Origin of the sequence: Comamonas sp. JUb58 (assembly GCF_004364775.1) — a bacterium.
Classification (GTDB): domain Bacteria; phylum Pseudomonadota; class Gammaproteobacteria; order Burkholderiales; family Burkholderiaceae_C; genus Comamonas.
Window position 1 is genome coordinate 111,448 of the sequence record NZ_SOAL01000003.1, and the last position, 55,357, is coordinate 166,804.

55 protein-coding genes and 1 pseudogene (2 of these 56 running past the window's edge) are annotated in these 55,357 nt (G+C 65.4%); 33 read left to right on the forward strand and 23 right to left on the reverse strand.

Annotation, left to right across the window (positions count from 1 at the left end; genetic code table 11):
* Positions 1-200: the 3' portion of a PLP-dependent aminotransferase family protein gene (locus tag EDF71_RS04090; protein WP_133855358.1), read on the forward strand. The gene continues 1,210 nt to the left of window position 1, outside the view; only the last 200 of its 1,410 coding nucleotides appear in the window; the start codon falls outside the window, past its left edge; the stop codon is at positions 198-200.
* Here the strand turns inward: EDF71_RS04090 and lysA are convergent, their stop codons facing one another.
* Positions 201-1,451 (reverse strand): diaminopimelate decarboxylase, encoded by a 1,251-nt coding sequence (gene lysA / locus EDF71_RS04095; RefSeq protein WP_133855359.1) that lies wholly within the window; start codon positions 1,449-1,451, stop codon positions 201-203. It lies immediately after the preceding gene.
* Between the two features lie 151 nt (positions 1,452-1,602).
* Between lysA and EDF71_RS04100 the strand changes: the two genes are divergently transcribed.
* Both EDF71_RS04100 and EDF71_RS04105 read left to right on the forward strand, forming a co-directional pair.
* Complete coding sequence (locus EDF71_RS04100) at positions 1,603-2,592, forward strand: LysR family transcriptional regulator (protein WP_133855360.1); 990 nt, start codon at positions 1,603-1,605, stop codon at positions 2,590-2,592.
* 43 nt (positions 2,593-2,635) lie between these two features.
* Positions 2,636-3,697: a purine nucleoside permease gene (locus tag EDF71_RS04105; RefSeq protein WP_133855361.1), complete on the forward strand. Its 1,062-nt coding sequence runs from the start codon at positions 2,636-2,638 to the stop codon at positions 3,695-3,697.
* A gap of 53 nt (positions 3,698-3,750) precedes the next feature.
* Here EDF71_RS04105 and EDF71_RS04110 read toward each other — a convergent pair whose 3' ends face one another.
* Positions 3,751-5,280 (reverse strand): M20/M25/M40 family metallo-hydrolase, encoded by a 1,530-nt coding sequence (locus EDF71_RS04110; protein ID WP_133855362.1) that lies wholly within the window; start codon positions 5,278-5,280, stop codon positions 3,751-3,753.
* Positions 5,281-5,398: 118 nt separating this feature from the next.
* Positions 5,399-6,031: a tRNA-uridine aminocarboxypropyltransferase gene (locus EDF71_RS04115; RefSeq protein WP_133855363.1), complete on the reverse strand. Its 633-nt coding sequence runs from the start codon at positions 6,029-6,031 to the stop codon at positions 5,399-5,401.
* A 72-nt stretch (positions 6,032-6,103) separates the two neighbouring features.
* Between EDF71_RS04115 and EDF71_RS04120 the strand changes: the two genes are divergently transcribed.
* Positions 6,104-7,945, forward strand: a complete 1,842-nt coding sequence (locus tag EDF71_RS04120) for a chorismate-binding protein (protein WP_133855364.1) — start codon at positions 6,104-6,106, stop codon at positions 7,943-7,945.
* A 2-nt stretch (positions 7,946-7,947) separates the two neighbouring features.
* Here the strand turns inward: EDF71_RS04120 and EDF71_RS04125 are convergent, their stop codons facing one another.
* On the reverse strand, positions 7,948-8,229 hold the full coding sequence (locus EDF71_RS04125; RefSeq protein WP_166656446.1) for a hypothetical protein: 282 nt from the start codon (positions 8,227-8,229) through the stop codon (positions 7,948-7,950).
* 243 nt (positions 8,230-8,472) lie between these two features.
* Between EDF71_RS04125 and EDF71_RS04130 the strand changes: the two genes are divergently transcribed.
* On the forward strand, positions 8,473-10,041 hold the full coding sequence (locus EDF71_RS04130) for a transporter associated domain-containing protein (RefSeq protein WP_133855502.1): 1,569 nt from the start codon (positions 8,473-8,475) through the stop codon (positions 10,039-10,041).
* A 116-nt stretch (positions 10,042-10,157) separates the two neighbouring features.
* Here EDF71_RS04130 and EDF71_RS04135 read toward each other — a convergent pair whose 3' ends face one another.
* The 3 genes from EDF71_RS04135 to EDF71_RS04145 form a co-directional block, all read right to left on the reverse strand.
* Positions 10,158-10,520 (reverse strand): 5-carboxymethyl-2-hydroxymuconate Delta-isomerase, encoded by a 363-nt coding sequence (locus tag EDF71_RS04135; protein WP_133855365.1) that lies wholly within the window; start codon positions 10,518-10,520, stop codon positions 10,158-10,160.
* A gap of 58 nt (positions 10,521-10,578) precedes the next feature.
* Complete coding sequence (locus tag EDF71_RS04140; protein ID WP_230775496.1) at positions 10,579-11,376, reverse strand: ScpA family protein; 798 nt, start codon at positions 11,374-11,376, stop codon at positions 10,579-10,581.
* A gap of 130 nt (positions 11,377-11,506) precedes the next feature.
* Positions 11,507-11,713: a DUF3460 family protein gene (locus tag EDF71_RS04145; protein WP_021026491.1), complete on the reverse strand. Its 207-nt coding sequence runs from the start codon at positions 11,711-11,713 to the stop codon at positions 11,507-11,509.
* 44 nt (positions 11,714-11,757) lie between these two features.
* Here EDF71_RS04145 and EDF71_RS04150 point away from each other — a divergent pair, with 44 nt between their 5' ends.
* Both EDF71_RS04150 and EDF71_RS04155 read left to right on the forward strand, forming a co-directional pair.
* Positions 11,758-12,252, forward strand: coding sequence for an outer membrane protein assembly factor BamE (locus EDF71_RS04150; protein ID WP_133855367.1), 495 nt, complete (start codon positions 11,758-11,760; stop codon positions 12,250-12,252).
* Between the two features lie 139 nt (positions 12,253-12,391).
* A complete protein-coding gene (locus EDF71_RS04155) occupies positions 12,392-13,069 on the forward strand; it encodes a YitT family protein (protein WP_133855368.1) in 678 nt (225 codons plus the stop codon).
* A 21-nt stretch (positions 13,070-13,090) separates the two neighbouring features.
* Here the strand turns inward: EDF71_RS04155 and EDF71_RS04160 are convergent, their stop codons facing one another.
* The 4 genes from EDF71_RS04160 to EDF71_RS04175 all read right to left on the reverse strand — a co-directional run bounded on the left by EDF71_RS04160 (position 13,091) and on the right by EDF71_RS04175 (position 17,688).
* A complete protein-coding gene (locus EDF71_RS04160) occupies positions 13,091-13,489 on the reverse strand; it encodes a hypothetical protein (protein ID WP_243854168.1) in 399 nt (132 codons plus the stop codon).
* Positions 13,490-13,494: 5 nt separating this feature from the next.
* Positions 13,495-15,645, reverse strand: a complete 2,151-nt coding sequence (gene metG, locus EDF71_RS04165; RefSeq protein ID WP_133855369.1) for a methionine--tRNA ligase — start codon at positions 15,643-15,645, stop codon at positions 13,495-13,497.
* Between the two features lie 121 nt (positions 15,646-15,766).
* Entirely contained in the window at positions 15,767-17,032 is a 1,266-nt protein-coding gene (locus EDF71_RS04170; protein ID WP_133855370.1) for a patatin-like phospholipase family protein, read from the reverse strand.
* Between the two features lie 74 nt (positions 17,033-17,106).
* A complete protein-coding gene (locus tag EDF71_RS04175) occupies positions 17,107-17,688 on the reverse strand; it encodes a restriction endonuclease (protein WP_243854169.1) in 582 nt (193 codons plus the stop codon).
* 108 nt (positions 17,689-17,796) lie between these two features.
* Between EDF71_RS04175 and apbC the strand changes: the two genes are divergently transcribed.
* The 4 genes from apbC (at position 17,797) to EDF71_RS04195 (ending at position 22,522) form a co-directional block, all read left to right on the forward strand.
* A complete protein-coding gene (apbC, locus tag EDF71_RS04180) occupies positions 17,797-18,888 on the forward strand; it encodes an iron-sulfur cluster carrier protein ApbC (RefSeq protein ID WP_133855371.1) in 1,092 nt (363 codons plus the stop codon).
* The gene (locus EDF71_RS04185) at positions 18,888-19,853 is read left to right on the forward strand and encodes a LysR family transcriptional regulator (protein WP_133855372.1); all 966 of its coding nucleotides are present in this window, start codon (positions 18,888-18,890) and stop codon (positions 19,851-19,853) included. The genes apbC and EDF71_RS04185 overlap by 1 nt, the downstream gene beginning before the upstream one ends.
* A gap of 84 nt (positions 19,854-19,937) precedes the next feature.
* A complete protein-coding gene (locus EDF71_RS04190; protein WP_133855373.1) occupies positions 19,938-22,229 on the forward strand; it encodes an FdhF/YdeP family oxidoreductase in 2,292 nt (763 codons plus the stop codon).
* The gene (locus EDF71_RS04195) at positions 22,229-22,522 is read left to right on the forward strand and encodes a hypothetical protein (RefSeq protein WP_133855374.1); all 294 of its coding nucleotides are present in this window, start codon (positions 22,229-22,231) and stop codon (positions 22,520-22,522) included. The genes EDF71_RS04190 and EDF71_RS04195 overlap by 1 nt, the downstream gene beginning before the upstream one ends.
* A gap of 29 nt (positions 22,523-22,551) precedes the next feature.
* On the opposite strand, the gene EDF71_RS04200 is transcribed toward EDF71_RS04195, so the two are convergent.
* Complete coding sequence (locus EDF71_RS04200; protein ID WP_133855375.1) at positions 22,552-23,577, reverse strand: sensor domain-containing diguanylate cyclase; 1,026 nt, start codon at positions 23,575-23,577, stop codon at positions 22,552-22,554.
* Positions 23,578-23,883: 306 nt separating this feature from the next.
* Here EDF71_RS04200 and EDF71_RS04205 point away from each other — a divergent pair, with 306 nt between their 5' ends.
* The 4 genes from EDF71_RS04205 (at position 23,884) to EDF71_RS04220 (ending at position 28,894) form a co-directional block, all read left to right on the forward strand.
* Entirely contained in the window at positions 23,884-26,400 is a 2,517-nt protein-coding gene (locus EDF71_RS04205; protein WP_133855376.1) for an FtsX-like permease family protein, read from the forward strand.
* Positions 26,401-26,494: 94 nt separating this feature from the next.
* Positions 26,495-26,893 (forward strand): group II truncated hemoglobin, encoded by a 399-nt coding sequence (locus EDF71_RS04210; protein WP_133855377.1) that lies wholly within the window; start codon positions 26,495-26,497, stop codon positions 26,891-26,893.
* Positions 26,894-27,106: 213 nt separating this feature from the next.
* On the forward strand, positions 27,107-27,700 hold the full coding sequence (locus EDF71_RS04215) for a LemA family protein (RefSeq protein ID WP_133855378.1): 594 nt from the start codon (positions 27,107-27,109) through the stop codon (positions 27,698-27,700).
* 78 nt (positions 27,701-27,778) lie between these two features.
* Positions 27,779-28,894, forward strand: a complete 1,116-nt coding sequence (locus EDF71_RS04220) for a M48 family metalloprotease (RefSeq protein ID WP_133855379.1) — start codon at positions 27,779-27,781, stop codon at positions 28,892-28,894.
* A 169-nt stretch (positions 28,895-29,063) separates the two neighbouring features.
* Here EDF71_RS04220 and EDF71_RS04225 read toward each other — a convergent pair.
* Both EDF71_RS04225 and radC read right to left on the reverse strand, forming a co-directional pair.
* Positions 29,064-29,723: pseudogene (locus EDF71_RS04225) on the reverse strand (Smr/MutS family protein); the annotation flags it as partial.
* The gene (radC, locus tag EDF71_RS04230) at positions 29,720-30,427 is read right to left on the reverse strand and encodes a DNA repair protein RadC (RefSeq protein ID WP_133855381.1); all 708 of its coding nucleotides are present in this window, start codon (positions 30,425-30,427) and stop codon (positions 29,720-29,722) included. The pseudogene EDF71_RS04225 and the gene radC, both read right to left, overlap by 4 nt.
* A 263-nt stretch (positions 30,428-30,690) precedes the next feature.
* Here radC and EDF71_RS04235 point away from each other — a divergent pair, with 263 nt between their 5' ends.
* From EDF71_RS04235 to serS, 3 genes are all read left to right on the forward strand, one after another.
* The gene (locus EDF71_RS04235; protein WP_230775199.1) at positions 30,691-31,176 is read left to right on the forward strand and encodes an FKBP-type peptidyl-prolyl cis-trans isomerase; all 486 of its coding nucleotides are present in this window, start codon (positions 30,691-30,693) and stop codon (positions 31,174-31,176) included.
* A gap of 2 nt (positions 31,177-31,178) precedes the next feature.
* Positions 31,179-32,162 carry a 4-hydroxy-3-methylbut-2-enyl diphosphate reductase gene (ispH, locus tag EDF71_RS04240; protein ID WP_133855382.1) on the forward strand — a complete coding sequence of 328 codons (984 nt, stop codon included), beginning with the start codon at positions 31,179-31,181 and terminating at the stop codon, positions 32,160-32,162.
* 115 nt (positions 32,163-32,277) lie between these two features.
* Positions 32,278-33,594 carry a serine--tRNA ligase gene (serS, locus tag EDF71_RS04245; RefSeq protein WP_133855383.1) on the forward strand — a complete coding sequence of 439 codons (1,317 nt, stop codon included), beginning with the start codon at positions 32,278-32,280 and terminating at the stop codon, positions 33,592-33,594.
* A gap of 146 nt (positions 33,595-33,740) precedes the next feature.
* Here serS and EDF71_RS04250 read toward each other — a convergent pair whose 3' ends face one another.
* The gene (locus EDF71_RS04250) at positions 33,741-34,409 is read right to left on the reverse strand and encodes a type 1 glutamine amidotransferase (RefSeq protein WP_133855384.1); all 669 of its coding nucleotides are present in this window, start codon (positions 34,407-34,409) and stop codon (positions 33,741-33,743) included.
* A gap of 262 nt (positions 34,410-34,671) precedes the next feature.
* Between EDF71_RS04250 and yghU the strand changes: the two genes are divergently transcribed.
* Positions 34,672-35,508, forward strand: coding sequence for a glutathione-dependent disulfide-bond oxidoreductase (yghU, locus tag EDF71_RS04255; RefSeq protein WP_133855385.1), 837 nt, complete (start codon positions 34,672-34,674; stop codon positions 35,506-35,508).
* A 26-nt stretch (positions 35,509-35,534) separates the two neighbouring features.
* Here the strand turns inward: yghU and EDF71_RS04260 are convergent, their stop codons facing one another.
* From EDF71_RS04260 to EDF71_RS04285, 6 genes are all read right to left on the reverse strand, one after another.
* Positions 35,535-36,038, reverse strand: coding sequence for a hypothetical protein (locus EDF71_RS04260; protein WP_133855386.1), 504 nt, complete (start codon positions 36,036-36,038; stop codon positions 35,535-35,537).
* A 100-nt stretch (positions 36,039-36,138) separates the two neighbouring features.
* A complete protein-coding gene (locus tag EDF71_RS04265; protein ID WP_133855387.1) occupies positions 36,139-37,053 on the reverse strand; it encodes an NAD(P)-dependent oxidoreductase in 915 nt (304 codons plus the stop codon).
* Between the two features lie 70 nt (positions 37,054-37,123).
* Positions 37,124-38,017 (reverse strand): LysR family transcriptional regulator, encoded by an 894-nt coding sequence (locus EDF71_RS04270; RefSeq protein WP_133855388.1) that lies wholly within the window; start codon positions 38,015-38,017, stop codon positions 37,124-37,126.
* Between the two features lie 236 nt (positions 38,018-38,253).
* Entirely contained in the window at positions 38,254-39,900 is a 1,647-nt protein-coding gene (locus EDF71_RS04275) for an ATP-binding cassette domain-containing protein (RefSeq protein WP_133855389.1), read from the reverse strand.
* Positions 39,901-40,124: 224 nt separating this feature from the next.
* Positions 40,125-40,733 (reverse strand): M17 family peptidase N-terminal domain-containing protein, encoded by a 609-nt coding sequence (locus EDF71_RS04280; RefSeq protein ID WP_133855390.1) that lies wholly within the window; start codon positions 40,731-40,733, stop codon positions 40,125-40,127.
* Positions 40,734-40,809: 76 nt separating this feature from the next.
* Entirely contained in the window at positions 40,810-41,778 is a 969-nt protein-coding gene (locus tag EDF71_RS04285; RefSeq protein WP_133855391.1) for a LysR family transcriptional regulator, read from the reverse strand.
* An 81-nt stretch (positions 41,779-41,859) separates the two neighbouring features.
* Here EDF71_RS04285 and EDF71_RS04290 point away from each other — a divergent pair, with 81 nt between their 5' ends.
* The 14 genes from EDF71_RS04290 (at position 41,860) to EDF71_RS04355 (ending at position 54,394) form a co-directional block, all read left to right on the forward strand.
* On the forward strand, positions 41,860-42,495 hold the full coding sequence (locus EDF71_RS04290) for a DsbA family protein (RefSeq protein ID WP_133855392.1): 636 nt from the start codon (positions 41,860-41,862) through the stop codon (positions 42,493-42,495).
* A 19-nt stretch (positions 42,496-42,514) separates the two neighbouring features.
* Positions 42,515-42,910, forward strand: coding sequence for a nuclear transport factor 2 family protein (locus EDF71_RS04295; RefSeq protein WP_133855393.1), 396 nt, complete (start codon positions 42,515-42,517; stop codon positions 42,908-42,910).
* A complete protein-coding gene (locus EDF71_RS04300) occupies positions 42,907-43,200 on the forward strand; it encodes a hypothetical protein (protein WP_133855394.1) in 294 nt (97 codons plus the stop codon). Before EDF71_RS04295 ends, EDF71_RS04300 begins: the two co-directional genes overlap by 4 nt.
* 66 nt (positions 43,201-43,266) lie before the next feature.
* On the forward strand, positions 43,267-44,214 hold the full coding sequence (locus tag EDF71_RS04305) for an MBL fold metallo-hydrolase (protein WP_133855395.1): 948 nt from the start codon (positions 43,267-43,269) through the stop codon (positions 44,212-44,214).
* 155 nt (positions 44,215-44,369) lie between these two features.
* Positions 44,370-46,178: a translation elongation factor 4 gene (gene lepA / locus EDF71_RS04310; RefSeq protein WP_133855396.1), complete on the forward strand. Its 1,809-nt coding sequence runs from the start codon at positions 44,370-44,372 to the stop codon at positions 46,176-46,178.
* Positions 46,179-46,204: 26 nt separating this feature from the next.
* Entirely contained in the window at positions 46,205-47,173 is a 969-nt protein-coding gene (lepB, locus tag EDF71_RS04315) for a signal peptidase I (RefSeq protein WP_133855397.1), read from the forward strand.
* Positions 47,174-47,198: 25 nt separating this feature from the next.
* Entirely contained in the window at positions 47,199-47,567 is a 369-nt protein-coding gene (locus EDF71_RS04320; protein WP_133855398.1) for a DUF4845 domain-containing protein, read from the forward strand.
* Complete coding sequence (rnc, locus tag EDF71_RS04325; protein ID WP_027010793.1) at positions 47,568-48,251, forward strand: ribonuclease III; 684 nt, start codon at positions 47,568-47,570, stop codon at positions 48,249-48,251.
* Between the two features lie 100 nt (positions 48,252-48,351).
* Positions 48,352-49,335 carry a GTPase Era gene (gene era, locus EDF71_RS04330; RefSeq protein ID WP_133855505.1) on the forward strand — a complete coding sequence of 328 codons (984 nt, stop codon included), beginning with the start codon at positions 48,352-48,354 and terminating at the stop codon, positions 49,333-49,335.
* Between the two features lie 118 nt (positions 49,336-49,453).
* The gene (gene recO, locus EDF71_RS04335) at positions 49,454-50,215 is read left to right on the forward strand and encodes a DNA repair protein RecO (RefSeq protein WP_133855399.1); all 762 of its coding nucleotides are present in this window, start codon (positions 49,454-49,456) and stop codon (positions 50,213-50,215) included.
* Positions 50,212-50,982 (forward strand): pyridoxine 5'-phosphate synthase, encoded by a 771-nt coding sequence (locus EDF71_RS04340; protein ID WP_133855400.1) that lies wholly within the window; start codon positions 50,212-50,214, stop codon positions 50,980-50,982. Before recO ends, EDF71_RS04340 begins: the two co-directional genes overlap by 4 nt.
* 20 nt (positions 50,983-51,002) lie before the next feature.
* Positions 51,003-51,395 (forward strand): holo-ACP synthase, encoded by a 393-nt coding sequence (gene acpS, locus EDF71_RS04345; protein WP_021026432.1) that lies wholly within the window; start codon positions 51,003-51,005, stop codon positions 51,393-51,395.
* A gap of 55 nt (positions 51,396-51,450) precedes the next feature.
* Entirely contained in the window at positions 51,451-52,536 is a 1,086-nt protein-coding gene (nagZ, locus tag EDF71_RS04350; RefSeq protein WP_133855401.1) for a beta-N-acetylhexosaminidase, read from the forward strand.
* A 100-nt stretch (positions 52,537-52,636) separates the two neighbouring features.
* Positions 52,637-54,394 (forward strand): ABC transporter ATP-binding protein/permease, encoded by a 1,758-nt coding sequence (locus EDF71_RS04355; RefSeq protein ID WP_133855402.1) that lies wholly within the window; start codon positions 52,637-52,639, stop codon positions 54,392-54,394.
* A gap of 96 nt (positions 54,395-54,490) precedes the next feature.
* On the opposite strand, the gene EDF71_RS04360 is transcribed toward EDF71_RS04355, so the two are convergent.
* A complete protein-coding gene (locus EDF71_RS04360; RefSeq protein ID WP_021026435.1) occupies positions 54,491-54,664 on the reverse strand; it encodes a DUF1328 domain-containing protein in 174 nt (57 codons plus the stop codon).
* A 129-nt stretch (positions 54,665-54,793) separates the two neighbouring features.
* A protein-coding gene (locus EDF71_RS04365) for a mechanosensitive ion channel family protein (protein ID WP_133855403.1) crosses the window boundary here: on the reverse strand, positions 54,794-55,357 show its 3' portion. It continues 60 nt past the right edge of the window; the window shows 564 of its 624 coding nt (coding positions 61-624); the start codon falls outside the window, past its right edge; the stop codon is at positions 54,794-54,796.

Below are 55,357 nucleotides of genomic sequence, written 5' to 3' on the forward strand. Positions count from 1 at the left end.
TCTGGGCGGCCTTCCCCGGTTGCGAGGATTCGGCCCAGCTGGCCAGCGCGTTGCTGGCAAGGCAGGTGACGATGGCGCCGGGCCGGGTGTTCAGCCTGGACAGCAGTGCCACCTCGCGCTGGTCGCGCTGCAATGTCGGGGCCATGCAATCGCCGCGCCTGGATGCGGCGATGACGCCATGGCGCGCGGCCCCACGCTGATCAGAGGCCGAGTTCCAGCGCCAGCAGCTCGTCCACCGTCTGGCGGCGGCGGATGAGGCGCGCCTTCCCGTCGTCGACCAGCACCTCGGCCGCCAGCGGGCGGCTGTTGTAGTTGCTGGACATCGAGGCGCCGTAGGCACCGGTGTCGTGGATCACCAGCAGATCGCCCACCTGGGCATCGCCCAGCGGACGGGGCAGCACCACGCCGGATTCGCCCTGGGTGAAGACATCACCGGATTCGCAGAGCGGACCGGCGACGACGGCTTCGCCCTGCGCAGGCAGCACGCCCACGCCACGGCGCTGCACATGCATGCCGTGGTAGCTGCCGTACATCGACGGACGCATCAGCTCGTTGAAGCCGGTATCGACCAGCACAAAGTGGTTGCTGCCGGCATCCTTGGTGGCACGTACGGTGCCCAGCAGCACACCCGATTCGGCCACCAGGTAGCGGCCTGGCTCCAGCTCCAGGCCCAGGTGGTGGCCCACCAGTGCCTCGGCCTGCTTGCGTGCCGTATCCCAGAGGCCAAAGTAGTGCTGGGTATCGATGGTCGCGTCGCCCTCTTTGTAGGGGATGGACAGGCCGCCGCCGGCCGAGATGGCCTGCAGGCGGTGGCCGGCCGTGTGGGTGCGCTGCACCAGCTGCACCATGGCGCCGCAGACTTCCTGCAAGTGGCCATAGTCCACGCCCGAGCCGATGTGCATGTGCAGGCCCACCAGTTGCAGGCCGCGCTCGGCGATCACCGCCAGCGCCATCGTCAGGTCGCTGTGCCAGATGCCGTGCTTGCTGTGCTCGCCACCGGTATTGGTCTTGTTGCTGTGGCCATGGCCAAAGCCGGGGTTGATGCGCAGCCAGACCGCATGGCCGGGGGATGCCTGGCCCAGCTGGTGCAGCATGTCGATGGAGCCGGCATTGACGGGGATTTGGTGCTCGACCACGGTGGCCAGGGTGGCCTCGTCCATCACATCGGCGGTGAACACGATGTCGGACGGCTCGCCAAAACCGCCCTGGTAGCCGGCTGCCAGCGCGCGCAGCACTTCACCGCGCGAGACCGCATCCACCTTGACGCCTTGCGCACGCATCAGCTGCAGCACATGGATGTTGGAGCAGGCCTTTTGCGCAAAGCGCACGGTGTCGAAGGCCTGCAGCTCGGCAATGCGCTGGCGGATGGTGTCCGCGTCATACACCCACAGGGGGGTGTTGAAGTCATCGGCCAGCTGCCACAGCAGATCGGGGGTAAAGGGGTTGCTCATAGTCGGTGTGCCGCAGGGCTTGGAATCGGGGAGTCGGAGAGATTGGAGAAATCAGCCGCCCAGTGTGCCTGGGGCGGGGTATTTGGTCTAATGCTTATTTATCGGCATGTCATTCATAATGGATATGTCTTTCTTGCCGTGCCGCCTCGCCATGCCCCGTTCGCCCACCCCCGCTCCGTCCGCTGCCGATCCATCCCGGGAGCCCAGCCCCTTAGCGCCGCGGCTGCAGCACCGCCATATCGAGGTGTTCCGCGCCGTCATGCTGGCGGGCGGGGTGACCGGCGCGGCGGGCCTGCTGTTCAGCTCCCAGCCCACGGTGAGCCGCGATCTGGCGCGCATGGAGCAGCTGCTGGGCTACCCGCTGTTTGAGCGGGTGCAAGGCAGGCTGCGGCCCAATGCACGCGCCTTGGCGCTGTGGGAAGAGGTGCAGCGCAGCTGGCAGGGGCTGGACCGGGTGATTGACCGGGCGGTGGCGCTGTCGCGCCCCCAAGCGGCGCGCATCAGCGTGCTGAGCATGCCGGCACTCAGCCATGCGCTGCTGCCGGCGGCGCTAGCGCAGATGCAGCAGGCGCAGGGGCCGGTGGCGGTCAGCGTCGCCACGCAGGAGGCGCCGCTGTTGCAGCAATGGATGGCGGCCCAGCGCTATGACCTGGGCCTGACCGAGCAGGGCGAGGCACCGGCCGGCACGCGCGCCGTGGCCTTGCCGGCACTGGACGAGGTGGCGGTGCTGCCCGCTGGTCACCCGCTTGCGCGCAAGCCCAGGCTGGAGCCTGCTGACTTTGCGGACCAGGCCTTTATCAGCCTGGCCGAGGGCGACCCCTACCGCATCCAGATCGACCAGGTGTTTGCCGATGCCGGCGTGGGCCGGCAGATGCTGCTGGAGACGCACAGTGCCGTGGCGGTATGTGCGATGGTGCAAAACGGCCTGGGCCTGGCCATCGTGAACCCCTTCACCGCGCAGGCCTGCATGGGCCAGGGCCTGGTGCAGCGGCCGCTGGCCTTTTCGATTCCGTTCCGCACCCAGGTGCTGCTGCCGCTGCACCGGGCAGCGGTCCCCGAGGTCGATGCCTTGGTGACAGCGCTGGGCCAGGCCGCAGCCAGGCTGCCGACCTACAATGCGCAGCACGCCGGATCGCGCTGATATGCCGCTGATATACCGGTGGTCTGACCAGGAGAAATACCCCATGTCCCGTGCCCCGCTTCGCTCTCTCGCCCGACCGTTGTGCGCCAGTGCCCTGTTGCTGGCGCTGCTCTCAGGTTGCGCCAGCACCGGCAGCCAGCCGCCCCAGTCGCCGCGAGTGGCTCAGGCCGCGCCACCGGTCCAGGTGAAGGTATTTGTGGCGGCCATGTTCGAGATCGGTGCCAACACCGGCGACCGGGCCGGCGAGTTCCAGCACTGGTATGAACGCTATTTCCGCCATGCCAAGCCTATCCAGGTGCCGGGCGCGCTGGGGCCGGTGTTCTGCAATGCCGATGGCGTCTGCGGCAGCGTGCTGGGCATGGGCAAGGTCAATGCCTCGGCCTCGATGCAGGCCATCGTGCTGAACCCGCAGTTCAATTTTGACCAGGCCTACTATGTGATCAGCGGCGTGGCCGGCACTCCGCCATTGCGCGGCACCATAGGCGATGTGACCTGGGGCAGCTGGCTGGTCGACTACGACCTGGGCCACCGCTGGGCGCCGGAAGAGGGCCAGGCGGGCGCGCCCGTCTTTATGCCGCGCAAGGGCTATGAGGACTACCGCCGCTTTGCGCTGAACCCGGCCCTGACCCAAGCCGCCTATGCGATGACCCGCGCGGTGCCGCTGCAGGACAGCGAATCGGCCCAGCGCTACCGCATGCGCTACCCCGATGCGGCGGCCCGCAAGGCGCCCAGCGTGCATGTGGGTACGCACATGACGGGCGACACCTTCTTCCATGGCCCGGGTCTGTCCAAGGAGGCGCAGTACATCGCCAAGCTCTATGGTGCGGACGACTATGTCGCCACCGAGATGGAGGCCGCCGCCATTGCGCTGGTGCTCAAGCGCAGCCATGGCACGGACCGGATTCTGAGCCTGCGCGGCTCGGTCAATTTTGACCAGGGAAACCCGCAGGAAACCACCCAGGCCCACCTGGACCCCAAGCCCGGCGAAACCGCAGGCGGCTTTGCCGAAACGGTGGCCAATGTGGCGGCCGTGGGCGGCGTCTTTGTCGACACGGTGGTCAAGGACTGGCCGCAGTGGAAGGATGGTGTGCCAACGCAGCGCTGAGCTGAACCGCTACGCACAGCAGGCCCCCATGCGCTGGGGGCCTTTTTTGTGGCTTATTTCCAGGGCTGGCTCAGGATGGATGCCAGGCTCTTGACGCCATCGAAGTAGTTGCCCAGGCGCATGTTCTCGTTCTTGCTGTGCTGGTTGTTGTCGGCATTGACCATGGGCACGATCACAAAGGGCACCTTCAGCGCCTGCACCGCAGCGCCGGTGGGCACCGTGCCGCCCATCATGCGGATCTGCACAGGCGCCTGGCCCCAGGCCTGCTGCATGCCTTGGCGCAGCCAGTCGCCAATGGGGGCGTTCAGGTCGGTACGCACGGCGCTGGACGAGGCCGATACGCCGCCCATCTTCAGGCTCGCCAGCTTGGGGTACTGGGCGCGCTGCTCGGCGCTGGGCTCGCCGTCAATCAGGGTGAAGCCCTGGCCTTCGATATGGGTCTTGAGCAGCTGCAGCAGGCGCTCGGGTGGAGTCTCGGGCACCGTGCGCAGGTCCAGCTCGGCAATCGCCTGGGCGGGCACCACGGTACGGGCCTTGGCGCCCACGTCCGCACTTTGCAGGCCGCGCACATTGAGCGAGGGGTACTGCATCGCTTCCTGGTAGTTGTTGCCCACCTTCTCGGCCTGGGCAATGCCCAGGCGCTTGCGCAGCGCGGTCTCGTCATCGGGCACGGCCTTCATCACCGCCTGGGTCTGGGCATCAAAGCTGATGCCGTCGTAGTAGCCCTTGACGAGCACGCGGCCATCGGGCGCCTTCATCGAGGCGAGCAACTGCGCCATCGTGAACGCGGGGTTGGCGGCATAGTTGCCGTAGTGGCCGCTGTGCAGATCCTGGCTGGGGCCATAGATGGTCAAGGTGGCCTGGGCCACGCCCCGGTTGCCAAACACCAGGGTCGGGCGGTTGCTGGCATGCATGGGGCCATCGAGCACCAGCAGTGCATCGGCCTTCAAGGCATCCAGGTTGGCGTTGATGACGCCGCCCAGCGATGGCGAGCCTTTTTCCTCTTCGGAGTCGAGCAGTATCTTGATATTGGTGCTGGGCGCCAGGCCCTGCTGCTGCAGCGCATCGATGGCGGCCATCAGCATGATGATGGGGGCCTTGTCATCGGACGAAGAACGGCCAAACACGCGCCACTCGGGGTTGGGCTGGGCGCCGTAGAGCTGGTCCAGCGCAATCTCTTTCCAGGAACCATCGGCCTGGCGCTCCTTCAGCACCGGCTTCCAGGGGCTCTCCTGCTGCCATTCGGACGGCGTCACTGCCTGGCCATCCATATGTCCGTAGAACAGCACCGTCTTGGTGGCGCCGGGCACCGGGGGCAGGGTGGCCAGCACCATGGGCTTGCCCTGGTTGGGCAGCAGCTGGGCCTGGAAGCCGCGCTTCTCCAGCGCCGCCTTGAACCACTGCGCATTCTTCTCGATGTCGGCCGCCACGTTCGAGTCATTGGGCAGAGCCAGCACCTCGATCCATTCACGCAGGCTGGCGCTGCTGGCTTTTTGCACGGCGGCATCGGAGGGGGCAGCGGCCTGGGCCAGGCCGGCGGCGCACAGCGCGGCGCTGAGCAGGGTGAGGGTTGCGAACTTCATGGAAAGGGCTCCGTCAGAGAAATGGAAATACGAGGATAAGCAATGGCCTGGAGTATCTCCGAGTGCGCGCTCACCCACGGGCGCGCAGGCGGGCGCATTGTCGCCAGGGCGCCAATTATTAATGTGCCGCACGCAGGCGTTCGTACTGTGCGATCAGGCCGTCAAAGGACTGCTGCAGCGCCTGCAGCGGCGGGGCGCCATCGGGCCAGGCCTCCAGCTGTTGCAGCGCCAGCGCGGCTGCTTCCAGGGTCGAGAGCTGGCCTGCGCGCGGCGCCTTGCGGATGCGGTAGCCGGCCGGCCCGGTATCGGTCAACGCCAGGCGGGGCAACCGGGCCAGCAGCGGGTTTGCATAGAGCATCTTGCGGCTCTTGCGCCAGGTGCCGTCGATCAGCACCAGGCGCTGGACGGGTGCTGGCGTGTCGCGGTCCGTCAGCGCCATCAGGGCGGCGGGCTGGTCGGGTGTCTGGGGGTAGAGCAGCAGGGTATGCTGGGGGGCTTCTGCGCCGGGCCAGGCGCCGTACAGCCATTGCTCCAGCTGCTGCGGCGCAAAGGCCTCGCCCACTTCCAGCCGGCTGCCCGGAAGGCAGAGGTGCAGCAGGCGCGCGGTGCCCTTGGCTTCTTGCAGCTCCAGCGGGTGCTGCAGGATCAGCACCTGGGTGACAGCCTGCAGCGGCTGCGCCAGCGCGCAGATACAGGCGCTTTGCGGACGGTAGCAGCGGGGGCATTGGAGGCGGCGCGGGGCAGAGGACACGGGGCAGGCAGGGAGCGGACAGATGGCTATTGTCCTGCAAGGACAAGGCGGCGCCGCTATGCTGGCGCCCCTATGACAGCGCACAAGCCCTTTTCTGCCCGCATCGATATGGGCCAGCCCTTGTCCGGTGCCGAGCGCCTGCGCCTGGCCCTGTCCGGCCCGGACCGGGTGCTGGAGGCAAAGGATGCAGCATGCCTGCGCGCCTTGCTGGATGCCGTGGAGCAGGCTGCGCGTGCGGGCGCCTGCTGCGTCGGTGGTCTGCGCTATGAGGCCGCCTCGGCGCTGAACCCCTATTTGCCCACACAGGCCGCGCCCAGCGGCGAGCCCCTGGCCTGGTTTGCGGTCTGGGATACGCCACCCGCTGGCATGGCGCCGTTGCCTGAGGCCGAGACGCCCCCCGTGCAACTGCAATGGCAGAGCACGCTGAGCCGCCCGCAGTTTGATGCGCAGATGGCGCGCATCCATGCCGATATCCGCAACGGCGCTTACTACCAGATCAACTACACCCAGCAGCTGCAAGGCCACAGCGCCTTGCCCGGCAGCGATCAGCTGGACGGCTCCGCGCTGTTTGCCGCGTTGCAGCAGGCCCAGCCCGGCGGCTATGCGCTGCATATCGACCGGGGCGATGAGCAACTGCTGTCGGTATCGCCCGAGCTGTTTTTTGACTGGCAGCAGCCGGCTGAAGGCGCGGGCGACATCCTCACCCGCCCGATGAAGGGCACGGCCGCAAGAGGCAGCAACCCCGCGCAGGACGAGGCCCAGGCCCAGGGCTTGCGCGCATCGGCCAAGGAGCGGGCCGAGAACGTGATGGTGGTCGACCTGCTGCGCAATGACCTGGCGCGCATTGCGCAGCTGGGCAGCGTGCAGGTGCCGCAGCTGTTTGCTTTGCAGGCGCTGCCCACGGTATGGCAGATGACCTCGGATGTGCGGGCCCGGCTGCCCCAGGGCACCGGCCTGGTCGATGTGATGCAGGCCTTGTTCCCCTGCGGCTCGGTCACCGGCGCGCCCAAGCGGGCGGCCATGCAGGCGATTGCCGAGTTGGAACTAGCGCCGCGCGGCTGGTACTGCGGCGCCTTGGGCGTTGTGCGCTCCGATGGCGCAGGCGGCCTACGCGCGACCTTCAACGTCCCCATCCGCACGGTGGCCTTGCGCGGCACGCAGCTGCAATGCGGCATTGGCAGCGGCATCACCGCCGATGCCACGGCGGATGGCGAGTGGCGCGAGTGGATGCACAAGCGTGCCTTTCTGGAGCGGGCCAGCATGCCCTTTGGGCTGATCGAAACCCTGGCGCTGGACGATGGCCAGCTGCGCCATGCCGCGCTGCACCTGGAGCGCATGGCCGCTGCCGCCGCGCATTTTGGCTACCGCTGGGATGGGGTGGCCGCACAAGCGGCTTTGGACGGCCTGGCCCAGGCCCATCCGCAAGGCCTGTGGCGCCTGCGCCTGCTGCTCAATGCCCAGGGCAGGTTCCAGGCCGAGGCCTTTGCCTGCCCGCCATCGCCTGCGCAGGTCAGTCTGCAATGGGGGGCCGCGCCGCTGGCCGAGGCCCATGGCGAGTTTGTGCGCTTCAAGACCAGCCGCCGCGTGCACTACGAGCGCTGGGCGCCGCAGGACAGCAGCGTGTTCGACAGCCTGCTGTGGAACGAGGCCGGCGAGATCACCGAGACCACCCGGGGCAATATCGCCATGCAGCTGGACGGCCGCTGGATCACGCCCGCGCTGCATTGCGGCCTGCTGCCTGGCGTGGGGCGCCGCCTGGCGCTGGAGGCTGGCCAGGTGGTGGAAGGCGTGGTGACGTTGAACGATGTACCGCGTGTGCAGGCCTGGGCTTTTCTCAACAGCCTGCGCGGCTGGATTCCGGCGCAGGTGCAGGGTGCGGTGCCGGTCTGGCCGCAGCCTGACGCCGGCCCATAGCCTTATTGCTGGCGGGAAGACGCCAGCAGTTCTCTCAGCGCTCGAACCTCGGCCAAGAGGCGTGGCATGTCTTGCCGCGCAGCGGCGATGAAATCCTGGTCCGCCACGGTCGCGCCGCTCAGTTCGATGTCTTCGCCTCGGGCGGCACCTTCACCGGTTTGGATGAAGTCGGAACCGCATGTATGGTCGCGACCTTCAACATAAGAAGTCCATGGCGCTGCTTGCGTGGCTGCCAAGCGCTGTTCCATCGCGAGCAAATCTTCATCGGTCAAAGAAGAAGGCATAAGGGCTGAGCGTTCAAGATAGGGGGCTTGTGCAGCGTGTTGCTCTCGTGACGAATGGGCCAGACTCCAAGGGTTTTTGTGCCGCACGTTAGGATGGAGGCTGTTTAGCAACCCTTCGGATTTTATGCCCGACAACCCGGACCCTGAGCCTCTCCCGTGCGCGACCACCCTGTCGCTGTCCTCTAGTTCTAGCCCCAGTACACCGCTGACGGTGTCTCTGCCCCTCGAAGGGAGCGCCGCATGATCGAGCTGCTCTCCGACCCGCAGATATGGATTGGTCTTCTCACCCTGGTGGTGCTTGAGATCGTTCTGGGCATAGACAATCTCATCTTTATCGCGATCCTTGCCGACAAGTTGCCGCCTCACCAGCGGGACAAGGCACGTGTCATCGGCCTGTCCCTGGCCCTGGTGATGCGACTGGGTCTGCTGACGGCCATCTCCTGGCTGGTTACCCTCACACAACCGCTGTTTTCCGTCGGGCCGCTCAGTTTTTCGGGGCGCGACCTGATCTTGCTGCTGGGCGGTCTGTTCCTGCTGTTCAAGGCCACGACCGAGCTGCATGAGCGCATGGAAGGCGTGAGCATGAGCAAGTCGAGCAGCACGGTCTACGCCAGCTTCTCGGCCGTGGTCGCGCAGATCGTGGTGCTGGATGCAGTCTTCTCGCTCGATGCCGTGATCACCGCGGTGGGCATGGTCAACAACCTGGGCGTGATGATGGCAGCCGTCGTCATCTCGATCGGTGTGATGCTGTTTGCCTCCAAGCCGCTGACCCGCTTTGTCAATGCGCACCCGACCATCGTCATCCTCTGCCTGAGCTTCCTGCTGATGATCGGCTTCAGCCTGGTGGCCGAAGGTCTGGGCTTCCATGTGCCCAAGGGCTATCTGTACGCCGCCATTGGTTTCTCGATCCTGATCGAGACCTTCAACCAGGTGTCGTCACGCAACGCGATCCGCCATGAGCAGCGCGTGCCGATGCGTGAGCGCACGGCGATGAAGGTGCTGTCCTTGATGGCCGGCCGCAGCGGCAATGACCAGACCGAGCATGCGCAGGACGACCCAACCGCTGCCGAGGCCGAGCTGACCTTTGCGCCGGAAGAGCGCATCATGGTCAGTGGTGTGCTGGCGCTGGCCGACCGCAAGGTGCGCTCGATCATGACCCCGGTCTCGGACGTGGACTGGGTGGACCTGAGCGACGATGCCGAGGCTATCCAGCGCTCGCTCAATGACAACCCGCACAGCCACTTGCCGGTGTGCATGGGCCATGTGGACCAGCTCCAGGGTGTGGCGCGTGCCAAGGACATGCTGATGGACCTGATGCAGCATGGCGCCATCCAGCCCGCCACCATCCGCAAGCCGCTGATGGTGCCCGAGGGCGCTGGCGTGATCGCGCTGATCAACGACCTGCGCCAGTCCAAGGGCCATATGGTCATCGTCATCAACGAGTTCCATGTGATGAGCGGCGTGGTGACCCCGGTCGATGTGCTCGAAGCGATTGCCGGCGAGTTCCCCGACGAGGACGAGAGCTTCACGATCCAGGCCGTAGAGGGCGAGCCCGACACCTGGATCGCCAGCGGCGCCGCCGATGTGCACATGGTGCAGCAGCTGCTGGGCTCGAATGAGCTGGTCTCGTCTGCCGATGCCTTCACCACCTTGGGCGGTCTGCTCACCGAGTTCAATGGTGCGCTGCCCCAGCAAGGCGATGTGGTGGTGATCGATGGCTGGCAGTTTGCCGTCACCGAGGCCACCGATGGCGTGATGCGCAAGATCCGCATCGAGAAGGAAAACAAGGGCCAGCTGCCTCTGGAGCACTGAACCCTGCCTAGGCGGCTGCCTGGCACCGCCGCTGCATGAAAAAGGCCTGCCGTCTTGCGAGAGACGGCAGGCCTTTGTATTGCGGCGCCGCGAAGCTCGCGGCCGCTACAGGCTGCTTACAGCGAGCCCTTGTAGTAAGCGCCCCGGTCCATGTCGACAATGTCCACGCTCAGCTGCACCAGCATGCCTTCGGGGTGGGGCGTGAACTCGCGCAACACGGCGCCGATGCGGTCGGACAGGTCGCGCTTGGCCTCGGGCGTGCGGCCGGCCAGCAGGCGCAGCTCGGCATGCACAAAGCCGCGCAGTGCGGTGGGGTCGGCGCCGATGACGAACTGCTCGGTGCGCACGACGCGGCTCTTCAGGTCTTGCTCGTTCTGCACCTGGCCGCTGGCGATGACGGCAGCGTTGAGGGCGTCGAGCAGATGGGCCTCGGGGAAGTTCTCGAGGTTGTTGGTGTATTCGATGACGAGATGCGGCATGGTGGTCTCCGTTGGAATAAAGGCGGGGTAGAGGGGGCTGGATCAGGCCTGAAGCGGTTCAGACGGGCGTGTACGACAGCCGCACATAGATGGGCGCAAAGGCTTCGGCCTGGGTGATCTCGATCAAGGTTTCCTTGGCCAGCTCCAGCAGCGCGATAAAGGTCACCACCAGCACGGTGCTGCCTTTTTCCGGCTCAAAGATGTCCTCGAACTCCACAAAGCGCCGGCCTTGCAGGCGCTTGAGGATGGCGCTCATGTACTCGCGCACCGAGAGCTCTTCGCGGGTGATCTTGTGGGTCTGCACCAGCTTGGCGCGCTTGAGGATGTCGCGCCAGGCCTCTTGCAGTTCGGACATCTCCACATCCGGAAAGCGCGGCTGCAGTGCCTGTTCGATAAAGACCTGGGCCTTGATGAAATCGCGCCCGTACTGCGGCACGGCGCCCAGGCCCTGGGCGGCCAGCTTCATCTGCTCGTACTCCAGCAGGCGGCGCACCAGCTCGGCTCGGGGGTCTTCGGCTTCTTCGCCTTCGGCCTGCTTTTTGGGCGGTAGCAGCATGCGCGACTTGATCTCGATCAGCATCGCGGCCATCAGCAGATATTCGGCGGCCAGCTCCAGGTTGCGGCTGCGGATCTCGTCCACATAGCTCAGGTACTGGCGGGTGACGCTCAGCATCGGAATGTCAAGGATGTTGAAGTTCTGCTTGCGGATCAGGTAGAGCAGCAAGTCCAGCGGGCCTTCAAAAGCCTCCAGGAACACCTCGAGCGCATCAGGCGGGATGTAGAGATCCGTCGGCATGGCGAACAGGGGCTCGCCGTAGAGACGGGCGAGCGCAACCTGGTCCACCACCTCGGGCATGGCGGCGGCACCTGCGGCGGGGCGTGCGTCGTCCTCAGCCGTGGTCAGCTTGCCGGGTGTTGCCATGAGCGGGGGCTATACGGGATCGAAAGCCGCTGCGGGGCCAGGCGGCCGGCAGCGGGCAGGGCGATCAATCGTGGTTGGTTTGGTACACGTAGGGCTTTTGCGCCACACGTGCAGTTTGGTACTCGGCTTGCTGCTGGCGGTCCAGATCCTTGTCCCACAGCAGGGCGCGGCCTTCGCGCTGGCCTTGTTCCAGCTCGGGCTTGTCGGCCTTGAGCTTCAGCAGGAACTGGGTGGTGTCGGATTGGTAGTCGGGGCGGCGAAAGAAAGACATAGCGTATATTTACCTCTTGTGCCTGGATTCTACCGAACCTGACCATGTCCTTCCTGACCAAATTTGCAATCGCCGCCTCTGCGCTGGCCGTTTCCGTGTTTTTGGCGGGCTGCGACCAGCAGCGCATCAAGGAACTGGAAGAGCATGTCTCCACCGAGCAGGACGTGCGCGACCGTTTTGGCGAGCCCAACCAGATCTGGGATGAGGCCGATGGCTCGCACACCTTGGAGTACACGCGCCAGCCCGCCGGTGCGCAGAACTACATGATCACCATTGGCACCGACGGCAAGATGAGCGCGCTGCGCCAGGTGCTGGCGCCTGCCTACTTTGCCAAAGTGCAGCCGGGCATGGACCAGCAGGAGATCCGCCGCCTGCTGGGCCAGCCGGCCAAGCGCACCAGCTACCCCCTGAAGAACGAAGCCGAATGGGACTGGGGCTGGGTCGATCCACCCAGCACCAAGATGCTGTTCACCGTGGTGTTTGATGCCCAGGGCAAGGTGCTGCGCAGCAACAGCACCCAGGTGCTGCCCAGCCGCTGATCACCCAGAACTGTTGCGGATATGCCTAACCGTAACGGGCTGAAACTCTTTAAAATTCGGGTTTATACCTAGCATCACCCATGCCAGGCAGCCCCGCGCGCCACCCTTGCGCGGGCATGAAACTTGCTGTCAACCCGACATGTCCTCACCGCTATCTCGCCCCACCGCTACCACGGGCCTGCCCGGCACCGTGGCCGTTGCCCCTGCCGCGCTGCCGGGGCCTGCCATGCGCCATGGCCGTTTTGAAGATGCACAGGCGCTGTTCACCGGCTCGCTGTTTGTCTCGATCACCCTGGGCCTGTTTGGGCAGGCGGGTTTGCTGACGGGCAGCACGGCGGGCCTGGCCTTTTTGCTGCACTACGCCACGGGCCTGCCGTTTGGCGCGATTTTCTTCGCGATCAATCTGCCTTTTTATTGGTTCGCCTGGACGCGCATGGGGCCGGAGTTCACCGTCAAGACCTTTATCTCGGTGGCCATGCTGGCGCTGCTGGTCGATATCGGCCCGCGCTTTATCCATATCGATTACCTGAACCCGCTGTATGCCGCCATCGCCGGTGGCCTGCTGATGGGCACGGGCTGCCTCTTCTTGGCGCGCCACCGCTCCAGCCTGGGCGGCGCCACCATCGTGTCGCTCTACCTGCAGGACCGCTATGGCATCCGCGCCGGCAAGGTGCAGATGGTCATCGACTGCAGCGTGGTGCTGTTGGCGCTGTGGGTGGTGCCCTTCGAGCGCGTGGCCTACTCGGTACTGGCGGCCGTGGTGATGAGCGTCTTCCTGTGGATCAGCCACCGGCCTGGGCGCTACGCGGGTAACTGAGCGCTCTGCACTCCGGGTGCTTCAGGGGCCGCTGGGGATGGCGGTTTCTGGTGCCGCAGCAGGCCTGGCTGGCGGCAGGGGCGGGCTTGGTGTTGCCGCTTGCGTTGGCAGCGGCTCGCCGGGCTGCTGCGGCGGGAAGGTCTCGCCCGGCCGGGGCTCCCGGTAGCGCACTGTTATTCCGCTGTTGTCCTGCTCTTCGCCGGTGGCCATGTCATAGGCCTTGCCAACGCCTTTGCCCACGACCTTGGCGGTGCCTACGGCCGCATCGGCGGCCAGCCCCACTGCGGTGGCAGTCACGCTGACGGCGGCGGCGCCGACGGCCACGACGCTGCAGCCGCCCAGCAGCGATGCAAAGGCGCAGTAAAAAGCCCCTGCGGCTACGGAGCGCAGGGGCTGCAAGAGGCGGCGGTCAGCGGCCATCCAGATCAGTGGATGCGCATGCCTGGCAGCGCGCCAGGGAAGGGCTCCAGCACATAGATGCCGGGGTGGGCCTTCTCGTCGGCATGGCTGGCAGCCAGCACCATGCCTTCGGAGATGCCGAACTTCATCTTGCGCGGCGCCAGGTTGGCAACCAGCACGGTGAGCTTGCCTTGCAGCTGATCAGGCGTGTACATGCTGCTGATGCCGCTGAACACATTGCGGGTCTTGGGATTGCCGTCTTCTCCCTTTTCACCGACATCCAGGGTCAGTTGCAGCAGCTTGGTCGAGCCTTCGACGGCCTTGCATTCCACAATCTTGGCAATGCGCAGGTCGATGCGGGCGAAGTCGTCGATGCCAATGGTTTCTGCCAGTGGCTCGCCGCCGGGGGCGTTCGGGTCCACCACGGCTTCGGCTTTCTTCTCGGCCTTCTTGGCCTTGGCAGGCGCTGCAGCGGCCGCCGCCTTTTCCTGGCTGGCAGGGGTTTCGAACAGCGCTTCGAGCTGCAGCGGGTCCACACGTTGCATCAGATGCTGGTAGACGCCGATCTGGTGGCCAGCGCCCAGCGGCTTGTCCACCTCGCCAAATTGCTCGGGCGGCACGATCAGGAAGTTCGCCACTTCGGCAGCCACATCCGGCAGGATCGGCTTGAGGTAGATGGTCAGGATGCGGAAGGCTTCGATGCAAGTCGTGCAGACATCGTGCAGGCGCTGCTCCATGCCTTCCTTCTTGGCCAGCTCCCAGGGCTTGTTGGCATCGACATAGCTGTTGACCTTGTCGCACAGCAGCATGATCTCGCGGGCCGCGCGGGCGGTGTCGCGTGCCTCGTAGGCGGCCACAATCGCCTCTTTTTGCGCGCGCAGCAGGGCCAGTAGTTCCTGGCCATCGGCGCTCACCTCGCCCAGTCGGCCCTCAAAGCGCTTGCTGATAAAGCCGGCCGCGCGCGAGGCGATGTTCACGTACTTGCCGATCAGGTCGGAGTTGACGCGCAGCATGAAGTCTTCGGCGGTGAAGTCGATGTCTTCGTTCTTGCCATTGAGCTTGGCGCCCAGGTAGTAGCGCAGCCACTCGGGGTTCATCTTGAGCGCCAGGTACTTGAGCGGATCGAGGCCCGTGCCACGGCTCTTGCTCATCTTCTCGCCGTTGTTCACGGTCAGGAAGCCGTGCACGCAGATCTTGGTCGGGGTCTTGCGGCCGCTGAACTTCAGCATCGCCGGCCAGAACAGGGTGTGGAAGGTGATGATGTCCTTGCCGATGAAGTGGTACTGCTCCAGCGCCGGATCGGCCATGTAGGCCTCGTAGTCCTCACCACGCTGGGCCAGCAGGTTCTTCAGCGAAGCCAGGTAGCCCACAGGCGCATCCAGCCAGACGTAGAAGTACTTGCCCGGTGCATCGGGGATCTCGATGCCGAAATAGGGCGCATCGCGCGAGATGTCCCAGTCGTCCAGGCCTTCGCTGGCCGAGCCATCGGGGTTGGTGCGTACACCAAACCATTCCTTGATCTTGGCGGCCACTTCGGGCTGCACATGCTGGCCGTCCTGGGTCCATTGGGTCAGGAACTCGACCGCGCGTGGGTCGGACAGCTTGAAGAAGAAGTGCTCCGAGCTCTTCATCACCGGCTTGGCGCCGGACAGTGCCGAGTAGGGGTTGATCAGATCGGTGGGCGCGTAGACGGAGCTGCAGACTTCGCAGTTGTCGCCGTACTGGTCCTTGGCGTGGCAGCGCGGGCATTCGCCCTTGATGAAGCGGTCAGGCAGGAACATGTTCTTCTCGGGGTCGAAGAACTGCTCGATGGTGCGCGTTTCGATAAAGCCGGCGGCCTTCAGGTCCAGGTAGATCTGCTTGGACAGCTCGTGGTTCTCGGGGCTGTCGGTATTGCTCCAGTTGTCAAAGCCGATGTGGAAGCCGTCGAGGTACTGCTTGCGGCCGGCGGCGATGTCGGCGACAAACTGCTGGGGCGTCTTGCCGGCTTTTTCGGCGGCAATCATGATGGGCGCGCCATGGGCGTCATCGGCACCGACAAAGTTCACCGCATTGCCCTGCATTCGCTGCGCACGCACCCAGGTATCGGCCTGGATGTATTCCATGATGTGGCCGATGTGGAAGTTGCCGTTGGCATACGGCAGGGCGGTGGTGACGAAAATCTTTCGTTGAGACATAGGGTTGCGGAACTTTCTAATCACAGAGAGGACGCAGGCCGGTGGCCGTTGCGGATTCTGGTCACAGGGAGGGTGGCGCAGCCAGCCCTCGCGCGCGCAGGCGCTCCAGAACCGGCCAATTCTAGGCGCTTACGGGGCCAGATGGCGCGACCAGGGGATTGGTGGGGCCCGCCGAGCGGCTGCCCCAGCCAAAAAAGGCGCAGACCTCGTCGCGCCGCGCCATGGTGTCGGCCCGGCCCAGCGCAATCAATGCCCGGGTGTAGCCCGGCTCAAACAGCAGATAGCTGGCCAGGGCTGCGCTGCCGACGTTCTGGCTGTGCACCGATACACCCATCGCTCCCAGCAGCGCCCGCACCGGCGTGGGCAGCTCCTGCAGGTGCTCCAGCGCCAACGCGTCCAGCGACTGCGATGGTGTGATCACCAGCAAATCCAGCGGCCGCAGTGCGCTGCGGGCGCGCTCGGCCTCAGGGATCAGGCTCAGCGTGTGGTTGATGCGCTGGGCCCGCTCCACATCGACCGACAGCGCATCGAGAAAGATGGTGGACAGCGCATGGCCGGCCACCTGGGCCAGCGACGGAAACGGCGGGTGCTCGCCCTGGGGCAGGTTCAGCACCTCGTGCGAGCGGCCCACACCGACCACCACAATGCGTTGCGCGCCCAGGTGCACGGCGGGCGCCAGCGGGGCGGTCTGGCGCATCGCGCCATCGCCCAGGTAGTTGTACTGGCCGCGCAGCATCAGCTCGGCGGGCGGAAAGATAAAGGGGATCGACGACGAGGCCATCAGGTGCTGGTGGCTGATGCGGTCCTGGATGGCGCGGCGCTGCGTGCGCGACCAGCCGGGCACATGCGGGCCGGCTTCGTAGAAGGTGATGTGCTCGCCGGTGGTGTAGCTCGATGCGGTGATGGCCAGCGCCGACAGCTTGCCGCTGTGCAGCAGGTGGGGGATTTTCTGCAAGGGCAGCTCGGCCTGCAGCAGCTCCAGCAAAGGGGCGTTGTCCAGCAGCGAGCGCGGTTTGCTGTGGTGCCAGCGTGTCAGCGCCCAGCCCAGGGTGAGCAGGCTGAGCCAGCGCGCCCCGCTGCGCATCACACCAAAGGCATCGGCGCGGTAGACCTGGCTGGTGGAGAAATTGCGCCACACCCGCGAGAGGCGCTGCACGGCCAGGTCGAAATGGTCCGCGCCGCAGGCCAGGCCGGCTGCATTGATCGCGCCGGCCGAGGTGCCTACTGCTATGGGGAAGGGCGTAGGTTCATGGTCGGCCCCGGCGTTCTGGCGCAAGCGCGACAGCGCCTGCAGCACTCCCACCTGGTAGGCGGCACGCGCACCGCCGCCGGAGAGCACGATGGCGGTGGCGGCGGAATGGGGGCTGTAGTGCAGAGGGGACGGCATGGCGAGCACCATAGCCGAAACTGGGGCGCTGCGCCAAGCGCTGCTGTCGCTGAGCTAGGCCCCAAGGACAAAAATCAGGCCTTCGCCGCCGCCTTTTTCAGCAGGGTTGCCAGCTCCAGGTTTTGCAGCAGCACGATTTTCTGGTCACGGGCAAACACGCGGGCGTTGTCGCTCAGCTCGCCTTGCAGCAGCACATAGACGCTGGCCGCGCCCGCCTGGCTGGCGGCCTCATGCAGGGCGCGCAGCGGCTCGATGCCATGCACGCCGGCCTTGCTGCGCTTGGTTTGGACCAGGGTGGTCTGGCCGTTGCGGGCCAGCTGCAGATCGGCCGCGCCTTGCTGTAGGGTGGTGACGGCATAACCCTCGGTCTGCCAGGCGCGGCCCAGCCAGGCTTGCAGATCGCGGCTGGACATGGCGCTGGCCTGCGCCAGCAGCGCCTCGGTGGCCGCAGCGTTGGGCTGGTTCCACTGGCGCTTGGCGGCCATGGCGCCGATTACCAGAAAAGGCAGGCTGCCGGCGGCCCCGACAAAGCGGATGTCCTTGGGCAGCAGCGCCAGGCACAGCACCACGATGATGGCTCCGACCACCACACTGATCCACCACGACGAGCGCAGCAAGATCGCAAACACGGAGTTCTCGGCCATTTTCAGTTTCACGGGTGCAGGTCTTTCAAGAGGTGCAGGGGAAAAGCCCAGATTGTCGCTGGTTCGCAAGGGCAAGCGCGGTTCGCTAGACTTATTGCTGTCTCAGGAATAGAAAACACGATGACAGTGACCGAAACAACGTTACTGGCCGCGCTGGCCAGCGTTCAAGACCCGCACACGGGCAAAGATTTTGTCAGCACGCGTGCCGTGCGCAACCTCCAGATCAATGGCGGCGATGTCGCCTTTGATGTGGAGATGGGCTACCCCGCCAAAAGCCTGGTGCCGCAGCTGCGCAGCCAGTTCGTGGCGGCCGCCAAGTCGGTGCCGGGCGTGGAGAACGTCTCGGTGAGCATCAGCAATAAGGTGATCACGCATGCGGTGCAGCGCGGTGTGCCGCTGATCCCCGGCGTGAAGAACATCATTGCCGTGGCATCGGGCAAGGGTGGCGTGGGCAAGAGCACTACCACCGCCAACCTGGCGCTGGCCCTGGCGGCTGAAGGCGCCAGCGTCGGCGTGCTGGATGCCGATATCTACGGCCCCAGCCAGACCATGATGATGGGCGTGGACGGCAAGCCCGAGAGCAGCGATGGCAAGACCATGGAGCCCAAGCTCAACCATGGCGTGCAGGTGATGTCGATCGGTCTGCTGGTCGACCAGGACCAGGCGATGATCTGGCGCGGCCCGATGGCCGTGCAGGCGCTGGAGCAGATGCTGCGCCAGACCAACTGGGCCGGCCTCGACTACCTGCTGATCGACATGCCACCGGGCACCGGCGACATCCAGCTGACCCTGAGCCAGCGCGTGCCGCTGACCGGCGCCGTGATCGTCACCACGCCGCAGGACATTGCCTTGCTCGACGCGCGCAAGGGCATCAAGATGTTCGAGAAGGTGGGCGTGCCGCTTCTGGGCGTGATCGAGAACATGGCCATGCATGTCTGCACCAACTGCGGCCATGTGGAACATATCTTTGGCGCCGATGGCGGCAGGCACATGGCAGCCGACTACAAGCTCGACTACCTGGGCGCGCTGCCGCTGTCGATGCAGATCCGCGAGCAGGCCGACAGTGGCACCCCCACCGTGGTGGCGGCGCCCGACAGCGAAGTGGCCGCCATCTACAAGCAGGTGGCCCGCAGCATCGCCGTCAAGATCGCGCAGCAGGCCAAGGACTTCTCGTCGAAGTTCCCGACCATCTCCGTCAGCAGCAATACCTGATGAACCTGCTCGCTGCCATGCGCTACCTGGCCGCGCTCCATGCGCATGGCCATTTCGCGCGGGCAGCCCAGGCCTGCCATATCACCCAGCCGGCCCTGTCCAATGCGCTGCGCGCGCTGGAGGCCGAGTTTGGCGTGGCCATCGTGCGCCGGGGCCGGGTGTTTGCCGGCTTCACGCCCGAGGGCGAGCAGGTGCTGCAAACCGGTCTGGAGATGCTGCAAAGCGAGGCGCGCCTGCGCCAACGCCTGAGCGCCCAGGCGGGCCAGTTGCAAGGGCAGTTGCGCATGGCGGCCGTGCCCACGGCCATGCCGATGCTGCTGCGCTTTGCCAGCCTGCTGCGCCGCCAGCACCCGGGCTTGGTGCCCGCGCTGCATGCGATGAGCTCCCCCGATATTGAACGTGGCCTGGAAGAGCTGAGCCTGGACCTGGCGCTGGGCTACAGCGACCGCATTCGTCGCCCGCGCACCCATTGCGCGCCGCAGTACCAAGAGCACTACTACCTGCTGCGCTCGGCGCCCGCAGCCGCCTGCGTGGCCGATACCCTGCATGCGGCCGAGCCCCTGGGCTGGGCCCAGGCCGCGCAGCAGCCGCTGTGCCTGCTGACGCCCGATATGCACAACCGGCAGATCGTGGAGCGCAGCTTTCTGGCCGTCGGCGTGCTGGTGCAGCCGGCCATGGAGACCAATTCCGTCCATGCCCTGCTGCAGGCGGTAGGCGAGGGCCAGGTGGCCAGCATCGTGCCCGGCGCCGTGTTGGCCACCGTGCGGCTCACGCCCGGCCTGCGTGCCTGGCCGTTGGTGGAGCCGGTGGTCGAGAGCGAGGTCGCCTTTCTCTACCAGCAATCCCAGCAGGGCATGCCAGCGCTTGAGGCGGCGCGCGCGCTGATGGCGCAGGAAGAATGGCAGCAGCAATGCCTGCAGCATGCCGGCGCCTTGGCAGCGGCGGCACCGCCAGCCCAAGCATAGTTTTGCGAATGCTGGCATTGCGGCATTGAATTTGACGCCTGGCGGCCAGCGCGTTGAAATGCAGGGCTACACCGAGCCCCTGCCATGCAAGAACAAAAAATCGCCTTCTACAAAGGCCCAGCCGGTGGCTGGGGCGCCTTGAACAGTGTCAAGAACACGCTGCTGCACCACGACATCGCCCTCAAGGGTGCCAAGACGCTGCTGTCTGCCAACCAGCCCGATGGCTTTGACTGCCCGGGCTGCGCCTGGCCCGACCGCAACCATGCCTCGACCTTCGAGTTCTGCGAGAACGGCGTCAAGGCCGTCGCCGCCGAGGCCACAGCCCGCCGTGCCGGCCCCGAGCTGTTTGCCCGCTACAGCGTGCGCGAGCTGGCCCAGCAAAGCGATTTCTGGCTGGAGGACCAGGGCCGGCTGACGCATCCGATGGTCTATGACCCGGCCAGCGACCACTACCAGCCGATTGCCTGGGACGATGCCTTTGCGTTGATTGCCCAGCACCTGAATGCGCTGCCCAGCCCGGACCAGGCAGTGTTCTACACCTCGGGGCGGGCGAGCAATGAGGCGGCCTTTCTCTACCAGCTGTTTGTGCGCGAGTACGGCACCAACAATTTCCCCGATTGCTCCAACATGTGCCATGAGCCCAGCGGCTCGGCCATGCGCGACCAGATTGGCGTGGGCAAGGGCACGGTGACCTTGGCCGATTTTGAGGAGGCCGACGCCATCTTCATCTTTGGCCAGAACCCGGGCACCAACCACCCGCGCATGCTGGGCGAGCTGCGCGAGGCGCACAAGCGCGGCGCGCGCATCGTCAGCTTCAACCCCTTGCGCGAGCGCGGGCTGGAGCGCTTTGCCGATCCGCAGGACAAGCTGGAGATGGCGACGCTGGGCTCCACCCCCATCAGCACGCACTACTTTCAGCTGCGTGTGGGCGGCGACCTGGCAGCGCTGCGCGGCATGCTCAAGCATGTGCTGGAGCAGGAAGCGGCCCGGGGCGGTGTGCTGGACCATGCTTTTATCGCCGCGCACACCACCGGTTTTGAGGCGCTGGCGCAGAGCCTGCGCGAGGAAGACTGGGCGCTGCTGGCGCAGGAATCGGGACTGAGCGAAGCGCAGATGCGGGCCGCTGCCGATGTCTACCTGGGCGCGGACAAGGTGATTGCCTGCTGGGGCATGGGCATTACCCAGCATGCGCATTCGGTGGCGACCATCCAGATGATTCTGAATCTGCTGCTGCTGCGCGGCCATATCGGCCGGCCAGGAGCGGGACCTTGCCCGGTGCGCGGCCACAGCAATGTGCAGGGCGACCGCAGCATGGGCATTTGGGAAAAGCCGCCTGCGGCGCTGCTGGACCGGCTGCAAGAGGTCTATGGCTTTGCGCCACCCCGCGCCCACGGCATGGACACGGTGGAGGCCATTGCCAGCATGCGCGACGGCCAGGCCCAGGTGTTTTTTGCGCTGGGGGGCAATTTTGCCGCCGCCACGCCCGATACCTATGAAACCTGGAAAGGCCTGCAGCGCTGCGCGCTTACGGTGCAGGTCACCACCAAGCTCAACCGCAGCCATGTGGTGCATGGCCGCCAGGCCTTGCTGCTGCCCTGCCTGGGGCGCACCGAGATCGACCTGCAAAACGGCCAGCCCCAGGGCGTGACGGTGGAGGATTCGATGAGCATGGTGCACCTGTCGATGGGCATGAATCCACCGGCCTCGGCGCATCTGCTGTCCGAGCCGGCGATTGTGGCGCGCCTGGCCCATGCCACCCTGGGCGCGCGCAGCCGGGTGGACTGGCTGGCGCTGGCCGCCGACTACGCGCTGATCCGCGACGAGATCGCCAAGGTCTTCCCCGACTTCGCCGACTTCAACCAGCGCGTGGCCGTGCCCGGTGGCTTTCGGCTGCGCAACACCGCCAGCGAGCGCGTCTGGGTCACCGCCAGTGGCAAGGCCAGCTTCCATGCGCATGCGGTGCCGGTGGATACCCCTGCGCACCGGGCGCGTGCGCGGCTGCGCGACCAGCGCGTGTTCACCCTGCTGACCACCCGCTCGCACGACCAGTACAACACCACCATCTATGGCATGGACGACCGCTACCGCGGCGTGTTTGGCCAGCGCCGCGTGGTCTTCATCCATGCCGATGACATCCGCGATCTGGGCCTGGCCGATGGCGACTGGGTCAATATCCGCACCGTCTGGGATGATGGCCAGCAGCGCTGTGTCGAGGGCTTCAAGCTGGTGGCCTATGACATTCCGCGCGGCAACCTGGCCGCCTACTACCCGGAGACCAATCCGCTGGTACCCCTGTCGGCCGTGGCTGCGCATGCAGGCACGCCCACCTCCAAATCCATTCCGGTGGTGCTGGAGCCTGGCCTGGCGCCGCAGTGATGGGGAGTTTGGGCGCCGCCGCTCCGGCAATCTCGCCACTGGCGCAGCGCTTGTTGCTGGCCTTGGCGCAGGAGCAGCAGGCCCGTGGCGGCCAGGCGGTTGCGCTGGTGCGCATTGCTAAATGCCTGGATGCCTCTGCCAGCAGCTTGCTGCGCGAGCTGGCCATGCTCAACCTGCTGCTGGTGCAGGCCCAGCAGCCCGCCTGGGTGCAGGCGGAGGCCGTGGAGGGGCGCTGGATGCTGGCCTTGACGGCGGCCGGCGCCGCAGCCGCCGCGCAGATCACCGAGGGCTGATCTGCGTCCCCAAGCAATATGCTTGGGAATCAGGCGGCGACCGGGTGGCGCGCTTTGCGGGCCTGCTTGGTCTGGTACATCGCCAGGTCGGCCTGCTGCAAGGCGGTGTCCGCATCGGTGCCCGGCGTAACGGCCACCAGGCCCACGCTGGCACCGGTGTAGTTCAGGCTCAGGCCCTGGCCCAGGCAGAGCGACTCGGCCCGGGTGCTTGCAAACAGGCGCGCCTGTGTCTCGCTGAGGGCCGGGGCCACCGATTCGTTCAGGTACGGGCCCAGGCCGGCAAAGACAAATTCATCACCACCCTGGCGGGCAATCAGGTCCGAGCCGCGCATGGCCTCGCGCATCTGGTCGGCCAGCAGCTGCAGAAAGCGGTCGCCCGCCTCATGGCCGTAGCCGTCATTGATGGCCTTGAAGCCATCCATGTCGATCATGCCGACGAGCACATAGCGCTCCTGGCGGCGGGCAATGGCCTGCAGCTGGTCGAGCTGCTCGATCAGCGCGCGGCGGTTGGGCAGGCCGGTCAAGGCATCGGTGCGCGCCAGGCGCTGCAGCTCTTCGTTCTGCACCTGGATCTGCACCAGCAGCTGCTCACGCTCGACCTGCTGGCCCAGGATCTGGGCAAACAGGCGCATCACATCGCGGGTATCGGGCTGCAGTGGTTTGCGCGACGCGCTGGCGCCGCACAAGGTGCCGTAGAGCACGCCATCGGACAGGTGCACCGGTGTGCTGGCATAGGTCTGGATGCCCAGCGCCTGCGCGGCCTGCGAGTCGCCCCAGACCTGGCTGACGTCGTCGGTGTAGAGGCAGTTCTCATCGATGGCGCGCTTGCACAAGGTGTCTTCCCAAGGCACGTTCAGGTTCTCGGGGATCTGCAGGCTTTGGGTATTGCGCGCGAACAGCACCTGCTGGACGCGCTGGCCCAGATCGATGCGGGTGAGGTAGGTGGATTCCAGACTGGTGACTCTTTGCAGCATCTCCAGCAGGGGGCGCGTCAGCTCCTCCAGACTGCGAGCTTTGGCAAACGTCTGGCCCAATTGTGAAATCAAGGCTTGCATAGGAAGGGCTCGTTGAGAGATTGTTGTTTCATATAGTAACTCGCAATCGTCTGCTTGGGGATGATCTCTTTCAATGGGGTGCTCAGAGGGCGTCTACAAAATCTCCTGTCCCGAGGGCGTAGGAGGATGGCTGGGTTATTTGAGCGTGAAGACGCTGCTGCTTTTTTCCAAAACATTCTGCGTGCTGCCCGAGTTGTAACCGCCTTGACCCTGCTTGCGGCATGCCTTTTGCCGGATGGAAGTCGTGGAATCGCCGGGAAATCCGGCAAGGGCTGGGGGTAAACGCGCATCAGTTATGTTTGCTGCATGAAACACAACTTTTTTGCGCTGGGCTGGCGCCAATTGCTGCGGGATTGGCGCGCCGGTGAGCTGCGGCTTTTGTTGGTGGCGGTGGCCCTGGCCGTGGCAGCGCTGACGTCCGTGAGCTTTTTCTCCGACCGCCTGCAGGCGGGGCTGCAGCGCGATGCCAGCCAGCTGCTGGGGGGCGATGTGGTGGTGGTGAGCGACAACCGCACGCCAGCGGCCTTCAGCGACAAGGCCCAGGCGCTGGGCTTGAAGGGCGTGACGACGGTCACCTTCCCGACGATGGCGCGCTCGGACGATGCCGATGGCGGTGAATCGCGCCTGGTGGGCCTCAAGGCCGTGCAGGCTGGCTACCCGCTGCGCGGCAGCCTGCGCACGGCCCCGGCGGCGGGCCAGCCCGATGCGCCGACCCGCGACATTCCTTCGCCCGGTGAGGTCTGGGTGGACCCAAGCCTGATCGAGGCGCTGGGCCTGAAGACCGGCGCGGTGCTGTGGCTGGGCGACAAGCGCTTCACCATCGGCCGGGTGCTGACGATCGAGCCGGACCGGGGCGCGGGCTTCCTGGGCTTTTCTCCCCGCGTGATGCTGGACTGGGGTGACCTGGCCGCCACCGGCCTGGTGCAGCCGGCCAGCCGTTTGCTGTACCGCTTTGCGGTGGCGGGCGAGCCTGCTGCGGCAGCGCAGTTCTTGCAGTGGGCCGAGACCGAAGTGGCCCAGCCCCATACCCATGGCGTGCGCATCGAGTCGCTGCAAAGCGGCCGGCCTGAGATGGAGCAGACCTTGGAGCGTGCGCAGAAATTCCTGAACCTGGTGGCCTTGCTGGCGGCGCTGCTGTCGGCCGTGGCCGTGGCGCTGGCTGCGCGCACCTTTGCCAGTGCCCACCTCAATGGTGCGGCGCTGTTGCGCGTGCTCGGCCTGGCCCAGCGTGCCATTGCCGGCGCCTATGTGGTGGAGTTCGTCATCGTCGGCCTGGCGACCAGCCTGCTGGGCGTGGCGCTGGGCTATGCGATGCACTACCTGTTTGTCTGGTTGATGGCCGGCCTGCTGGCCGTGACCTTGCCCGCTGCCAGCGGCTGGCCGCTGCTGATGGGTGTCGGCATGGGCATGACCTTGCTGCTGGCCTTTGGCCTGCCGCCGGTGCTGCAACTGGCCCAGGTGCCACCGCTGCGCGTGCTGCGCCGTGACCTGGGTGCCCTGCGCCCGGCATCGGCCACCGTGCTGCTGCTGGGGGTGCTGGGCTTTGCGGCCATGCTGCTGCTGGTCAGCGGCGATGCCAAGCTGGGCGGCATTGCGGTGGGCGGCTTTGCGATTGCGATCGTGGTGTTTGGCCTGCTCAGCGCAGCGGCCATCACCTTGCTGCGCCGGGTGGTGAACGAGCGCACGGCGCCGCGCTGGCTGTTGCTGGCCACGCGCCAGGTGGCCGCGCGGCCCTGGTTTGCTGTGGTGCAGGTCAGCAGCCTGGCCGTGGGCCTGATGGCCTTGGTGCTGCTGGTGCTGCTGCGCACCGACCTGATCCAGACCTGGCGCCAGACTACGCCGCCCGATGCGATGAACCGCTTTGTCATCAACATCATGCCGGACCAGGCCGACACCTTCCAGCAGCGCCTGCGCCAGGCCGGTATCGACAAATGGGACTGGTACCCGATGATTCGCGGCCGCCTCATCCAGATCAATGGCAAGGATGTGGGCCCGAGCGACTACACCGAGGACCGCGCCAAGCGCCTGGTGGACCGCGAGTTCAATATTTCCCACAGCGATGTGCTGCAAGAGCACAACCAGATCGTGCAAGGCCGGTGGACGCCGGGCGAGGCCGGTGGTGTCAGTGTGGAAGAGGGCATTGCCGAGACCCTGGGCCTGAAGATGGGCGACCGCCTGCTGTTTGACATGGGCGGCGTGCAGCACGAGAGCACCATCACCAGCCTGCGCAAGGTGGACTGGGGCTCGATGCGCGCGAATTTCTTTGTGATGTACCCAGTCGCCAAGATGGACGAGGTGGCCGTCACTTACCTGGCGGCCTACCGCGCCCCGGACACCCCGGGCTTTGACAATGCGCTGGTGCGCGAGTTTCCCAACATCACCAATGTGGATCTGCGCGCTACCGTGGCCCAGCTGCAGCAGGTGCTGAACCAGGTGATCCGCGCGGTGGAGTTCCTGTTTGGCTTTACCCTGGCCGCCGGCCTGGTGGTGCTGTTTGCCGCGATCACCGCGACGCGTGAGGAGCGCGCCCGCGAGTACGCCATCATGCGGGCCGTGGGCGCGCGCAGCCAGCTGCTGCAGCAGGTGCAACGGGCCGAGCTGGCCGGTGTGGGCCTGCTGGCTGGTGTGCTGGCCAGCGTGGTGGCCATGGCCATTGGCTGGGCGCTGGCCCAGTTTGTGTTTGACTTTGCCTGGGTGCCGCGCTGGTGGGTGCCGCTGGCCGGCGGTGTCTGCGGCGCCTTGCTGGCGCTGGTGGCTGGCTGGTGGGGCCTGCGCGAGGTGCTGCGCCGCCCGGTCGTCGTGACCTTGCGCGAAGCGGTGTGAGGCCCTGCAAAAGCAGTAATATGCGGGCCCGAGGCGGTGGCCGCTGTGTACAAACAGCGACCACCGCCCGATCCTCTGACCCTGAGAGCCATCTATGCAAATCGAAGAAAAGCCCCCGTATGACACCCCTTTTGAATGGATTGGCGGTGAGGACAAGGTGCGGGCGCTGGTAGACCGCTTCTACGACCTGATGGACCTGGAGCCCGGCTACAAGGAACTGCGCGAGGCCCATGGCAGCAGCCTGCAGGATGCCCGCGACAAGCTGTTCTGGTTTCTCTGCGGCTGGCTGGGCGGCCCCGACCATTACCAGCAGCGCTTTGGCCACCCGCGCCTGCGCATGCGCCATATGCCGTTCTCGATCGGCATTCTGGAGCGCGACCAGTGGCTGGCCTGCATGGACCAGGCCATGGGCGATGTCGGGGTGGATGAAAAACTGCGCAGCCGCCTGGGCCAGAGCTTTTTCCAGACCGCCGACTGGATGCGCAACCGCTGATACCGGCCCGGTCCAGCACGATGCCTATGCGGGTTTTTACGGATAACCGCGCTGTGGTGGCGACACCGCAGCCCAATACCTGATTTCTTGACTTCTGTCATGTGGCGGGTTCGCAAAATGCAACGCCAATCCTGGTTTGCATTCCCAATTGGGGAGCTGCAGCGCTTTGGACCATAATCAAGCCACTAAAAACGACGAGGGTGGATGAGGGTTATGAATACCAATCTGATGGTGGTCTCTGCGGTGATTGCCGCCTTGCTGGTCTGGGGCGTGCTGGTCTACAACCGCTTGATGGCCTTGCGCAACCGCACCAGCAATGCCTTGGCGCAGATCGATGTGCAGCTCAAGCGGCGCTACGACCTGGTGCCCAATCTGGTGGCGGTCGCCAAAAAATACCTGGAGCACGAGTCCCAGACCTTGGAAGCCGTGATCCGCGCGCGTGGCCAGGCCCAGGCTGCGGCCAGTGCACTGCGCGCTGCCCCCGGCAAGCCCGAGGTCGCCGATGCGATGGTGGCGGCGGAAGGCGCGCTGGGCGGCGCCCTGGGCCGTTTGATGGTGCTGACCGAGAGCTACCCCGACCTGAAGGCCGATGACACCATGCGCTCGTTGAGCGAAGAGCTGGGCAGCACCGAGAACCGCATCGGCTATGCGCGCCAGGCGTATAACGACCAGGTGCTGGAGTTCAACAACGCCTCGCGCGCCTTCCCGGCGATTGTGGTTGCCTCGATGCTGGGCTTCCATGCGATGCCCATGCTGCAATCCACCCAAAGTGCCCAAGAGCGCGACGCTGTTCGCGTGCAGTTCTAAAGGAATGGCTGCCGCTGCTGCCATCCATCAACAGGGCGACTTTTGCCCGGTGTGCTACCAAGCCGTAGCCACCCAACCATGAAATTCTGGGATTTCCAAGCCAGCGCAAGGCGCCGCACCTGGGGCCTGGTGGCGGCTTTTGCGCTGCTGGTGCTGGGCATTGCCATAGGGGTGCACCTGGTGCTGGCACTGGTGTTCTGGACGCCTGCGCTGGTTGCGGTGGCTTTCAGCAAACTGCGGCTGGAACAGGTGGCAGTGCACTACCCGGCCGGTTTTCTGGCCACCAATATCGGCATCGTCACCCTGATGGTGCTGGGCGGCGCCTGGATCAAGCGTAGCAACCTGCGCCAGGGCGGCTTGCACCTGGCCAAGCAGTTGGGCGCGCGGGAGCTGCGCCCCTCGGTATCGCATGCCGAGCAGCAGTACCAGAACATTGTGGACGAGCTTTGCATTGCTGCCGGTGCCCGGCGGCCCCAGGCCATGGTGCTGCCGCGTGATTTGTCGCTCAACGCCTTTGCAGCGGCCTGGGAGGCCGAGGATGCGGTGATCGTCGTGTCCATGGGCGCGCTGGAATACCTCAGCCGCGACGAGCTCAAGGGCGTGGTCGCGCATGAGCTGTCCCATCTGCATGAGGGCGATACGCGGCTCAACATGGAGCTGGCCGGCTATGTGTTCGGGCTGGAGATGCTGTTCAACTACGGGCGCGATTGGGTCGAACGCGGCGTGTCGCTGTTTGGCCGGCCGCTGATGGCCGTGGGCTGGCTGGGCTGGTTGGCGGCACAGGCGCTCAAGGCGGCTGTATCGCGCCAGCGCGAGTACCTGGCCGATGCCCGCGCCGTGCAGTGGACGCGCAACCCCGATGGCCTGGGCCGCGTGCTGCGCAAGGCGCTGTGGCAGCAGGACTACCCCTCCCAGGCTGATGCGATGCAGACGCGGGGCAGCACGGCCGGGCTGTATTCGCCGCTGGTCGACCACATGTTGCTGGTGGAGGTGCACAGCATCGAAGAGATGCAGGACTTCTGGCACCTGGGCGGTGCGCGCTGGCTGGCCAGCCACCCCAGCCTGGAAGAGCGCATTGCCCGCATCTACGGCGAAGAGGACGCGCGCGAGGCGCTGCCGCTGCAGGACCCGGACAAGCGCTGGGTCAACCCCTTCAGCGCGCCTCTGCCACTAGGCAAGCCCGAGGCTTCGTAAAAAAACGCGATCAGCGCTTGGGCTTGGCGCTGCGGTACTGCGCCGCCCAGGATGCCACCTGCTGGGCCACCGGGTCGGGTGCCGGCACGGCGGCGGCCTGCTGGGCCAGCGCCTGCATCTCCAGCAGCGCATCGGCCACATTGACGGCACTGGCTGTCATCGATGCGGCGCGCAGCAGCACCACCAAGGCGCCGGCGCCGCCTTCGGCCGGGCGGGCCTGCACAAAGGCCAGTACTTCGTTTTTCTGCACCAGCCAGCTGTGTACCCGGCCCTTGAGCACCGGCATGCGCCCGGGCGAGCCCAGGCCCTTGCCATGCACCACGCGCACGCAGCGCAATCCCTGGCGCTGGGATTGGCGGATAAACGTACCCAGCGCCTGGCGCGCCTCGTCGGTGCGCAGGCCATGCAGGTCAATCTGGCGCTGGATGGTCCAGTGGCCGGCGCGCAGCTTGTGGACCACATCGCGGCCAATGCCCTTGCGCCGAAAGCTCAGCTGGTCATCGGTATCGAGCAGGGTGCTGGCGTCGAACTGGTCGCTCATCGCTTCGAGCAGCACGCGCTTTTCATCGGCCCAGTGCTGCAGTGGCAATGGGTCGGGCGGGGTGGTTTCGGCACTGATCTGGCCGCTGCTGGGCAGGGGGCGCACAGCGCCCACGGTCTGCCGGAACAGCTGGCGGTCGCGCTCGGTCTGGCGCAGCGCCTGCTGGCGGGCGGCTTCCTGCAGCTGGCGCTGGGCCGCCTGCTCGGCCTGCAAGGCCGTCAGCGCCTTGCGCAGCTGCTTGAGCTCGCGCAGGGATGAAGCGCCTCGGGCTTGGTCCTGTTTACTCACATCTCACCTTCCTCGGCCATCGACAGTGCAGCCCCGGGGCCCACAATGATATGGTCCAGCACACGCACATCGACCAGGGACAAGGCGGCCTGCAGGCTCTGGGTGAGTTGCTTGTCCGCCTGGCTGGGCGTGACCTGGCCGCTGGGGTGATTGTGCGCCAATATCACCGCTGCGCTGTGGTGGTGCAGTGCCCGCACCACCACTTCACGCGGATAGACGCTGGCCTGGCCCAGGGTGCCCCGGAATAATTCCTCCAGCGCGATGAGCTGGTGCTGGCTGTCCAGAAACAGCACGGCAAACACCTCATGCTGCTTGTGGGCCAGGTGCAGCTGCACATAGGCTTTGACGGTGGAGGCCCGGTCGAGCAGGCTGCGCTGCTGCAGTTGCTGGGCCATTGCGCGCCGGGCCAGCTCCAGCACGGCGATCAGCTCGGCGCGCTTGGCGGGCCCCAGGCCCTTGACCTGGGAGAGCTCGGCGCTGCTGGCCTGCAGCAGGCCGTTGATGCCGCCAAAACTGCCAACACTGCCCGGGGCATCAGGCTGGCGCGGCGCCAGCAGCTCGGCCGCCCATTGCAGCACGCTTTTGCCGGCCATGCCGGTGCGCAGCACAATGGCCAGCAGCTCGGCATCGCTGAGCGCGCCCGCGCCCTTGGCAAGCAGTTTCTCGCGCGGCTGGCAGTCGCTGGGGAGGTCTTTGAGGGGCATGCAGTCCTTTCAGTCCGGCTGACCGGTCACAGGGTGGGCGCCAGACGGGCGGGGCAGGGGCGGTGCATGCCATGCGCAGGCAGGGGCAAGGCAGCAAAGATGGGTGTTCATGGGCACTCCTGGAGGTTCGCTGTCGGCCGGTGGCCTTGTGCCCGGGCAAAAACCTGCATGGGGTCGGGTTCTGCCGGGCATCTTTTGATATAGGTTGCATGCAGGGGTTTCACCCTACAACCTACAATACACCCCAGTTTATAGGGATTTGCATGACTACTCCGATGGCCCCCGTGACGCCGCTGCCTGTTGATGCGCCAGTGGTACAACCCGGATCGTTTCTGACCTTGCACTACCGCCTGGCTGGCCCGGCGGGCGATGTGATCAACACCTTTGAAGGCAAGCCCGCGACCCTGTCGCTGGGCATGGGCGAGCTCTCGCCTGCGGTCGAAAACCTGCTGCTGGGTCTGCCCGAGGGCACGCATGCCACCTTCCACGTGCCCGCTGGCGAAGCCTTTGGCGAGCGCAACCCCGAGATGGTGCAGTGGGTGGCACGGCGCCTGCTCAACGAGCTGGGCGACCCGATGGAGCAGTACACCCTGGGCGATGTGGTGCAGTTCCCCACCCCCGATGGTGCCAGCACCTACGCCGGTGTGGCGATGCAGGTGCGCGACGATGGCGCCGTGCAATTCGACTTCAACCATCCGCTGGCCAGCCAGCCGGTGACCTTTGAAGTCCAGCTGATCGGGGTGCTCTGAGCATGTTGCGGCCCCAGGAAATCGTATTGGCCGAACCGCGCGGCTTTTGCGCCGGTGTGGACCGGGCGATCGAGATCGTCGAGCGCGCCATCGAGAAGTTTGGCGCGCCCATCTATGTGCGCCATGAGATCGTGCACAACACCTATGTGGTCAACGACCTCAAGGCCAAGGGTGCGATCTTCATTGAAGAATTGGACGACGTGCCCCCGGGCGCGACCTTGATCTTCTCGGCCCATGGCGTGAGCAAGGCCGTGCAGCTGGAGGCCGAGCGCCGGGGTTTCAGCATTTTCGATGCCACCTGCCCGCTGGTGACCAAGGTCCATGTGGAAGTGGCCAAGCTGGCCAAAGAGGGCTATGAGTTCATCATGATCGGCCATAAGGGGCATCCCGAGGTCGAAGGCACGATGGGCCAGCTGTCCGAAGGCATCCACCTGGTCGAAGAAGTAGGCGATGTGGCCCATGTGAACCCCAGCCAGACCGAAAAACTCGCAGTGGTCACCCAGACCACGTTGAGCGTGGACGATGCCGCCGAGATCACCGCTGCCGTCAAGCTGCGCTTTCCGCAGATCCGCGAGCCCAAGCAGCAGGACATCTGCTACGCCACGCAGAACCGCCAGGATGCCGTCAAGGTGATGAGCAGCCAGGTGGACCTGGTGATCGTTGTGGGCAGCCCCACCAGCTCCAACAGCAACCGCCTGCGCGAGCTGGCCGTGAAGCTGGGCACGCCGGGCTATATGGTGGACAACGCCGATGAACTGAAGCCCGAATGGTTTGACGGCATCGCCCGCGTGGGCCTGACGGCGGGCGCCTCGGCCCCCGAGGTGCTGGTCAAGCAGGTGATCGAGCGCATCAAGGTGCTGGGTGCCACATCGGTGCGCAAGATGGATGGTATCGAGGAAACGGTGAAGTTCCCGCTGCCCAAGGGCCTGAAAATCGATGTCGGCGGTCTGGAGATTTCTGCACGATCTCCGGAGACGGGTCGCTGAACAAGGCCTGGTGGCCTGGCGGCTCGTCCACATCCCTTTGACCGTGGTGGGCAGCGCCCACCTCACCCCCTTTCATGGGCAGGCCTAGGCGCTGCCCCACCCCAAGAGGTTATTCATGCTTGATATTTTGTTGCTTCGCAAAGACCTGGACTCGGTCATCGCCCGCTTGCAGACCCGCAAGAACCCCCAGCAGTTTCTGAATGTCGAGGCCTTCAAGGCCCTGGAAGCCGAGCGCAAGACCATCCAGACCCGCACCGAAGAGCTGCAGGCCAAGCGCAACCAGCTGTCCAAGCAAATCGGCATGCTGATGGGCAAGGGCGAGAAGGATGCCGCCGAAGCCGCCAAGGCCGATGTGGCCGCGATGAAGACCGAGCTGGAGCAATCGGCCACACGCCTGGATGCGCTGCAGGCCGAGCTGCAGGCCATGCTGGTGGCCGTGCCCAACCTGCCGCACGAGAGCGTGCCGGTGGGCGAGGACGAATCGGCCAACGTCGAAGTGCGCCGCTGGGGCACGCCCCGCAGCTTTGATTTTGAGATCAAGGACCATGTCGATGTGGGCACACCGCTGGGCCTGGATTTTGAGGCCGGCGTCAAGCTGACCGGCTCGCGCTTCACCGTGATGAAGGGCCCGATCGCCCGCCTGCACCGCGCGCTGGCGCAGTTCATGATTGACCTGCAGACCGAGCAGCATGGCTACACCGAGTGCTATGTGCCCTACATCGTCAACAGCGACTCGCTCAAAGGCACGGGCCAGCTGCCCAAGTTCGAAGGGGACCTGTTCGCCGCCAACAAGGGTGGCCAAGATGCCGAGCCGGTGCCCGACACCGCAGCGCTCTACCTGATCCCGACCTCGGAAGTGCCGCTGACCAACCTGGTGCGCGACGAAGTGCTGAGCGAAGACCAGCTGCCGATCAAGCTGACGGCGCACAGCCCTTGCTTCCGCTCGGAAGCGGGCTCGGCCGGCCGCGATACGCGTGGTCTGATCCGCCAGCACCAGTTCGACAAGGTCGAGATGGTGCAGGTGGTGCACCCGGACAAGAGCTACGAAGCGCTGGAAGAGATGACACGCCATGCCGAAGACGTGCTGCAGCGCCTGGGCCTGCCGTATCGCGTGCTGGCGCTGTCGACCGGTGACATGGGCTTTGGCGCTGCCAAGACCTATGACCTGGAAGTCTGGCTGCCCGCGCAGAACACCTACCGCGAAATCAGCTCGGTCAGCAACTGCGAAGCCTTCCAGGCCCGCCGCATGCAGGCCCGCTTCAAGAACGCGCAAGGCCGCAACGAGCTGGTGCACACCTTGAACGGCTCGGGCCTGGCCGTGGGCCGCACCCTGGTGGCCGTGCTGGAGAACTACCAGAACGCCGACGGCTCGGTGACCGTGCCTGAGGCACTGCAGCCCTACCTGGGCGGCGTCGCCGTGCTGAAGGTCTAAGCTTTCAAGCCTTGCGTTCTACCAAGCCGGTGCAGCGATGCACCGGCTTTTTTGTGGCTGCCGCCTCACGCCAGCGCCAGGCGCGCCTCTCCCCATGCGGGCATGTAAAACAGGCGCGGGCGCGGCAGCTGTGCCGTCCAGGCGCTTTAGGTGCGCGCGGCGATCTGGTGCAGCGGGCGGATGTGCTGGGGCAGCTGCGCCAGGATCTGCGCCTGGCTTTGCACGGCGGGGCCCGCAGCGCTGCGCAACTCGGGCGCGCCTTCATCGCACCAGTCGCGCACGCTCTGGGCGGTGACCTCCAGATGGCCTTGGAAGGCCCAGTGCGGCCCATGCACAAAGCCCTTGTTCAGGCAGTGGCTGCCGTACATGCTGCGGCTGGCGCCTAGCGGAATCTCAAAGCTGTCGTAGTGCCAGTTGAAGATGGTGGCCTCGGCGGGCAGGTCCATGCAGGCCTGCGCCTGCGGGGTGATCCAGACGCGGCTCCAGCCGATGTTGGCGCAGGGGTTGCGCCAGACGCGCGCGCCCATGGCACGGGCCAGCATCTGCGCGCCAAAGCAGTGGCCGAGCACGGGCACGTCCGCCGCCAGGGCGCTTTGCAGCAGGCAGCGTTCCTGCTCGATCCAGCGCAGCTGCTCATTGGCGCAATGGTTGCTGCCGAGCACGACAATGCCTCGGTAATCACGCGCCCGCATGGCCGCGACGCCCTCGTTGCAGGGCCTTATCAATGCATAGGGGATGCCGTGCTGCTGCAAGTGCGCGAGCAGCACGCCCGGGCCCTGCGAGGTTTCATGCTGGAGTATGGCGACCGGTTTCATGGAGGCTGGCTTGCGGGTCAAGCCCTGGGTGAAGAGGCCTCCACTGTAGAAAGCCTGGCATTGAGCGCATGTCTAGACTGCGCGCCCCGCCATCAAGATCGCATCAAGCTGGCGCGACCTGCCTTGTGGTCTTTTTCGGCGCTGCTGCAGCGCGCCGGGCTCCTCTCTATGATCGTCAGCAGGTGGCCCCAGCACTTGCGCCCGCACCCCCGCCGGGCCGCAGCGACGGGCCCCAGCCATGTACAGAAAGCTGAGGTTAAGCATGTCGGATCAACCCTACCAACCGCCCAAAGTCTGGACCTGGGACAAAGGCAACGGAGGCGCCTTCGCCCATATCAACCGCCCCGAAGCGGGCGCCACGCATGACAAGGTACTACCCGTGGGCGAGCACCCCTTGCAGCTGTATTCGCTGGGAACGCCCAATGGCGTCAAGGTGACGATCATGCTCGAAGAGCTGCTGGAGCTGGGCATTGCCGAGGCCGAGTACGACGCCTGGCTGATCAATATCGGCGAAGGCGACCAATTTGGCAGCGGCTTTGTCGATGTCAACCCGAACTCCAAGATCCCCGCGCTGCTGGACCGCAGTGGCAGCACGCCGGTGCGGGTGTTCGAATCAGGCTCCATCCTGATGCACCTGGCCGAGAAGTTTGGCCAGTTCCTGCCCAAGGAAGGCGCGGCCCGCACCGAGGTGCTGAACTGGCTGTTCTGGCAGGTGGGCAGCGCCGCCTTTCTGGGCGGTGGTTTTGGCCACTTCTATGCCTATGCACCCGAGAAGATGGCCTACCCGATCAACCGCTATGCGATGGAAGTCAAGCGCCAGCTCGATGTGCTGAACAGCCAGCTTTCTGAGCACCGCTTTATCGCCGGCAGCGCCTACAGCATTGCCGACATGGCCGCCTGGCCCTGGTATGGCGCGTTGATGAACAACGAGGTCTACAACGCGGCCGAGTTCCTGGATGTCCAGTCCTACCAGCATGTGCGCCGCTGGACCGATGAGATCGCGCAGCGCCCTGCGGTGCAGCGCGGCCAGCGGGTCAACAAGGTGCGGGGTAGCTCGCCGATGCCGGAGCGGCACAGCGCGGCAGATTTTCTGCGCTGATCACCCTTCCTGGCGGGCTGTGCCGATCAGGCACGCCAGAAGTACCAGCCTGCAAGCACCAGGACCAGCACCACCACAAACATCGCCGTCCAGGCGCCTGAGCTTTGCACCCGGCCGGGCTCGTGGCCGGGTTCCATCCAGGCGGCCGCATCCGCGGGTGCGGGCGCCGGGTGGCTGGGGGTATTGAGGGTGTCGGGGGTGTTGGGCAAGCGGCCTTCCACCTGCCACTGCTGCGGGTCGCCGGATTCAATGCGGTCCTTGGCGTCTTTCAGGCCGATACCGGTCGCATCCTTGAGCAGCTTGATGGCGACGATCTTGTCGCCCCGGGCCAAGGCGTTCTCGATGGCGGCGCGCAGCGCCTCGCCCTCGCGTGGCGGCTCCAGCCCATCGTCACCATCCAGTTGCGACTCCAGCGCCTGCTTGGCTTCTGCCAGGCCCATGCCGGTTTCTTCGCGCAGGCGCTTGATCGCGGCAATCTTGTCGTTATTGCGCCAGAGCGACGCGATGTGGGCGGGGATGGGAGCGGACATGGGCAAGGCTGCGGATGGTGGTGCAGCAGCCTTTGTACCCCGTTTGCGCCGCTGTGCTTATAGGACGGAGGCTGACATTACAGCGTCCTGGACCAGCGCCTCAACCGGGTGTCCAACCCTTGGGCACGCGCGGCTTGTCGATGCCCGCCAGGCCGCAGAGCACATCGGCCATGCCGGAGAAATCGAGGCCGCCATGCTGGCTGGCGCGGGCCAGGCTGTAGGACTCGTGCACGGCGGCGGCCACCGGCATGGGCACCTTGCTGGCATGGGCGGCAGCGACGACCAGCGACATGTCCTTGTGCGCCAGGTCGATCGTGAAGCCTGGTGTGGTGTCGCCCAGCAGCACCTTGTTGGCAAAGTTCATGCGCAGCTGGCCATTGGTGGCCGAGGTGCCCAGCAGCACCTGCAAGGTCTTGGTGATGTCCAGGCCAAAGCGCTGCGACAGCGCCAGCGCCTCGGCATTCACCTGGGTCAGGGTGACGGCCAGGTAGTTGTTGACCAGCTTGGTGCGCCCGCCCGTACCCACCGGGCCGCAGTGGTGGGTGGTGGTGCCCATCGCATTCAGCAAGGGCTGCACGCGGGCCAGATCGGCATCGCTGGCGCCCACCATGAAGAGCGATTCGCCCCGGTCTGCATGCTCGGCCAGACGGCCCACGGGTGCATCCACCATGCTCAGGCCCTTGGCGGCCGCCTGCTGCGCCAGCCGGTCGGTGGCCAGCGGGTCGATGGTGCTCATGTCCATCAGGATGCTGCTGGGCTGGGCATGCGCAAAGATGCCGCCATCGCCCAGCGCGATCTGCTCCACTTCCAGCGACGAGGGCAGCATGGTGACGATGATGCTGCAGTCACGGGCCAGTTCGGGCACGTCGGCGCTTTGCGCGCCCACGGCCACCAGGTCCTTGACTGCCGTCGGGTTCAGGTCATGGACGACCAGGCTGAACCCTTTTTTGACGAGGTTGGCGGCCATGGGCTTGCCCATGCGACCCAGGCCGATAAAACCGATCTTGTCTGCCATGCATGTCTCCTTGTTGGTATGCATCCATGATGGCAGGCACGGGGCCCTGGCCCCTGTCAAACACAGGACATCAGCCCGGCAGCGCAAAGGCGGCCAGCACCGCCAGCACTGCAGCGGCTGCCGGGTTGTGGCTGCCATCGCGGCGGTGGGCCACGGCCATGGGGCGCATCAGGCGGGGCCAGAGATGGCGCACCTGCACGCCGGGCAGCTGCAGCTGGTCTTCGACCTCTTCGAGCGGCAGGATGACGGCGCTCTGGCTGGCAGCCGCCAGACTTTTGAGGGCACCGGGGTAGCTCAGGGTCAGAAAAGGCCGGGGGTGGTGGCCCGCCTGCCCGAACCAGCCGGCAATCAGCCCATGCATTTGCGTGGCCGGTGCAAACGAGGCCCAGCGCTTGTCGGCCAGCCAGTCCGGCGTCACCCGCTTGGGCGCCTTCCAGGCAGCGGGCAGCAGCACCACCATCGGGTCATTGCGCCAGAGCGTCAGCACAATCTCGGCGCTGCTGGGCTGGGGGCTGGCCACAATCGCCACATCCAGCGAGCCGGCACGCAGGCGCTGCATCGCATCGGCCGATCCCACCGCTTCGAGCTTGACTTCCACCCCCGGGCTGCGGCTGCTCAGCTGCTCCAGCATCATCGGCAGCAAGCGGGTACTGACCCCTGCCGACACGCCCACCTTGACCAGGCCTTCGCGGCCGCTGGCGCGGCGCTGCACCAGGTCAATCAGCTCGTCGCTGGACTCGAGCAGCTTGCGGCCATGGGCCACCAGCAGCTCGCCCGCTGCTGTGAGCACCGCCTGGCGCCGGCCGCGCAGCAGCAGGGCGGTGTCCATGCGCGTTTCCAGCTCCTTGATGTGCAGGCTGATGGCCGGTGGGGACAGGTGCAGCGCCTGCGCCGCTGCTGCAAAGGTGCCCAGATCGGCAATGGCGACCAAGGTTTGCACCTGGTCCAGGTTGAGGTTTCGCATCAGTTTTTCTGAAGTGAATGCTTAGGAAATTCAACTTTACAGAAGTCTGGCCGAGGCCGAGCATCGGTGTCCATGCAAAAACCTCGACCACTTCCTGACTTCTTGCCCCATCCGCCCCCTCGGGTGGCCAAGTTGCCACTCCGCTGGTTGGCCCAGCGCTGGCATCGCTGGCTGGACCTGTGCCAGCGTGCCGAGCGCCGCATCAGCGAGAACTTCCGGGTGCCGCCGGGCGGTGGCTAGGTCTCTGTGCGGTTTTTCCATGGCTCCATCTGCCAGCGGTCGCCATCGAATGCCAGCCGATGCGTCAAGTCCAGCGCATCGAGCAGCGCCTCATCGTGCGAGACAAGTACCAGGCAGCCGGGGTAGCTGCGCAGCATCTGCTCCAGCGCTTGCAGCGCCGGCAGGTCCAGGTGGTTGTCCGGCTCGTCCAGCAGCAGCAGCTGCGCGGGCGCATCGCGGTACAGCGCGCAGGCCATAGTGGCTTTGAGCCGTTCGCCACCGCTGAGCTGGCCGCTGGGCTGCAGAATGCAGCGCGCATCCAGCCCCAGCTGCGCCAGGCGCATGCGCAGTACGCCTTCCGGCGTCTGCTGGTTGCCTTGCTGCAGCTGGGACAGCAGGCTGCGCGCCGGGTCGAGCAGGCTTTGCTGCTGGTCCAGCATGGCCCAGGGCACATGCAGCTGGCGCTGGCCTGCGCCAGGCGCCAGCTGGCCCGCCAGGATCTGCAGCAGACTGCTTTTGCCGCAGCCGTTGGGCCCCGTGATGGCCAGGCGCTGGCCGGCGCGCAGCTGCAGGTTCAGCGGCTCGGTGCCCGCTAGGCGGGGGGACTGCAGGTCCTGCAATTCGGCAACCAGGGCATCGCTGCTGCGGCCCCGGTCAAAGGCTTCGGGTGGCACCTGCCAGTGGATGGGGCCGGCCTGCCAATCGATGGCCTGGGCGGCTTCGCTGACGCGGGCGTTCAAGGCCTCACGGGCAGCGGCATGCTGGGCCACCAGCTTGCCCGAGGTGGCCTCGGCGCGCTGCTTGGCGCGGCCCAGCAGGATCTTGGCCTGGTTGGCTTGCTTGCCCTGTTGGTCGCCCCGCGCCTGTTTGCGTTGCTGGCGCTCCTGCTGGCCCTGCAGCGCTTGTTCGCTGCGTTTGCGCTCCTGCTTGCTGCGGGCCAGCGTATCCAGCGCATGCTGCGCGCGCTGCTGCTGCGCCTGCTGGTAGCCGCCGAAGGAGCCGCTGTACATGCTCAGGCCTTGGCTGCTCAGCTCGGCGATCACTTCCATCTGGGCGAGCAGGCGCCGGTCATGGCTGATCAGCAGCAGGCCGCCGGGCCAGTGCTGCAGGCGCTGCGCCAGTGCGGCGCGGCCAGCGGCATCCAGGTGGTTGCTGGGCTCGTCCAGAATCAGAAAATCGGCCTGCGCCAGTTGCGCGCCCAAGAGCGCCACGCGCATGGCCTGGCCGCCGCTCAGCGTGTGGGCCGGGGTTTCGGCGGGCAGGGCGGGCAAGCCGCTGTCCTGCAGCAGGGTCTGGAACTGCTGGCGCAGATCCCAGCGCTCGGCCAGCAGCGCAAAGTCCTGCGGGTCGCTGCTGCCTTGCTCGATGCGATCCAAGGCGGCCAGCGCAGGAGCCAGGCTGGCCAGCTCGGCAATGCTTTGCGCGGGGTGTTGCACCAGCAGGTTTTGCGCCAGGTAGTGGATACGGCCTGGGCGGCTGATGCGGCCGCTAGTGGGCTCCAGCGTGCCAGCCAGCAACTGGGCCAGCACCGTTTTGCCGACGCCATTGCGGCCGACCAGCGCGGTGTGCTGGCGGTCAAAGCGGGCGTGGAGATCGGAAAAAAGCGGCCGGCCTTGCGGCAGCGAATAGGAGACGCCATGCAGCGCCAAATGTGTGTCTGTCATACCAGTGCGAAATCATCGATGCCGAACATCCCCGAGCCATGGCTGGTGAGCCTGCAGCCTTGGCACCTGTTGGACAGGGCAGCCGCTGCGATCAAGGGGCGGGACGTGGGCCGTCAGCAAGACGGCAGCATCAATAGCGCATGGGTAGAAGACCTCGCACAGGTAAAGAAGCGGCCGATTGTATGCCGCATGGCGCAGCGGTCAAGGCCGCTGCGGCCAGACCCTCAGCCCATCATGGATGCAAAGGCCTGCTGGTACTGCTGCAGCTTGTGCGGGAAGTGGGCCGCGCCGGTGTCGAACACCCAGTGCTCGATCGCAGGCGTGGGCGCCAGCCCCAGGCTGTGCAGCTGCTGCAAGGCATCGAGCTGGGTTTTGAAGCCATGCAGCATGGGGCCGTTGACATCTTCGTCGGAATGGATGCCAGTGTCCAGAATGCTGGGCGCTATCGCCACGCTGCGCGCGCCACGCAGATGGCCCACCCGCAGTGCGCAGGCCACGGCGGCCGCGCTGGTGGCGGGGCTCCAGTCTTCGGGGTGGCCCATGCCGATCACCAGGATGGCGGGGGCTTGCGCGGCGCCTGCCGGTGGTGTGATCAACAGCGTCTCCAGCGGCTGGGCGCGGAAGGCGCCATCGCGCCGGGCCTGGGCCAACTGGCCGCCCAGGGCTGCATCGAGGTTGGCCAGGCCGCCTGCCATGGGCTGGTGGTCCACCTCATGCGTGAACATGCAGGCGCAGGACAGATCAACCTGCGCGCCGGTGGCATCCACGGTCACCAGTTCCAGGCGCACACCACGGTACTGTCCGATATCGCCACGTTCTACTGCTGCTGCCATTGGGGGAATCTCCTGTCAGATGGGGTGGTACTGCGGCGGGCTGCCGCAGGGGTCTCGGCCCATCCTAACAAGCGCATCAACCGGGTGCTGTGGGAGGGACTCCAAATTCAGCGTCTTGCTGCGCCAGCTGCTCCTGCAGCAGTTCGACAAAGGCGCGCACCTTCACCGGGCGAAAGCGCGCGGCCGGGAACACCGCATGGATGCCGCCCGAGGGCAGCTTCCAGTCGGGCAGCACCTGCAGCAGCCGGCCACTGTGCAGGTCGTCGGCGACGGCATAGTCGGGCAGCACCGACAGGCCTGCGCCATGGCGCACGGCCTCGCGCACGGCCATCGTGGCGTTGAGCGACAGGACAGAGGGCATGCTGACGTTCTGGCGCTCCAGGGCGGTGCGCGAAAAGCTCCAGTGCAGGGGATCGCGCAGCGCGGTGTTGGCCACAAAGGGCAGGGTGGCCAGCTGTTGCGGCTCCTGCACGCTGGCAAGCTGCTGGGCCCAGGCGGATGAGGCCACCAGCAGCTGGCGGAAGCTGCCAATCTGGCGCGCCTGCAGATGGAGCTCGGTCAGCCAGCCCACGCGGATGGCCAGCTCCACCTTGCCGTCCATCAGGTCCAGCGATTGGTCGCTGAGCGAGGCATCGACCTTGCACTGCGGGTAGCGGCGGCAGAAGGCAGTGATGGCCGGCACGATGGCGGCGATGCCGTAATCGAGCGGTGCCGTCAGCCGCAAGGTACCTGAGGGGGCCTCGGCCCCCTGGGCCAGCTCGTCAAAGGCATCGGCTGCCTCCTTGAGGATCAGCGCGCAACGCTGGTAGAAGGCCTGGCCCGCATCGGTGGGCACCACCTTGCGGGTGCTGCGCGTCAGCAGGCTGGTACGGAAGTCGGCCTCCAGCCGCGCCACCTGCTGGCTGACCACGGCCTTGGTGATGCCCAGGCGCTCGGCGGCGGCCGTGAAGCTGCCGGTTTCCACCACGGCGCTGAAATAGGCCAGGCGCTTGAGGTTGGAGAAATTGCCGATCGCCGCATCGTCCAGATTGTTTGCTTTTTGCATACGAGTTATCTATTTGATTGCGGTTTATTTGTCAATCCGCCTTGGCTACGATGGCTGCATTGCCAACGATTTGGAATCCATATGCAACGCCTGTACTACATCTTTGATCCTCTTTGCGGCTGGTGCTATGGCGCGGGCCCGGTGCTGGACAGCCTGGCGCAGCAAGCGGGCGAGCAGCTGCAATTGCTGCCCAGCGGTCTTTTCTCGGGCGAAGGCGCCCGCCCCATGGATGAGGCCTTTGCCGCCTATGCCTGGAGCAATGACCAGCGCATCGAGCGCCTGACCGGCCAGCCTTTCAGCCCGCGTTATCGCAGCGAGGTGCTGGAGAAGCCGCAGCAGATGTTTGACAGCGGCCCGGCCACAGTGGCGCTGACTGCCGTGCACCTGACTGCGCCTGAGCGTGAAGCCGAGGCGCTCAAGGCCATCCAGCATGCGCGCTATGTGGATGGGCTGGACAACACGGCCATCCCCGTGTTGCTGGAGCTGCTGCGCGGCCTGGGCCTGAACGACGCTGCCGCCCGCCTGGCCCAGCCTGATGCCGCCTTGATGGACGCCAACAACAGCCGCATGGCCCAGGCCCGGCAACTGATGCGCCAGCTGGGCGCCCAGGGTGTGCCCAGCTTTGTGTTGGAGCGCGATGGCCAGCGCCAGCTGCTGAACGCGAGCGCCGCTTTCTCCAACCCCGAGGCCTTTGTGGCGCAGTGCCTGTCCGCCTGACTCTGTACGGAGACTCTGTATGACCACCAGCAACCTGGACACCATCCGTGCCACCTATGAAGGCAGCCCCGAGGACAACGCCCGCCATTTGATGGCGGCGCTGGCGCCCGAGGTGCTGTGGATCGAGGCGGCCGGATCGCCCTATGCAGGCGCGTATGTGGGCGCGGCGCAGATTGTGGCCGGCGTGTTTGCGCGCCTGGGCAGCGACTGGGCGGACTTCCGCGTGCAAGTGCACAGCTACCTGGCCGATGGCGACCGGGTGGCCGCCTTTGGCCACTATGCCGGCACCCACCGCGCCAGTGGCCGGGCGATGGAGGCGAGCTTTTCGCACCTCTACCAGCTGCGCGATGGCCAGATCATCCGCATGGAGCAGGTGGTGGACAGCGCCGCCATGCGCCAGGCGATGCAGCCATGACCGCCGTGCAGACGCCGGACGAACTGCGCCAGTTGCAAGTGCTGGCAGCCCAGCTGCAAGCGGGCGACTGGCATGCCGCCCACGATGGCGTGCAGCCCATCCCCGGCCTGCTGGCCGCCTGGTTGCACGGCATTGTGCATTTGCAGGAAGGCGATCTGGAAGACGCCGAGAACTGGTACGAGCGGGCAGGCAAACGCTTTCGCCAGCGCGAAAGCCTGGCGCAGGAACTGGCCCAGCTGCAGGCCGCCCTTGTGCAAGCAATGGCAGAGGGCCCTGCTGCCGATGCCTGAATCACCGGGTTGCAGCCTTGTCTGCACCCACCTTTGTTGAATCCCTTTTTGAAAGCAAACAAGACCATGAAGCAACGCTACTACGCCCTGTCCGCCTGCGCATTGGCTGCCGCCCTGTTGGTGGGCTGTGACCGCAGCAGCACATCGGCGCCTGCTGCGCCAGCCGCCAGCGCGCCCGCAGCAACCGCGCCGGCCGACACCCAACAGGCCGCACTGACCACCGAGGTCTTCAACCCGGGTGAGCAAGCGATCTTTGCCGTGTCGTCGGTGCTGGTGCAGGGCAAGACTGAAGTGCTGCTGATCGATGCGCAGTTCTCGGCCGAGCAGGCACGCAAGCTGGCCGACAAGATCAAGGCCACCGGCAAGCGCCTGACGACCATCTATATCAGCCATGGCGACCCGGACTTCTACTTTGGTCTGGACACCCTGCAGGCCGCTTTCCCAGAAGCCAAGATTCTGGCCACGCCGCAGACCATTGCCCATATCGAGGCCACCAAGGACGAGAAGCTCAAGGTCTGGGGCCCGCAGCTGGGCGAGAACGCGCCCAAGCAGCTGGTGCTGCCCCAGCCGCTGCAGGGCGACAGCCTGCAGGTGGATGGCCAGACCTTGCAGCTGATTGGCCTTGATGGCCCGACGCCGGACCGCACGGTGGTCTGGATTCCGTCGATCAAGACGGTGGCAGGTGGCATCCCGGTGATGGCCGGTGAGCATGTCTGGATGGCCGACACCCAGACGCCGCAGTCGCACAGCGACTGGCTGGCCACGCTGGCGCGCATCAAGGCGCTGGGCCCGGAGGTGGTGATCCCCGGCCACTTTGCCGGCGCGATGCCCGCTGGCACGGCGGCTGTGGACTTTACCGCCGACTACATCCGCGCCTTTGACGAGGAAACGGCCAAGGCCAAGGACGGCGCGGCGCTGGAAGCGGCGATGAAGCAGCGCTTTCCCAACCTGGGCGGCCTGGAAGGCCTGGCACTGAGCGCCAAGGTGGCCAAGGGCGAGATGCAGTGGCATTGATCCAACGCCGCTAAGGCCTGCAGCACGGCACCCCGGCGGGATCGGCTATCCCCGCCGGGGTGCATTGCTTTTTGCCTACAATGCGTGTTTTGGCTGGAATCTCCAGCCCCTTTGGCGTGCGCGCCAGATTCCAGGCCTTTTTCCGTTGTTTGTTAATGCAGCACATTCGTAATTTTTCCATCATTGCCCATATTGACCATGGCAAGTCGACCTTGGCGGACCGCCTGATCCAATATTGCGGAGGCTTGGCCGAGCGCGACATGGAGGCGCAGGTGCTGGACTCGATGGACATCGAGAAAGAGCGCGGTATCACCATCAAGGCGCAGACCGCCGCCTTGCAGTACAAGGCCAAGGACGGCAAGGTCTACAACCTGAACCTGATCGACACCCCCGGCCACGTGGACTTCTCCTATGAAGTCTCGCGTTCGCTGTCGGCCTGCGAAGGCGCGCTGCTGGTGGTCGATGCCTCTCAGGGCGTGGAAGCGCAGACGGTGGCCAACTGCTACACCGCGCTGGACCTGGGCGTGGAAGTGTTCGCCGTGCTCAACAAGATGGATCTGCCCAATGCAGACCCGGACAATGCCAAGGCCGAGATCGAGGACGTGATCGGCATTGATGCCAGCGACGCGATTCCCTGCTCGGCCAAGACCGGCATGGGCATTGAAGAAATTCTGGAAGCCGTGGTGGCCAAGGTGCCGCCACCCAAGGGTGCGCCCGAAGCGCCTCTGCGGGCGATGATCGTGGACAGCTGGTTTGACCCCTATGTGGGCGTCGTGATGCTGGTGCGCGTGGTCGATGGCCAGCTCAAGAAGAATGAGCGCTTCAAGATGATGGCCACCGGTGCGGCCTATGAAGCCAACAGCCTGGGCGTTTTCACGCCCGCCAATGAGCCGCGCGATGTGCTCAAGGCCGGTGAGGTGGGCTACATCATTGCCGGCATCAAGGAGCTGAAGGCCGCCAAGGTGGGTGACACCATCACCCTGGAAAAGAAGCTGCCCAACAACCTGGGCCCCGCCAGCGCGCCGCTGCCGGGCTTCAAGGAAGTCAAATCCCAGGTGTTTGCCGGCCTGTACCCGACCGAGGCCTCCGAATACGACCAGCTGCGTGATGCGCTGGAAAAACTGCAGCTCAACGATGCAGCGCTGCAGTACGAGCCCGAAGTGTCGCAGGCGCTGGGCTTTGGCTTCCGTTGCGGCTTCCTGGGCCTGCTGCACATGGAAATCGTGCAGGAGCGCCTGGAGCGCGAGTTCGACCAGGACCTGATCACCACCGCGCCCAGCGTGGTCTACCAGGTGCTCAAGGCCGATGGCGAGATCATCGATGTGGAAAACCCCTCGAAGATGCCCGATGCCGGCCGTCTGGAAGAAGTGCGGGAACCGATCGTGACCGTGCACCTCTATATGCCCCAGGACTATGTGGGCCCGGTGATGACCTTGGCGAACCAGAAGCGCGGTGTCCAGATGGACATGGCCTACCACGGCCGCCAGGTGATGCTCACCTATGAGATGCCGCTGGGCGAAATCGTGCTGGACTTCTTTGACAAGCTCAAATCGGTCTCGCGCGGCTATGCCTCGATGGACTACGAGTTCAAGGAATACCGGGCTTCTGACGTTGTCAAGGTCGACATTCTGCTCAACGGCGAAAAGGTGGACGCACTGTCCATCATCGTGCACCGTTCGCAGTCGGTCTACCGGGGTCGTGCGGTGGTGGCCAAGATGCGCGAAATCATCAGCCGCCAGATGTTCGATGTGGCGATCCAGGCGGCGATTGGTGCCAACATCATCGCCCGCGAAACCGTCAAGGCGATGCGCAAGAACGTGCTGGCCAAGTGCTATGGTGGCGACATCACGCGTAAGCGCAAGCTGCTGGAAAAGCAGAAGGCCGGTAAGAAGCGCATGAAACAGATCGGCTCGGTCGAAGTGCCCCAAGAGGCATTCCTGGCGATTCTGCAAGTGGACGATTAAGAAGAGAAGAAGCCAAAAGCAAAGCTATGCAACTCCTGACAACACTGATTCTGGCCGCCTTTGTGGCCTATATGGGCGCCTGGTACAGCGGCGCGATCGAAGGCAATTTTGCACTGCTGCTGTTTTTGGCCACGGTGATCACCGGCGCCTACTGGCTGGCGGAGCGCTTTTACTTCTTCCCCCGGCGCCAGGCGGCTGCTGCGCAGCTGGAGGTCTCGGCGGCTGAGCGGCGCAAGCAGCTCGATGCCCAGGGTATCGACAAGGTCGATGGCGATGATCTGCAAGAGGGCAAGACCCGCTTGTTGATGCAGCCCTGGTGGCTGGACTGGACCGCTGGCCTGTTCCCGGTGATCGCCGTGGTCTTCGTGCTGCGCTCCTTCCTGTTCGAGCCCTTCAAAATTCCGTCGGGGTCGATGATCCCCACCTTGCAGATCGGCGACCTGATCCTGGTCAACAAGTTCACCTACGGCGTGCGTCTGCCGGTGATCAACAAGAAGATCACCGAAGGCAATGCTCCCAAGCGCGGCGATGTGATGGTGTTCCGCTACCCACCACAGCCCAGCATGGACTACATCAAACGTGTGGTCGGTGTGCCTGGTGACGAGGTGGCCTACATCAACAAGCGCCTGACCATCAATGGCAAGGTCGTGCCGACCACCAACCAGCCCGATTACTTCGAGCAGGATGCGATGCGCTACTTCAAGCAGATTGAAGAGCAGCTGGGTGACAAGCCACACCGCTCCATCATCAACCCGGACGTGCCCAATTTCGTCCAGGGCGTGACGGACTTCAAGTACAAGGAAAACTGCCGCTACAGTGTGGAAGGCGTGACCTGCAAGGTGCCCGAAGGCCATTACTTCATGATGGGCGACAACCGCGACAACTCGTTGGATTCCCGTTACTGGGGCTTTGTGCCAGATGCCAATATTGTCGGCCGGGCCTTCTTTGTCTGGATGAATTTCGGTAACATCAAGCGTATCGGACCGTTTAACTAAAAAAGTTTTCTAAGAGGGATTGACTATGCAGGCTATGAAACACGCACCACGACACCGCCAACGCGGCATGTCGTTCATCGGTGTGGTGCTCTGGGGTTTCATCATCGTGGCTCTGGCCATTGTGGGCAGCAAGGCAGTCCCTGTCGTGATCGAGAACATGAACATCAAGAAGGCAGCGGTCAAGGCCGCGCGCCAGGGCACGACGGTGCAGGAAGTGCGCGCCAGCTACGAGCGTTCGCAGGCGATTGATGACATGACCTCGGTCAAACCCAGTGATTTGGAAGTGACCAAGGACACGGACGGCAAGATTGTGGTGTCGTACAGCTACGAGCGGGACATTCCGCTGTACGGACCCGTCTTTCTGGTCTTCCGTTTTAACGATAGTGTGAAGTAGGTGGAATCAGAACTCAGTCGATTGCAGGAACGCCTGCAGTATTCTTTTGCGAACGGTGCGTTGCTGCAGCGAGCGGTAACGCACCGTAGTTTTTGTGCGGATCACAATGAGCGCCTGGAGTTTCTGGGTGACTCGGTGCTGGGCCTGGCGGTGTCGACGATGCTGTTCCAGAAGCTCAAGGGCACCCCGGAGGGCGAGCTTTCGCGCATGCGTGCCAACCTGGTCAAGCAAGACACCTTGCACCAGATTGCACTGCGCCTGCAGCTGGCCAAGGTGCTGCGCCTGGGCGAAGGCGAGTCCAAATCGGGCGGGCGCGAGCGCCCCTCGATCCTTGCCGATGCGGTCGAGGCGATTATTGGAGCGGTTTACTTGGATGCCGGCTATACGCAGGCCGAGGCGATCGTGCATCATCTCTACGAGCGTGTAGAGATCTCGCAGCATATGCCCGCCGCGTCCAAGGATGCCAAGACGGCGCTGCAGGAGTGGCTGCAGGCACGCAAGAAATCGGTGCCGGAGTATGTGGTGACCGGCACAACCGGGGCTGCGCATGCGCAGACCTTCCATGTCGACTGCGTGGTGCCGGCCTTCCAGGCCCGCAGCGAAGGCGCTGGCGCATCGCGCCGTGCAGCCGAGCAGGCGGCAGCCGCCATCATGTTGCAACAACTGCAGACCCAGCATCGCTAAGCTTTTTATGACCTCGAAAAAAACCCCATCTCCAAGCGCTGCTGGCCAAGAACCTGCAGAGCTCTTGCCTTCGGGCCAGACCCTCTCTGACCTGGACGCGATGCTGGCAGCCGCCAAGCCCGGTGCGACCGTGGCCCGCGTCAGCGCCCCCGATGCCGAGCAGGCCGAGGCGCCCGCCGCGCCCACCGGCCCGCAGCGCTGCGGCCTGATTGCCATCGTCGGCAAGCCCAACGTGGGCAAGTCCACCTTGATGAATGCGCTGGTTGGCCAGAAGATCTCGATCACCTCGCGCAAGGCGCAGACCACGCGCCACCGTATCACCGGTATCCGCACAAAGGACAACACCCAGTTCGTCTTTGTCGATACGCCCGGTTTCCAGACCCGCCATTCGCGTGCCTTGAACAAGTCGCTCAACAAGACGGTGATGGGCGCCATCGGCGATGTGGACCTGATCCTGTTTGTGGTGGAAGCGGGCAGCTTCACCCTGGCCGATGCCAAGGTGCTGTCGCTGTTCAAGCCCGGCATTCCGACCCTGCTGATCGCCAACAAGCTCGACACCGTGCACCGCCGCCATGAGATTGCGCCCTGGCTGCGCGACATGCAGGAGCGCCATCCCTTTGCCGAGTTCGTGCCGATGTCGGCCAAGAACAAGGGCGATATCGATCGCCTGTTCGGCATCTGCGAAAAATACCTGCCTGAGCAGGCCTGGTTCTATGGACCGGAAGAGCTGACCGACCGCAGCGAGAAGTTCCTGGCGTCCGAGACCGTGCGCGAAAAGCTCTTCCGCTTTACCGGCGATGAGCTGCCCTACACCTCGACGGTGGTCATCGACAAGTTCGACGAAGAGCCCAGCAAGACGCATGGCCGCTTCATGCGCATTGCCGCGACCATCGTTGTCGAGCGCGATGGCCACAAGGCCATGGTGATTGGCGAGAAGGGCGAAAAGCTCAAGCGCATCAGCACCGAAGCACGCCAGGAGCTGGAAAAGCTGCTCAATGCCAAGGTGTTCCTGGAAGTCTGGGTCAAGGTCAAGTCCGGCTGGGCCGATGACGAGGCCCGGGTCAAGTCCTTCGGCTACGAATAAGCGCCAAGGGGCGCAACACCGGCGCACAGCAGCCTGCTGTGCCCGGCTGGCTCGCAGCGCCTTGTACCTGACCTCTTCTGTGGCCCCACCGGGGTCACGTACTGCAACCCCCTGAGCCATGGCTGTCAAGCGCGTCAACGAGGAACCGGCCTACATCCTGCACCGGTACGACTGGAGCGAATCCAGCCTGGTGCTGGAGTGCTTTACCCGGCACCGGGGACGCGTGGCCCTGGTCGCCAAGGGCGTCAAAAAACCCACCTCCAATTTTCGGCCGGTGCTGCTGGCCTTGCAGCCGTTGCGCCTGTCCTGGGGCATTGCGGGCGAGGGCGCCTCGGACATCCACACGCTCAAAAGCGCCGAATGGGTCGGCGGCCACACCATGCCGGTGGGCGGTGGCCTGCTCTCGGGCCTCTACCTCAATGAGCTGCTGATGCGCCTGCTGGCGCGTGAAGACCCCTTTGCCAACCTGTTCGACATCTATGCCGGCGTGGTGCGGGTGCTGGCCACCGACCATGGCGAGGTGCTCGAACCGGTGCTGCGCGCCTTTGAGCTGCTGCTGCTGCGTGAGCTGGGCCTGCTGCCATCGCTGGCGGCGCAAACCCTGTCGCTGCAGCCGCTGCAAGCCAGCACCCGCTATGTGCTGGTGCCCGATGCCGGCCTGCGCGAGGCCCATGGGCAGGACAGGGCAGGGCTCAGCGGTGCACAATGGGAAGGCCTGGAGGAAGCGCTGTCCGCAGCAAACCCCTATCCTGCGGTCCTGAGGGCTTGCGTGTTGTGCGCCGGAGAGTTAAAAGTTCAGTTGCGTACGCTGCTGCAACACCATTGTGGTCAGCCGGTATTGCGTACGCGCCAGTTGATGATGGATATCCAATCACTATGACTACCCCCGTGAAAACTGCCCTGTCTATCAACCTCAACAAGGTGGCACTGGTGCGTAACACCCGCCATCTGGACATCCCCAGCGTGACGCGTGCGGCACGTCTGTGCCTGGAAGCGGGCGCGCAGGGGATCACCGTGCACCCGCGCCCGGACGAGCGCCACATCCGCCCTGGCGATGTGGAGAAGCTGGCGGACGTGATCGCCACCTGGCCGGTCAAGCGCGAGTACAACATCGAAGGCAATCCTTTCCAGAACCTGATGGGCTATGTGCGCCAGTACCGTCCGCACCAGGCCACCTTTGTGCCTGATGGCGAAGACCAGTTCACCAGCGACCATGGCTGGAACTTTCCGCAGGATGCCGAGCGCCTCAAGCCCCTGATTGACGAGTGCAAGGCTTTGGGCGTGCGCGTGAGCCTGTTCATGGACCCGATCCCGGAGCAGATGGTCGCTGCCAAGGCCGTGGGCGCCGACCGGGTCGAGCTGTACACCGAGCCCTATGCGGCCGCCTTTGGCACGCCCGAGCAAGGCACGCAGCTGGCGCGCTACGTGGCTGCTGCCAAGGCCGCACAGGCCGTCGGCCTGGGCGTCAATGCCGGCCATGACCTGAGCCTGCGCAACCTCACTCCCTTTGTGACCCATGTGCCCCAGGTGCTGGAAGTGTCGATCGGCCACGCCTTTGTGACCGATGCGCTGGAGATGGGCTACGCCGAAGCCGTGCGCGCCTACCGCCGCTCGCTCGATGCCCGCGCCGATGGCGTGCTGCTCTAAGCCCGCAGGTTGGTGACAGCATGATCTACGGTATTGGCACCGACATCTGCGACATCCGCCGCATCCGCGCGACCCTGGAGCGCCAGGGCGAGCGCTTTGCCCACAAGGTGCTGGCCGAGGGCGAACTGGCCGTCTGGCGCCGCCGCAGCGAGCGCTGGCCCGACCGGGGCGTGCGCTACATGGCCACGCGCTTTTCGGCCAAGGAGGCCTTCAGCAAGGCCGTGGGCCTGGGCATGCGCATGCCGATGACCTGGCGCAATTGCGAGGTCATCAACCTGCCCAGCGGCAAGCCCGGCATCCGGCTGCATGGCGAGCTGGCGACCTGGTTCGAGGCGCAAGGGCTGACCGCCCATATCACCGTGACCGACGAGGTCGACTACGCCGCCAGCTTTTGCGTGGTCGAGAAGCTCTGACTCCCGATTTCTCGGGCCCTGCCGGGCCCGTTTCTGACTTTTCCGCACCCCTCCCATGCACGCTCCTCTGATCATTGATATCGCCGGCAAGGCCCTGACCGATGCCGACCGCGCCCGCCTGGCCCACCCGCTGGTCGGGGGCATCATCCTGTTTGCCCGCAACTGGGAGAGCCGCTCGGCGCTGGTGCAGCTGTGCGCGCAGATCAAGGCCATCAAGCCCGATCTGCTGATCTGTGTGGACCATGAAGGCGGGCGCGTGCAGCGCTTCCGTACGGATGGCTTCACGCACCTGCCATCGATGCGGCATTTTGGCCAGATGTGGATGGACGACGGCGAAGGCAGCAAGCACCGCCCGGGCAGCGGCGCAATGCGGGCGATGAATGCCGCCACCGCTGCCGGCTATGTGCTGGGCGCCGAGTTGCGGGCCTGCGCGGTGGATTTCAGCTTCACCCCGGTGCTGGATCTGGACTATGGTGAAAGCTCGGTCATCGGTGACCGCAGCTTTCACCGCGACCCGCGCGTGGTGGCGATGCTGGCCAAGAGCCTCATGCATGGCCTGCTGCAGGCGGGCATGGGCAACTGCGGCAAGCATTTCCCCGGCCATGGCTTTGTCAAGGCCGATTCGCATGTCGATATCCCCGTTGATGGGCGCAGCCTGAGCGCCATCCTGGCCGAGGATGCCGCGCCTTACCCCTGGCTGAGCAGCGTGCTGACGGCCGTGATGCCCGCGCATGTGATTTATCCCAAGGTGGACAAGCGCCCGGCCGGCTTCAGCGAGAAATGGCTCAAGGACGTGCTGCGCAGCCGCCTGCGCTACGACGGTGCGATCTTCAGCGATGACCTGAGCATGGAGGGCGCGCGCCGCATCAATGGCAGCCTGATCAGCTATACCGAAGCCGCGCTGGCCGCCTTGTCTGCCGGCTGCGACATGGTGCTGCTGTGCAACCAGAGCCTGGGCCTGGGCGCCCATGTGGATGAGCTGCTCGACGGCATGGACGACGCGCTGCGCAGTGGCCGCTGGCAGCCGGACGAGGATTCGGAATCGCGCCGCCTGGCGCTGCTGCCCGAGACCGTGCCCCAGCCCTGGGATGAGCTGATGCGCCAGCCGGCCTACCAGGACGCGCTGGACCTGCTGGGCTGAGCGGGAAGGGCTCCTACGTTGCTGGCTGAGGTGGCGCTTTAAGCCTCGCCTCAGCCCCGTCCTCTAGATTGCTCTCTGACCCCACGAATGGCAGAGAGCTATGCCCCTTCACAACCCCTTGCGCCGCGTGGCGCTGGCCGGCCGCGAGGCCCTGGCGCTGACGCGGCCGTATTTTGTATCCGAGGACAAGGTCCGCGCCTGGGGCCTGCTGGCCGCCATCGTCGCGCTCAACTTGGCTGCCGTGTTCATGCTGGTGCAGATCAACAGCTGGAACCGCGTGTTCTACGATGCGCTGCAGAACAAGCAGGCCGATGTGTTCTGGCACCAGCTCTGGCGCTTTCTGTGGCTGGCGCTGGTCTACATCGTCATTGCGGTCTACAAGTTCTACCTCACCCAGCTGCTGCAGTGGCACTGGCGCCGCTGGCTGACCGAGCACCTGCAAGGCCGCTGGCTGGCTAACAAAGCCTTCTACCGCATGGAGCTGGGTCGCTACAGCGGCAGCCAGCAGATGCCGGACAACCCCGACCAGCGCATCCAGGAAGACATCAACCTGTTCAGCAGCTACACGGTGGCGCTCAGCATGGGGCTGCTCAACGCCCTCGTCACCTTTGTCAGCTTTGTCGGCATCCTCTGGGGGCTGAGTGCTGCGATGGACCTGAACCTGCCTGCCGTGCTGGGCGGCGGCAGCCTGCATATTCCCGGCTTCATGGTCTGGATGGCCGTCGTGTACTGCCTGGTCGGCAGTGCGATATCGCTGTGGCTGGGCAAGCCGCAGGTGGGCCTGAATATCCAGCAACAGCGCCTGGAGGCCAACTACCGCCACCACATGATCCGCGTGCGCGAGCATGCCGAAGCCATTGCGATGGACGGCGGCGAGCGGGTGGAGGGCGAGCAGCTGCGCCTGCGCTTTGGCGATGTGCTGGGCAACTACCTGCTGCTGATCCGCCAGCAAAAGAAGCTCGCCTGGTTCACCAATTTCTTTGGCCAGGCTGCCGTGGTGTTTCCCTTCATCATTGCCGCGCCACGCTTTTTCAGCGGCGCCATCCAGCTGGGCCAGCTGATGCAGATTGCCTCGGCCTTCAACCAAGTGCAGGATTCGCTCAGCTGGATCGTCAACAACTACAGCGATATAGCGGCCTGGCGCGCCACCACGCGGCGGCTGGCGAGCTTTGAGGCCGGCCTGCAGGCCCAGGCCCAAGCCCAGGGTCCGTCGCTGGAGGCGGCTGACCATCTGCAAACCCAGGGCCTGCATGTGGCGCTGCCCGATGGCCGGGTGGTCATAGAGGATGCGGCAGTGCAGCTGGGCGCAGGCCAGGATGTGCTGATCAGCGGGCGCTCGGGCAGTGGCAAGTCCACCTTGCTGCGCAGCCTGGCCGGCATCTGGCCCTTTGCGCGCGGCCGGGTGCAGCGGCCTATGGACAGCATGTTCATTGCGCAGCGCCCTTATTTCCCCGATGGCAGTCTGCGCCAGGCCTTGGCCTACCCGCAGCCAGCAACTGACTATGGCGATGCCCAACTGCAGGCGGCCTTGCGTGCCGCGCAGCTGGAGCTGCTGGTGGAGCGGCTTGATGAGACCGCCGCCTGGAACGCCGTGCTATCGGGCGGGGAGCAGCAGCGCCTGGCGATTGCGCGGGTCTTGCTCAAACGCCCGGCCTGGGTGTTTGCCGATGAGGCCACCAGCGCGCTGGACCAGGCGACCGAGGCCGAGGTCTATGCGGAGCTGGTGGCGCTGGTGCGAGAACGCGGCGGATCGCTGGTGTCGGTCGCCCACCGCGACAGCGTGCAGGCCTTCCATGGCGGGCGCTGGCAGCTGGATCCGGCGCAGCATACGGTGCTGCCGGCTTCTGCAGCGCGCTAGGCTACATCGCCTGCTGCGTTTGACCCGCTGGCGCTGGGCCAAAAAAATGCCTGCACAAGGCAGGCATTTATCAGCGTTAGCTGTTGAAGGTGGACGTCAGGCGACGGCGCCGACACCCAGCAGGGCGATCACCAGGAAGATGACCGTGATGGCGATGAAGATGAAGAAAAGGATCTTCGCAATACCCGCCGCGCCGGAGGCAACCCCGGTAAAGCCGAACACACCGGCCAGCAACGAGATCACCGCAAAAATAATGGCCCACTTAAGCATCGAACACCTCCTGTTGTCATGTGATGGCTTGATCTTAAGCAGGGGTGCGATGCAGAGCCGTGGGCCGAAGATGTAAGTAGAGGTAGGCTGGCGCTGACAGCGCTGGCGACCGCCTCCAACGGGGTCGTATCAAGGCACGGCGGGCGTGTCTGCTGGTGGGGCAGGGCTGGCTTCTGGTGGCTGCTGCGGGGGCGGATCGTCGGTCCAGCGGCGCACCACTTTCTGGAAGATGTGGGTGTTGGGGATCTGCAGCACCACGCTCTGGCTGCGGTCCGCCGCAAAGTCTTCGATGGTGGTGTAGAGCATGTTGATATCGACCACCCGGCCCTTGGCGCCGGGCTTGTCTAGGCCGTCGAGCACCTCGATGTAATCGCCCAGCCGGTAGGGCCGCACGGTGAAGATCAGCACCGCGCAGAAGAAGTTGGACAGCACGCTCCAAGCAGCGAAGAAGGCCACCGCGCCGACAGCCGCAAAGCCGGAGAAGGCCGTCCACAGCACCGTGGCGCTGACCCCCAGGCGCTCCAGAATCAACAGGCAGGTGCCGCCAATGATGAGCCAGCGCACCAGGCCCTTGATGGGCACGGCCAGCTCCAGCGGCCAGTGGTAGTGTTGGGCCATGCGGGTGATGAGCTTGCGGGTGACATAGTTGAGCGTGATGGCCAGCAGCAGGATCAGGGTGATCTGTATCGCGGG

Coding starts and splice junctions, on each gene's coding strand:
- EDF71_RS04320 (WP_133855398.1), top strand. CDS start 47,199: ATGCAGGCTATGAAACACGCACCACGACACCGCCAACGCGGCATGTCG.
- EDF71_RS04280 (WP_133855390.1), bottom strand. CDS start 40,733: ATGGCAGCAGCAGTAGAACGTGGCGATATCGGACAGTACCGTGGTGTG.
- EDF71_RS04210 (WP_133855377.1), top strand. CDS start 26,495: ATGCAAATCGAAGAAAAGCCCCCGTATGACACCCCTTTTGAATGGATT.
- era (WP_133855505.1), top strand. CDS start 48,352: ATGCTGGCAGCCGCCAAGCCCGGTGCGACCGTGGCCCGCGTCAGCGCC.
- EDF71_RS04275 (WP_133855389.1), bottom strand. CDS start 39,900: ATGACAGACACACATTTGGCGCTGCATGGCGTCTCCTATTCGCTGCCG.
- EDF71_RS04340 (WP_133855400.1), top strand. CDS start 50,212: ATGACTACCCCCGTGAAAACTGCCCTGTCTATCAACCTCAACAAGGTG.
- serS (WP_133855383.1), top strand. CDS start 32,278: ATGCTTGATATTTTGTTGCTTCGCAAAGACCTGGACTCGGTCATCGCC.
- EDF71_RS04170 (WP_133855370.1), bottom strand. CDS start 17,032: ATGCCGTCCCCTCTGCACTACAGCCCCCATTCCGCCGCCACCGCCATC.
- EDF71_RS04120 (WP_133855364.1), top strand. CDS start 6,104: ATGACAGCGCACAAGCCCTTTTCTGCCCGCATCGATATGGGCCAGCCC.
- EDF71_RS04285 (WP_133855391.1), bottom strand. CDS start 41,778: ATGCAAAAAGCAAACAATCTGGACGATGCGGCGATCGGCAATTTCTCC.
- EDF71_RS04140 (WP_230775496.1), bottom strand. CDS start 11,376: ATGCCCGAGGTGGTGGACCAGGTTGCGCTCGCCCGTCTCTACGGCGAG.
- EDF71_RS04250 (WP_133855384.1), bottom strand. CDS start 34,409: ATGAAACCGGTCGCCATACTCCAGCATGAAACCTCGCAGGGCCCGGGC.
- EDF71_RS04185 (WP_133855372.1), top strand. CDS start 18,888: ATGAACCTGCTCGCTGCCATGCGCTACCTGGCCGCGCTCCATGCGCAT.
- EDF71_RS04100 (WP_133855360.1), top strand. CDS start 1,603: ATGCCCCGTTCGCCCACCCCCGCTCCGTCCGCTGCCGATCCATCCCGG.
- EDF71_RS04150 (WP_133855367.1), top strand. CDS start 11,758: ATGTCCTTCCTGACCAAATTTGCAATCGCCGCCTCTGCGCTGGCCGTT.
- lysA (WP_133855359.1), bottom strand. CDS start 1,451: ATGAGCAACCCCTTTACCCCCGATCTGCTGTGGCAGCTGGCCGATGAC.
- EDF71_RS04235 (WP_230775199.1), top strand. CDS start 30,691: ATGACTACTCCGATGGCCCCCGTGACGCCGCTGCCTGTTGATGCGCCA.
- EDF71_RS04110 (WP_133855362.1), bottom strand. CDS start 5,280: ATGAAGTTCGCAACCCTCACCCTGCTCAGCGCCGCGCTGTGCGCCGCC.
- EDF71_RS04300 (WP_133855394.1), top strand. CDS start 42,907: ATGACCGCCGTGCAGACGCCGGACGAACTGCGCCAGTTGCAAGTGCTG.
- EDF71_RS04360 (WP_021026435.1), bottom strand. CDS start 54,664: ATGCTTAAGTGGGCCATTATTTTTGCGGTGATCTCGTTGCTGGCCGGT.
- apbC (WP_133855371.1), top strand. CDS start 17,797: ATGACAGTGACCGAAACAACGTTACTGGCCGCGCTGGCCAGCGTTCAA.
- EDF71_RS04305 (WP_133855395.1), top strand. CDS start 43,267: ATGAAGCAACGCTACTACGCCCTGTCCGCCTGCGCATTGGCTGCCGCC.
- recO (WP_133855399.1), top strand. CDS start 49,454: ATGGCTGTCAAGCGCGTCAACGAGGAACCGGCCTACATCCTGCACCGG.
- EDF71_RS04215 (WP_133855378.1), top strand. CDS start 27,107: ATGAATACCAATCTGATGGTGGTCTCTGCGGTGATTGCCGCCTTGCTG.
- radC (WP_133855381.1), bottom strand. CDS start 30,427: ATGCCCCTCAAAGACCTCCCCAGCGACTGCCAGCCGCGCGAGAAACTG.
- EDF71_RS04190 (WP_133855373.1), top strand. CDS start 19,938: ATGCAAGAACAAAAAATCGCCTTCTACAAAGGCCCAGCCGGTGGCTGG.
- EDF71_RS04195 (WP_133855374.1), top strand. CDS start 22,229: ATGGGGAGTTTGGGCGCCGCCGCTCCGGCAATCTCGCCACTGGCGCAG.
- ispH (WP_133855382.1), top strand. CDS start 31,179: ATGTTGCGGCCCCAGGAAATCGTATTGGCCGAACCGCGCGGCTTTTGC.
- metG (WP_133855369.1), bottom strand. CDS start 15,645: ATGTCTCAACGAAAGATTTTCGTCACCACCGCCCTGCCGTATGCCAAC.
- EDF71_RS04105 (WP_133855361.1), top strand. CDS start 2,636: ATGTCCCGTGCCCCGCTTCGCTCTCTCGCCCGACCGTTGTGCGCCAGT.
- EDF71_RS04270 (WP_133855388.1), bottom strand. CDS start 38,017: ATGCGAAACCTCAACCTGGACCAGGTGCAAACCTTGGTCGCCATTGCC.
- EDF71_RS04160 (WP_243854168.1), bottom strand. CDS start 13,489: ATGGCCGCTGACCGCCGCCTCTTGCAGCCCCTGCGCTCCGTAGCCGCA.
- EDF71_RS04295 (WP_133855393.1), top strand. CDS start 42,515: ATGACCACCAGCAACCTGGACACCATCCGTGCCACCTATGAAGGCAGC.
- EDF71_RS04155 (WP_133855368.1), top strand. CDS start 12,392: ATGTCCTCACCGCTATCTCGCCCCACCGCTACCACGGGCCTGCCCGGC.
- lepA (WP_133855396.1), top strand. CDS start 44,370: ATGCAGCACATTCGTAATTTTTCCATCATTGCCCATATTGACCATGGC.
- EDF71_RS04135 (WP_133855365.1), bottom strand. CDS start 10,520: ATGCCGCATCTCGTCATCGAATACACCAACAACCTCGAGAACTTCCCC.
- lepB (WP_133855397.1), top strand. CDS start 46,205: ATGCAACTCCTGACAACACTGATTCTGGCCGCCTTTGTGGCCTATATG.
- EDF71_RS04205 (WP_133855376.1), top strand. CDS start 23,884: ATGAAACACAACTTTTTTGCGCTGGGCTGGCGCCAATTGCTGCGGGAT.
- EDF71_RS04220 (WP_133855379.1), top strand. CDS start 27,779: ATGAAATTCTGGGATTTCCAAGCCAGCGCAAGGCGCCGCACCTGGGGC.
- EDF71_RS04290 (WP_133855392.1), top strand. CDS start 41,860: ATGCAACGCCTGTACTACATCTTTGATCCTCTTTGCGGCTGGTGCTAT.
- nagZ (WP_133855401.1), top strand. CDS start 51,451: ATGCACGCTCCTCTGATCATTGATATCGCCGGCAAGGCCCTGACCGAT.
- EDF71_RS04260 (WP_133855386.1), bottom strand. CDS start 36,038: ATGTCCGCTCCCATCCCCGCCCACATCGCGTCGCTCTGGCGCAATAAC.
- EDF71_RS04125 (WP_166656446.1), bottom strand. CDS start 8,229: ATGCCTTCTTCTTTGACCGATGAAGATTTGCTCGCGATGGAACAGCGC.
- EDF71_RS04355 (WP_133855402.1), top strand. CDS start 52,637: ATGCCCCTTCACAACCCCTTGCGCCGCGTGGCGCTGGCCGGCCGCGAG.
- yghU (WP_133855385.1), top strand. CDS start 34,672: ATGTCGGATCAACCCTACCAACCGCCCAAAGTCTGGACCTGGGACAAA.
- EDF71_RS04265 (WP_133855387.1), bottom strand. CDS start 37,053: ATGGCAGACAAGATCGGTTTTATCGGCCTGGGTCGCATGGGCAAGCCC.
- EDF71_RS04145 (WP_021026491.1), bottom strand. CDS start 11,713: ATGTCTTTCTTTCGCCGCCCCGACTACCAATCCGACACCACCCAGTTC.
- EDF71_RS04200 (WP_133855375.1), bottom strand. CDS start 23,577: ATGCAAGCCTTGATTTCACAATTGGGCCAGACGTTTGCCAAAGCTCGC.
- acpS (WP_021026432.1), top strand. CDS start 51,003: ATGATCTACGGTATTGGCACCGACATCTGCGACATCCGCCGCATCCGC.